The 57,173-nt window shown below is 64.9% G+C and carries 49 protein-coding genes and 1 pseudogene (2 of these 50 cut by a window edge); 23 read left to right on the forward strand and 27 right to left on the reverse strand.

Features of this window, described 5'->3' with window-relative positions:
• Both NYO99_RS11950 and NYO99_RS11955 read left to right on the forward strand, forming a co-directional pair.
• Positions 1-6, forward strand: partial view of a hypothetical protein gene (locus NYO99_RS11950; RefSeq protein ID WP_268167431.1) — the 3' end only. It extends 183 nt beyond the left edge of the window; only the last 6 of its 189 coding nucleotides appear in the window; its start codon lies off the left edge, out of view; the stop codon is at positions 4-6.
• 41 nt (positions 7-47) lie between these two features.
• Entirely contained in the window at positions 48-401 is a 354-nt protein-coding gene (locus tag NYO99_RS11955; protein ID WP_268167432.1) for a helix-turn-helix domain-containing protein, read from the forward strand.
• Between the two features lie 318 nt (positions 402-719).
• Here NYO99_RS11955 and NYO99_RS21385 read toward each other — a convergent pair whose 3' ends face one another.
• Positions 720-986 carry a helix-turn-helix domain-containing protein gene (locus NYO99_RS21385; RefSeq protein WP_422395497.1) on the reverse strand — a complete coding sequence of 89 codons (267 nt, stop codon included), beginning with the start codon at positions 984-986 and terminating at the stop codon, positions 720-722.
• An 84-nt stretch (positions 987-1,070) separates the two neighbouring features.
• Between NYO99_RS21385 and NYO99_RS21390 the strand changes: the two are divergent.
• A pseudogene (locus tag NYO99_RS21390) lies at positions 1,071-1,715 on the forward strand (MFS transporter); the annotation flags it as partial.
• A 42-nt stretch (positions 1,716-1,757) separates the two neighbouring features.
• Here the strand turns inward: NYO99_RS21390 and NYO99_RS11970 are convergent.
• The 7 genes from NYO99_RS11970 to NYO99_RS12000 all read right to left on the reverse strand — a co-directional run bounded on the left by NYO99_RS11970 (position 1,758) and on the right by NYO99_RS12000 (position 7,582).
• Positions 1,758-2,204: a GNAT family N-acetyltransferase gene (locus tag NYO99_RS11970; protein WP_268167435.1), complete on the reverse strand. Its 447-nt coding sequence runs from the start codon at positions 2,202-2,204 to the stop codon at positions 1,758-1,760.
• Between the two features lie 2 nt (positions 2,205-2,206).
• The gene (locus NYO99_RS11975; RefSeq protein ID WP_268167436.1) at positions 2,207-2,875 is read right to left on the reverse strand and encodes a hypothetical protein; all 669 of its coding nucleotides are present in this window, start codon (positions 2,873-2,875) and stop codon (positions 2,207-2,209) included.
• Complete coding sequence (locus tag NYO99_RS11980) at positions 2,872-3,255, reverse strand: hypothetical protein (protein ID WP_268167437.1); 384 nt, start codon at positions 3,253-3,255, stop codon at positions 2,872-2,874. The genes NYO99_RS11975 and NYO99_RS11980 overlap by 4 nt, the downstream gene beginning before the upstream one ends.
• Before the next feature lie 2 nt (positions 3,256-3,257).
• Positions 3,258-4,340 (reverse strand): hypothetical protein, encoded by a 1,083-nt coding sequence (locus tag NYO99_RS11985; RefSeq protein ID WP_268167438.1) that lies wholly within the window; start codon positions 4,338-4,340, stop codon positions 3,258-3,260.
• 381 nt (positions 4,341-4,721) lie between these two features.
• Positions 4,722-5,474, reverse strand: a complete 753-nt coding sequence (istB, locus tag NYO99_RS11990; RefSeq protein WP_268167439.1) for an IS21-like element helper ATPase IstB — start codon at positions 5,472-5,474, stop codon at positions 4,722-4,724.
• Between the two features lie 2 nt (positions 5,475-5,476).
• The gene (gene istA, locus NYO99_RS11995) at positions 5,477-7,000 is read right to left on the reverse strand and encodes an IS21 family transposase (protein WP_268167440.1); all 1,524 of its coding nucleotides are present in this window, start codon (positions 6,998-7,000) and stop codon (positions 5,477-5,479) included.
• A gap of 264 nt (positions 7,001-7,264) precedes the next feature.
• A complete protein-coding gene (locus tag NYO99_RS12000; protein WP_268167441.1) occupies positions 7,265-7,582 on the reverse strand; it encodes a helix-turn-helix domain-containing protein in 318 nt (105 codons plus the stop codon).
• Positions 7,583-7,651: 69 nt separating this feature from the next.
• Here NYO99_RS12000 and NYO99_RS12005 point away from each other — a divergent pair, with 69 nt between their 5' ends.
• Complete coding sequence (locus NYO99_RS12005; protein WP_268167442.1) at positions 7,652-8,599, forward strand: hypothetical protein; 948 nt, start codon at positions 7,652-7,654, stop codon at positions 8,597-8,599.
• A gap of 1,565 nt (positions 8,600-10,164) precedes the next feature.
• On the opposite strand, the gene NYO99_RS12010 is transcribed toward NYO99_RS12005, so the two are convergent.
• From NYO99_RS12010 to NYO99_RS12050, 10 genes are all read right to left on the reverse strand, one after another.
• Complete coding sequence (locus tag NYO99_RS12010) at positions 10,165-11,736, reverse strand: TniQ family protein (protein WP_268167443.1); 1,572 nt, start codon at positions 11,734-11,736, stop codon at positions 10,165-10,167.
• Complete coding sequence (locus tag NYO99_RS12015) at positions 11,733-12,716, reverse strand: TniB family NTP-binding protein (RefSeq protein ID WP_268167444.1); 984 nt, start codon at positions 12,714-12,716, stop codon at positions 11,733-11,735. Before NYO99_RS12015 ends, NYO99_RS12010 begins: the two co-directional genes overlap by 4 nt.
• Positions 12,713-14,680 (reverse strand): integrase, encoded by a 1,968-nt coding sequence (locus NYO99_RS12020; protein ID WP_268167445.1) that lies wholly within the window; start codon positions 14,678-14,680, stop codon positions 12,713-12,715. The genes NYO99_RS12015 and NYO99_RS12020 overlap by 4 nt, the downstream gene beginning before the upstream one ends.
• Positions 14,681-14,691: 11 nt before the next feature.
• Complete coding sequence (locus NYO99_RS12025; RefSeq protein ID WP_268167446.1) at positions 14,692-15,369, reverse strand: hypothetical protein; 678 nt, start codon at positions 15,367-15,369, stop codon at positions 14,692-14,694.
• A gap of 188 nt (positions 15,370-15,557) precedes the next feature.
• Complete coding sequence (locus NYO99_RS21395) at positions 15,558-16,001, reverse strand: helix-turn-helix transcriptional regulator (protein WP_422395498.1); 444 nt, start codon at positions 15,999-16,001, stop codon at positions 15,558-15,560.
• Positions 16,002-17,269: 1,268 nt separating this feature from the next.
• Positions 17,270-18,019, reverse strand: a complete 750-nt coding sequence (locus NYO99_RS12030; RefSeq protein WP_268167447.1) for a M48 family metallopeptidase — start codon at positions 18,017-18,019, stop codon at positions 17,270-17,272.
• A gap of 2 nt (positions 18,020-18,021) precedes the next feature.
• On the reverse strand, positions 18,022-21,336 hold the full coding sequence (locus NYO99_RS12035; RefSeq protein WP_268167448.1) for a type I restriction endonuclease subunit R: 3,315 nt from the start codon (positions 21,334-21,336) through the stop codon (positions 18,022-18,024).
• Complete coding sequence (locus NYO99_RS12040; protein WP_268167449.1) at positions 21,333-22,622, reverse strand: restriction endonuclease subunit S; 1,290 nt, start codon at positions 22,620-22,622, stop codon at positions 21,333-21,335. Before NYO99_RS12040 ends, NYO99_RS12035 begins: the two co-directional genes overlap by 4 nt.
• A gap of 53 nt (positions 22,623-22,675) precedes the next feature.
• On the reverse strand, positions 22,676-24,190 hold the full coding sequence (locus NYO99_RS12045; protein WP_268167450.1) for a type I restriction-modification system subunit M: 1,515 nt from the start codon (positions 24,188-24,190) through the stop codon (positions 22,676-22,678).
• A gap of 8 nt (positions 24,191-24,198) precedes the next feature.
• Positions 24,199-24,807, reverse strand: a complete 609-nt coding sequence (locus NYO99_RS12050; protein ID WP_268167451.1) for a restriction endonuclease subunit S — start codon at positions 24,805-24,807, stop codon at positions 24,199-24,201.
• Between the two features lie 211 nt (positions 24,808-25,018).
• Here NYO99_RS12050 and NYO99_RS12055 point away from each other — a divergent pair, with 211 nt between their 5' ends.
• The 5 genes from NYO99_RS12055 (at position 25,019) to NYO99_RS21430 (ending at position 29,585) form a co-directional block, all read left to right on the forward strand.
• Positions 25,019-25,285: a type II toxin-antitoxin system HigB family toxin gene (locus NYO99_RS12055; RefSeq protein WP_479685363.1), complete on the forward strand. Its 267-nt coding sequence runs from the start codon at positions 25,019-25,021 to the stop codon at positions 25,283-25,285.
• Positions 25,286-25,316: 31 nt separating this feature from the next.
• Positions 25,317-26,543, forward strand: coding sequence for a transcriptional regulator (locus NYO99_RS12060; RefSeq protein ID WP_268167453.1), 1,227 nt, complete (start codon positions 25,317-25,319; stop codon positions 26,541-26,543).
• A 218-nt stretch (positions 26,544-26,761) separates the two neighbouring features.
• Entirely contained in the window at positions 26,762-27,868 is a 1,107-nt protein-coding gene (locus NYO99_RS12065) for a multiubiquitin domain-containing protein (protein ID WP_268167454.1), read from the forward strand.
• Positions 27,865-29,256, forward strand: coding sequence for a ThiF family adenylyltransferase (locus NYO99_RS12070; RefSeq protein ID WP_268167455.1), 1,392 nt, complete (start codon positions 27,865-27,867; stop codon positions 29,254-29,256). Before NYO99_RS12065 ends, NYO99_RS12070 begins: the two co-directional genes overlap by 4 nt.
• On the forward strand, positions 29,253-29,585 hold the full coding sequence (locus NYO99_RS21430) for a ubiquitination-like system serine protease family protein (RefSeq protein ID WP_268167456.1): 333 nt from the start codon (positions 29,253-29,255) through the stop codon (positions 29,583-29,585). The genes NYO99_RS12070 and NYO99_RS21430 overlap by 4 nt, the downstream gene beginning before the upstream one ends.
• Before the next feature lie 351 nt (positions 29,586-29,936).
• Here the strand turns inward: NYO99_RS21430 and gyrB are convergent, their stop codons facing one another.
• The 3 genes from gyrB to dnaA all read right to left on the reverse strand — a co-directional run bounded on the left by gyrB (position 29,937) and on the right by dnaA (position 35,280).
• Positions 29,937-32,450 carry a DNA topoisomerase (ATP-hydrolyzing) subunit B gene (gene gyrB, locus NYO99_RS12080; RefSeq protein WP_268167457.1) on the reverse strand — a complete coding sequence of 838 codons (2,514 nt, stop codon included), beginning with the start codon at positions 32,448-32,450 and terminating at the stop codon, positions 29,937-29,939.
• Between the two features lie 115 nt (positions 32,451-32,565).
• Positions 32,566-33,678, reverse strand: coding sequence for a DNA polymerase III subunit beta (gene dnaN, locus NYO99_RS12085; protein ID WP_268167458.1), 1,113 nt, complete (start codon positions 33,676-33,678; stop codon positions 32,566-32,568).
• A 150-nt stretch (positions 33,679-33,828) separates the two neighbouring features.
• A complete protein-coding gene (gene dnaA / locus NYO99_RS12090; protein WP_268167459.1) occupies positions 33,829-35,280 on the reverse strand; it encodes a chromosomal replication initiator protein DnaA in 1,452 nt (483 codons plus the stop codon).
• 302 nt (positions 35,281-35,582) lie between these two features.
• Here dnaA and rpmH point away from each other — a divergent pair, with 302 nt between their 5' ends.
• The 5 genes from rpmH to mnmE all read left to right on the forward strand — a co-directional run bounded on the left by rpmH (position 35,583) and on the right by mnmE (position 39,832).
• A complete protein-coding gene (rpmH, locus tag NYO99_RS12095) occupies positions 35,583-35,717 on the forward strand; it encodes a 50S ribosomal protein L34 (RefSeq protein ID WP_054021782.1) in 135 nt (44 codons plus the stop codon).
• A gap of 51 nt (positions 35,718-35,768) precedes the next feature.
• Complete coding sequence (locus tag NYO99_RS12100) at positions 35,769-36,242, forward strand: ribonuclease P protein component (protein WP_268167460.1); 474 nt, start codon at positions 35,769-35,771, stop codon at positions 36,240-36,242.
• Positions 36,239-36,541 (forward strand): membrane protein insertion efficiency factor YidD, encoded by a 303-nt coding sequence (gene yidD / locus NYO99_RS12105; RefSeq protein ID WP_268167461.1) that lies wholly within the window; start codon positions 36,239-36,241, stop codon positions 36,539-36,541. Before NYO99_RS12100 ends, yidD begins: the two co-directional genes overlap by 4 nt.
• A complete protein-coding gene (gene yidC / locus NYO99_RS12110) occupies positions 36,534-38,246 on the forward strand; it encodes a membrane protein insertase YidC (RefSeq protein WP_268167462.1) in 1,713 nt (570 codons plus the stop codon). The genes yidD and yidC overlap by 8 nt, the downstream gene beginning before the upstream one ends.
• A gap of 221 nt (positions 38,247-38,467) precedes the next feature.
• The gene (gene mnmE / locus NYO99_RS12115; protein ID WP_268167463.1) at positions 38,468-39,832 is read left to right on the forward strand and encodes a tRNA uridine-5-carboxymethylaminomethyl(34) synthesis GTPase MnmE; all 1,365 of its coding nucleotides are present in this window, start codon (positions 38,468-38,470) and stop codon (positions 39,830-39,832) included.
• On the opposite strand, the gene pelA is transcribed toward mnmE, so the two are convergent.
• From pelA to NYO99_RS12145, 6 genes are read right to left on the reverse strand one after another with little or no spacing between them, the layout of a single operon-like run.
• Complete coding sequence (pelA, locus tag NYO99_RS12120; protein WP_268167464.1) at positions 39,833-41,092, reverse strand: pectate lyase; 1,260 nt, start codon at positions 41,090-41,092, stop codon at positions 39,833-39,835.
• On the reverse strand, positions 41,089-43,263 hold the full coding sequence (locus NYO99_RS12125; protein WP_268167465.1) for a glycoside hydrolase family 65 protein: 2,175 nt from the start codon (positions 43,261-43,263) through the stop codon (positions 41,089-41,091). Before NYO99_RS12125 ends, pelA begins: the two co-directional genes overlap by 4 nt.
• Before the next feature lie 58 nt (positions 43,264-43,321).
• The gene (locus NYO99_RS12130) at positions 43,322-44,242 is read right to left on the reverse strand and encodes an SMP-30/gluconolactonase/LRE family protein (protein WP_268167466.1); all 921 of its coding nucleotides are present in this window, start codon (positions 44,240-44,242) and stop codon (positions 43,322-43,324) included.
• The gene (locus NYO99_RS12135) at positions 44,239-44,715 is read right to left on the reverse strand and encodes an acyl-CoA thioesterase (RefSeq protein ID WP_268167467.1); all 477 of its coding nucleotides are present in this window, start codon (positions 44,713-44,715) and stop codon (positions 44,239-44,241) included. The genes NYO99_RS12130 and NYO99_RS12135 overlap by 4 nt, the downstream gene beginning before the upstream one ends.
• Before the next feature lie 16 nt (positions 44,716-44,731).
• Positions 44,732-45,802 (reverse strand): aldose epimerase family protein, encoded by a 1,071-nt coding sequence (locus NYO99_RS12140; RefSeq protein WP_268167468.1) that lies wholly within the window; start codon positions 45,800-45,802, stop codon positions 44,732-44,734.
• A gap of 2 nt (positions 45,803-45,804) precedes the next feature.
• Positions 45,805-46,569, reverse strand: coding sequence for an SDR family NAD(P)-dependent oxidoreductase (locus NYO99_RS12145; protein ID WP_422395499.1), 765 nt, complete (start codon positions 46,567-46,569; stop codon positions 45,805-45,807).
• Positions 46,570-46,790: 221 nt separating this feature from the next.
• Between NYO99_RS12145 and NYO99_RS12150 the strand changes: the two genes are divergently transcribed.
• The 9 genes from NYO99_RS12150 to NYO99_RS12190 all read left to right on the forward strand — a co-directional run.
• On the forward strand, positions 46,791-47,720 hold the full coding sequence (locus tag NYO99_RS12150; RefSeq protein WP_268167470.1) for a dihydrodipicolinate synthase family protein: 930 nt from the start codon (positions 46,791-46,793) through the stop codon (positions 47,718-47,720).
• The gene (locus tag NYO99_RS12155; protein WP_268167471.1) at positions 47,720-48,652 is read left to right on the forward strand and encodes an arabinan endo-1,5-alpha-L-arabinosidase; all 933 of its coding nucleotides are present in this window, start codon (positions 47,720-47,722) and stop codon (positions 48,650-48,652) included. Before NYO99_RS12150 ends, NYO99_RS12155 begins: the two co-directional genes overlap by 1 nt.
• A gap of 13 nt (positions 48,653-48,665) precedes the next feature.
• The gene (locus NYO99_RS12160) at positions 48,666-49,757 is read left to right on the forward strand and encodes an ABC transporter ATP-binding protein (protein ID WP_268167472.1); all 1,092 of its coding nucleotides are present in this window, start codon (positions 48,666-48,668) and stop codon (positions 49,755-49,757) included.
• A gap of 478 nt (positions 49,758-50,235) precedes the next feature.
• Positions 50,236-51,132 carry a carbohydrate ABC transporter permease gene (locus NYO99_RS12165; RefSeq protein WP_268167473.1) on the forward strand — a complete coding sequence of 299 codons (897 nt, stop codon included), beginning with the start codon at positions 50,236-50,238 and terminating at the stop codon, positions 51,130-51,132.
• On the forward strand, positions 51,129-51,965 hold the full coding sequence (locus NYO99_RS12170) for a carbohydrate ABC transporter permease (protein ID WP_268167474.1): 837 nt from the start codon (positions 51,129-51,131) through the stop codon (positions 51,963-51,965). The genes NYO99_RS12165 and NYO99_RS12170 overlap by 4 nt, the downstream gene beginning before the upstream one ends.
• Positions 51,962-53,290 carry an extracellular solute-binding protein gene (locus NYO99_RS12175; RefSeq protein WP_268167475.1) on the forward strand — a complete coding sequence of 443 codons (1,329 nt, stop codon included), beginning with the start codon at positions 51,962-51,964 and terminating at the stop codon, positions 53,288-53,290. The genes NYO99_RS12170 and NYO99_RS12175 overlap by 4 nt, the downstream gene beginning before the upstream one ends.
• Positions 53,287-54,825: an arabinosylfuranosidase ArfA gene (gene arfA, locus NYO99_RS12180; protein WP_268167476.1), complete on the forward strand. Its 1,539-nt coding sequence runs from the start codon at positions 53,287-53,289 to the stop codon at positions 54,823-54,825. Before NYO99_RS12175 ends, arfA begins: the two co-directional genes overlap by 4 nt.
• Positions 54,822-55,766 carry a glycoside hydrolase family 43 protein gene (locus NYO99_RS12185; protein WP_268167477.1) on the forward strand — a complete coding sequence of 315 codons (945 nt, stop codon included), beginning with the start codon at positions 54,822-54,824 and terminating at the stop codon, positions 55,764-55,766. The genes arfA and NYO99_RS12185 overlap by 4 nt, the downstream gene beginning before the upstream one ends.
• Before the next feature lie 19 nt (positions 55,767-55,785).
• Positions 55,786-57,173 carry the 5' portion of a glycoside hydrolase family 97 protein gene (locus NYO99_RS12190; protein WP_268167478.1) on the forward strand. Its footprint extends 511 nt past the window's final position, so the window shows 1,388 of its 1,899 coding nt (coding positions 1-1,388); it begins with the start codon at positions 55,786-55,788; the stop codon falls past the right edge of the window.

Below are 57,173 nucleotides of genomic sequence, written 5' to 3' on the forward strand. Positions count from 1 at the left end.
TTTTGATACGGGGCCGGCTCGGCTACGGTGGAGGCTGAGAGAAATCCATGGCCAAAACCCTTCACAGCCGGCACAACGAGATATTTCTGGACAAGCTCCGCAAGCTTCGGGAGTCCCGCGGCTTGCGCCAGGCCGATCTTGCCCACTTGCTGGGGCGCAGCCAGGGCGCAGTTAGCTACGTCGAGTGCGGCCAGACGCGCCTGGACATCATCGGTCTGCGAGACTGGCTGGAAGCGTTGGACTACGGCTTCCTGCGCTTCCTGAAGGAACTTGACGCCGAGTTGCGTCGGCTCGACGCCTTGCGACTGCGCCCGAAACCGGGCAAGGCGCCAAAACGGCCGGGGCGGGCCGCCAGGTCAAGCGTAAACCCGGTAATTCTGCTTGGCCTGAACGACAAGTAAGCACAACAGTGCATCGGCCAGAGCAAAGGAACCCATGAAACGAGTTCGAGTTGCCCCCGGAAAGCATGTCGTTGTCTCTGCCGAGCTTGCCGAAAACGCTGCACGAGTGGGCTCAGCCGGTTTGACCCTGGACCAGGTCCGCGATCTAGCGGCGGCCGAGCCAGCGCAAGCCACTGGCGTGATGTTGGGCGGCATCAAGCCTCTGCCGCTATCTAGGGCGAAAGCCAGAAGGGACGGCAACAGGCCTCGCAACGGTTCCCCGACTCGCGAGGACTTGACATAGGGCAGGCGCTACCGGATCAGAAGCCGAGCGCGCAGTCACAACAGGCTTGGCAGTTGGTGGCGCTGAATGCGCTCGTCGAGCTTCTTCACGAAGGCCTCGAGCGTGGTGCCGCAGGCGTGGGCCCATATCGCCAGCTCGAACACGTCGACGCGTCGGCGCCCGGCCTCGCAGCGGCTGACGACGTCTTGGCCGATCTGCATCCGCGCCGCCAGCTCCACCTGACTGAGCCCAGCATCCGCCCTGAGGGTGTTGAGCTCCTCAAGGAACAGCTGGTACTTGTCACTGTGAAGCGGGCTTCTCATCCTGCAGCGGGTGCTTACGCGGCCGCGCAGGATCAGAGGGAAGTCAAATTATGTGAAAGCGCCATAATTTGGGCGCCCGACACTGCCGACTTCGTCTCGCTCGTTCGGCTGTATGGCCGCGATACGCGCGGCGCCATCACCGGCATCACGCTGATCGCTGGCTTCGCGAGAACGGTCGGTTGGCCGTTTTCGGCGGCCCTGGACCATGTGTGGGGCTGGCGCGGCGCATGCTGGGTCTGGGCCGGACTGGACGTGCTCGTGGGCCTGACACTCAATGCATAGCTGCCGCAGGCCAAGCAGCTTGTGGAGCCAATAGAGGCCAGCCGGACGAGCACCGCAGCGCCGCAGTAGAGGGAACCGTCTGTGGCTACTGCCGTGCTGCTGGCCTGGGTGTTCGCCATGACCAGGTTCGTCAGCACCGCCATGACAGCCCACCTGCCCGGTCTGCTGGCAGCCGTCGGCGCGGCGCCGGGCATCGTTGTCGCTATCGATGCCTTGGTGAGACCAGCTCAGGTCGCCGAGCGCTTGCTGGAGTTGGGGTTCCTGCGCCGGCTGCCCCCGCTCTACTCAGCGCGTCTGGCCGCGTTGATGCACCCGCTAGGTGCGGTGCTGCTCGCGGTGCTGGGGGCGCCGGTCACCGCCGTGTTCGCCTTGCTGCACGGCGCGGGCGACGGCATCCTCATCATCGCCAAGGGCACGCTGCCGTTGTCGCTCTTTGGGCCCGCGGGCTAGGGGCACTGATGCGCCGACCACGCCCCTGTCCTTTCGGGGTTAGCTGGCTGAGCGGCGACGCATCTCAGCGGGGTAGTCTTCGAAGCCGAGTGAGCGGTACAGCGAGCGCCCCTCCCGCGTCGCGCCGAGGTTGAATTCGCGAACACCGAGAGCCTCGCACTGGCGCAGAACGGCAGCCACCAGTTCGCGTGCAACGCCCTGTCGACGCCATTCCTCCACCGTGAACACGTTGACGATGCGGGCCATCTGTCCTCTTGGATTGGCGCGCGTTGGCCCCCAGTCCAGCAGCACCGCACCGGCGCCGCCGACAACCACCTCGCCCTGCACAGCGAAGCACCCGATGTAATGGCCCGAAGCAATGCGCGGCGACACCCAGTCCGCATATGCAGGGCGTCGATCAGCATCGTCGACGCGGTAGCAACCGTGGGCCGCAACCTGCGCGGCATCGCCGACCAGGGCAGGCCTGATAGTCCAAGAGACCGCCATCACTAGCCGCCTGCGGCGGCCTTCTTGCCGGCCTTCTTGGCCGCCGAGATCCGCGCTGATTTGTCCTGCGGCTTGTGGTACAGGCTCACGCCCATGGTTCGGACTTTGAAATTCGTCCCCGAGCTCGCGTACTTGTGGTCCGAGTAGAACGCCAACCGATTGCGGGTGCAGTCCACGCAGGCGTGCCCTTGGGAAACCAGCTTGTCGCGCCATGTGTCGAGCTTGCCGCGCGCGTCAGGCGTCTCGATCAGGTAGAAGATCAAGCCTCCCTGGTTGTGCGAGAAGTTCCCCGACGCGGGGACGTATCGCGTGGTGAGCTGAAGGAAGCCCTCATGGAAGTTGCCATCCTTCTTGGCCTCGCCGACCCATGAGAACTGCCCCATCTTCACGGAGAGGTCGACGTGTCCACCCGTCTTGCCGTCCGCAACGGCGTCGTAGCCCATGATGCTGAGCCCACCAAGGACTTCAGAACTCAAGCGGTCCTCGCTGTCGCTTTGCCGGACCTCAGGGCCAGCCTGCATTCGGTAGATCAGCTGGTCGATGTCGTCGTATAGCTGTTCCACGAACTCTTCGTAGGAGCCTTCCTCGCTGATCTTGACGCGACGCAGCGTGGCTTGGATGGCTTTCCTCGACGAGTACCGCTCAAAATCCTTCAGAGAAATCTGGGTCATGAGGCGGCCTTCTGCTGAAGACCAGCACCTGGCGTGAAGCAGACCAGGATTTCGGATTCGTCGATGGGCTCGCCGTACTCAGGGTGGACCACTCCTTCGCCCTTTGAGTAGTGCTCGACCTCTTCTGCCGGCAGCTCAAAGTAGCCGCCGTTGAACTCGTACATCAGGCAGGTTCTGAGCACCCGGAGCTTCGGATTCGACAGGTACAGAAGCGCTTGGGCGACCACCGCGTGGTCTGCCACTTCAGCAAACTTCTGAAGATCGTCAAAGGTGTAGTGATCGAGGTGGGACTCCTTCTCCGACAAGGCTTGCCAGAGATGCAGGCACGCGTCCCTGACGCTGGGCTCGCAAGCCCAGTCGTCGTGGATGATGCCGGTCACGTTCACTTTTTCCTTCGCGGCAGCCGACGCAAGACTTGGTCGGCGATGAAGTCGTAGTCTGCGCCGTCAAGGCAGCCCAGGAATTCTGCAGTGGTGACAGCGCGTAGCTTGCCCGAATAGATCGCCCTCACGCTGCCTTTCAGCTCGAGGTACAGGTCACCCTTTGACGGCTTGGCCGGCCAGGTGATGCCGATGGTGTACGGGTCCACCTTGTCGACATGCTGCTTGCCGCCAACATGGAAGCTGTCTTTGCGGAAATCCTGCGTCTTGGTGCGGTGGATCTGGCCGTGATTGTTCGACGATGACGCTTTGCTAGTGGCCACAAAGCCCAGCGCCGTTACTCGGCCGCACGCGGCATCCTGGTACATCGGGTTGATCGCCGGATGAAGATTCATGAGGCCAACACCGACGGCGCCCTGACCGATGAACTTGGTGGTGGCGCGGTTGAACTCGTTCATCACCCGGACAAAAGCGGGCGAGTTCTTGTCTTCGGTCATGCCCGGCTGGAAATCGACACGCAGCTCGACGAGGTCGTTCGCCGTGTCGACGACCACCGTGTCGAAACACGGCACGAGGCGGGTCCGTACACCGATGACCTCTTCGTACTCTTCAAAGAGCCTGGCCTGCGCCGCACTCATGCGCGTGATATCGAGCGGCTCACGCATCGTGTAGGCCCGCGTACTGAAGAACTGAAGGTACAGCTTGCCGCCTTGAAATTCTGCGGCGAGCAGCTTGGGTTCGGCGTTCTTGTACGGCTCGAGGTCTGCCTTGCGCGTCGGCGCTTCCAGGATGTTGAACGGGCGCCGTCGCACGACGCCTTTCAAATCTTCGACCGCCCGATTGCGCGCCCAGTCCAACACCAAGGCCTTGGCATCCTCGTTTTGCTCGCGCAGATCGAAGAAGCTGACATGCTTATTGCCGACGTAGGTGTGCCACCTGGCGACAACGGAAAGGGACTTGTACGCGCTTGCCCAGATGGCGTCGCTGTAGGAGTCTCCACGGGCCTGCGCGATAGTCTCGCGCCACCCGCGGCTGGTGTGGATGCCCGTGGCCGAAATGATCGGCTTCGCGGTCGACCACAGCATCCGAGTCTCCAGCAACTCCAAGATGGCAACGACTTGTTCCCGGGTAGCGCCAGCTCCCGGGTTCGACGGCAATGCACTCATGTTCCTCCCTGAAGGTTTTTTATTGAGTGTTTGCGCGGATGGTAGCGGACATGCCGAAGTGCGTCATTCCACCGCCGGCTGGCGTGATGTCGCGGGCTCTCTGGCGCTGAAACGATGTTCTTGCAGGTGCTGCACGCCGCAGGAACTGACGAACAACGACAGGTTCGGCAACTTGATCGACCGAGCAACCACGCGCGCAAATCCGGTAGCCAGCCATGTTCAACGCCGGGCAATATGGGAGACGAACGGCGAGGCGCCAATGTCCGGGGCCCGCCCGGGCATTGGCCAACCGCATCAACGCTACGGTGTATCCGAATCCAGCTTCGCCCGCAGCTTGCGCATCGACTCGCCCTTCAAGTTCAGCCGATGAGACGTGTGCACGAACCGGTCCAGCGTGGCGTCGGCCACGGTCTGGTCCGGGAACAGCCCGTGCCATTTGTCAACCGGGTACTGGCTCGTGATCAACAGCGAACCGCGGTGCTGGCGGCTGTCGATGACGTCCAGCAGCAGCTGAGCAGCAGTGGTCGACATATCGCCGATGCCGAAATCGTCCAAGATCAGCAAGTTCGGCTTCGTGAGCGCCAGTTTCAGCCTGGGCAGCGTCCCGTCGTGTTGGGCATCGGCGATCTGGTCGTAGAGCTCGCTGAGCCTGTAGAACTGCACCGTCAGGCCTTGCCTGCAGGCCTGGTTGCCCATCGCGCATCCGATCCAGGTCTTGCCAACGCCGGTCGGGCCGACGATGAGTAGGCCCTGGTGCTTGGTGATCCAGGTGCAGGTGGCAAGCGATGCCACCTGCGACTTGTCCAGGCCGCGGCCAGCACGGTCGTCGAGGTCTTCCAGCGCCGCGCTTTCGCGAAGGTTGGCCTGTCGGATGAGCCTGCTGAGCTTGCGGTTGCGTCGGTCAGACTCCTCGGACTCCAGCAGCAGCGCCAGCCTGTCGTCGAAACCCAGCTCATGGAGCTTGGGCTGCTGGAGCTGCGTCTCGTAGGCCCTGGCCATTGAGGACAGCTTGAGCGCGCGCATCTGCGCGGTGTTTTGCGTCGTGACACCCATGCTTAGCCCCCGTAGTACTCAGCGCCGCGCAGGTTCTCGTGCGGCGGGCGGGATTTCGTGCCGTCCTGCGGGGCTTGGCCAGCGCGGCGGTCGGTGGAGTCACTGAAGATGGACTTCAGGGCACGCAGAGTGCGGATGTTCAGGCGCAACGCGTAGGCGCAGACCTCCTCGAAGCGCTGGTTCCCATAGGCGCGGGCCAGGTCGCGCAGCGCGCGTGCCGTCCGCAGGCCATTGAACTCGTCGGACCGCTGCTCCAGGTGGTATCGCATCATCTCGCGCGTTTGGGCCCCAACGGTTTCGGCCCAGGCCAGCAGCGCCTTGGGTTCGCCTTCCAGCACGCGGACATGCGAGATCGGCCGGTGCTCATCGGACGTGATGGTTTGCCCCGTGCTCGCCGCGAGCGCATGAACCGCGACGCGACGGCCGCGGGTGAACAGCTCGATCAGGCTTCGGGTGGCCCGCACGTCGACACGCTGGTGAGCCAGCTGAAAAGGCACCGAGTAGTAGGAGCCGAGATGCTCAACGTGGTAGTCGGCGCCGACCTTCACCTCGTAGCGCCATTCGCAGACCTCGTAGGGCGTGGCGGGCAGCGCCATCAGTGCGGCACGCTCACCATCCTCGAAGCGCTGGCGCCGGTTGCCGGCGCGGTTGCGAAAGGGACGGCCGTTCATCTCCTCGCACAGGCGACGGATCTCGGCATTGAGTTCGGCCAGGCTGAAGAAGACCCGGTCGCGCAGCCTGAACAGAATCCAGCGCTGGGCGATCTGGACCCCGACCTCCGCCTTGCCTTTGTCGCGCGGGCGGCGCGGCCGCGCCGGTGCCGCCGCGGTGCGGAAGTGCCGGAGCGCGTCGGCATAGGCCGGGTTGATCACGATCTTGTCGCGCTCCCGGCGCACCACACCTGCCTTGAGGTTGTCGCACACGACCCAGCGCGGCGCGCCACCGATCGCCTCGAAGCAATTGATGTGGCACTGGATCCAGTCGGGCGTGGTCTGGCTGGCGACGGCCTCAACGTAGGTCAGGTTCGAGTAGCCCAGGACGGCGACGAACACCTGGGCGAACAGTGATGGACCACCGTCCGGATCACGCACCTCCACGGTCTGGCCAGCGAAGTCCACGAACAGCTTGTCCGCCGGCGCGTGGGTCTGGCGCATTACGACGTTCAACGTCCTTTTCCACTCCCTGTACAGCGTACTGAACTGGGTGTAGCCGATGCCGTCGGGGCAGGTTTCTCGCCACTCACGCCACAGCGTTTCTAGTGTGGCGGAGGGACGCTTCATCTCCTCGTGGACCCACTGCCAATCCGGGGCCGGCTTGCGCACAGCGATGGAACGGTCGTGGGTGCCGAGCGCGGTCACCCATGCGTCGTCGTCGAGGTCCCGCAGATCGCTCTCGGTGTAGCCTGAGGCGGCCAGCCGCGCACGTAGGTCACCGACCGTGGTTCCGGTGGAGTTGACCGCCGCGGCGATGGAGCGGCTGGAACGGGAAGGGTCATGGAAGTGCAGGCGCACAATCTCGCGCTGCATGTGGATAGGGAGTCGCATAGATACTTTGAATGCGACCTGTGAGCGCAGGCCAGATGGGTGAACGTCCCCAGCACACCGCGTGGCTTGACGCCACTGATGTCGCGACCGATACTCATACCAACAGATCGCCATCTGGTTGGCTTCGGCCGACTGCTCAAGCCCGGGTTGCACCCCGGGCTTTTGCATTTCTGGGGCGAGAGTTATCGCTGGGTCTGGGATCTCCTGATCAAGGTTGAGGGCCGGGTCATACCCGGGACTGGGTGACTACGCTGCCGAAAGAAGGGGGACGGCGCCGTGTTCGGCGCCCTGAGCAGCACCATCGGCGGCGGTGGACGCGACAGGGCCGAGCTGAGGGGCTGCCGGGATGCCACTGGACGCTCCAGCGGCGCCGACACCAGCAAGTGCGCCTGGATGACCGATTCGCGCTGTGAGCCACTGCTCGACGTGTTCGCGCATGAACAACCGCCGCCGGCCAACCCTGAACGAAGGCGGCATCGCCTGCCCCGCGGAGATCCGGTTGCGTGCGCTTTCCTCTGTGATGTGAAGCAACTTGGCGACATCACTGATCGTCATCGTGTCCATGCATGTACCTGCCTGGCGCCATGCTATGGGGGCCATTCAGCGGAAACTACTGGCAAATTTGGACACTTGATGCCGCTGTACCTCGAAGACTTGCCGCCGGGCGTCTATTCCCGTCCGATGGTGGCGGTGCTCACGATGATCGCGCTTGACGTCGAAGACAAGCCGATCAACCCGGCGACTGCTGCAGAGCTGATTCGCCACTTCGTCGCGTTGATGCTTCCGCCCGAACATCACGGGCTGCTGACCCTGCAAGGGCAGCCAACCTGGGACAAGGTGGAGCTCATCCAGCACGAGCTAGCTATCGCGGCGCACAAGCATCGACTTGAAGAGCTTGTGCAGGCCTATGCGGTCGTGGACTTGCTGTATCACCACTCCACGCGGCCTCCCCGCGAGAAGCGGCCGGCTGAAACTGTGGAGGTGGCGTCATTCCTTCGGATGGTGGGCTACGCCAGGCTCAGGCCAGTGCCGCGAGGCGTGATCGTGAACGGTCGCGAGGTTGACCTGTTGAAATTCTGCAAGTACTGCTGGAGACCGGCGGCCAGCGCAGCTCTCGTCTGCAGGTTCCATTCAGTCCAGAAGCGTGGCGACGCAGTTGCAGCCGCTCAGTACAAACAGGCACAACGACTTCAAAGATCATTCGAAGCGCTGGTCAATCGGCTTGGGACCGATGCGGAACTGGCCTTCCATGACTCCGAGTTCACGTCGCCGGTGTTCTTCCCGGAATCAGGTGCGAACGAGTGGTTGACGTTGCATCGCCCGAAACTGCATCAGGAACTCGTGAAGGCAGGGCTGGCGCAGTGGACATTGGCTCAACTCTGCGGGTACCTCTACGACGACGACGCTGTTGCCCAGCAGTTGCTCGGCCGGACTCAGATACTCACTCCCGTGACGCTTCGGGCCGAAGCCTGGGTGTCCGCGATGCTTGCCAAGCCGAAGTGGGGCGGTGCGCGGACGCTGAGCGAATCGCTTCTGGCTGGCGGATCGGAGTCCGGTGGACCCGAAGATCCGACTGTCTAGGGGCCGCGCTGCGCGCGGCGATGAAGCCGAAACGACAACCACGCTGATCAAGTTGTCAGCGTTGCCGAACATCGACGACAGGCTCGCTGGACTTCCTGATGAAGAGGGCTGAAATACGCAACGAGAGAAGTTCTGCAGATCGACACGAGCCACCGCCATCTCGCGTCGAGCGGCACCTTGACGGACCGTCGAGGCAAGCAGGCCGCGACGAATGAGGTGATACGCCACTTCTTGCTTCACGCCTAAGGCATTGGCGGCTTGCGGAACGCTCAACTCATCTTGGCTGAGGGCACATGTCCAAGCCTTGACTTCGTCTCGACACACGTACCAAGAGGCGAGCGATATGACTTCACTAGCAGCTACAGGCACACGCCAACACCGCAACGTCCCAACAAGAAGTGACTGCATCAACGCGGCCGTCTGGTCCACCCGCACCAGCCTGCTGAGGGCTTGGGACAAGACAGCCGTATCTGGCGGGCGGTCAAACCGAGAATCAGGCATATCCGCAAGCAACCGCTGGCAGCTCGCCTCGGTCATCGGCGCAAGGAGTCCTTCGCGCTCGAGCACCGACACGCGCTTTGCGGATATGCCAAGGCGCCGACCAGCGGCTTTGCGACTCAAGACGCTTGCCAAAGCCTCCTTAATCTCCCTCGATTGGTCACCGACAACCACCCGGCGCACCCGTCCTCCTAACGTGACCCTGATCGCGACAGCACCCTCAACCATCTGGTCCAACGCCTTGGCAAGCCGACTTGGTGCCACGCCCACCGAGGTCGCAAGTTGTGCCACCGTGGCCATGGCACTATCGGTACGTGCAACGTTTCGACCGACGATTGGATTTGGCGTACTTGCGGATTGGTCGACGAACCGCGCCAGAGCTGACAGCAGTCGATGGCGCCAAACAAGGTCCGGCAGCGCCTCAATCCGTCGCTTCAAGGACGGGAATGCTTCATTCAGAAGCTGCACGGTTCCCAAGGATGAAGGGGCAACGCGTATGCGATCAAGGAGATCGGCCATGCCTGCTTCGGCGTTATTGAGCGTTTCAAGTCCGGCTACTGTGCGAGTTGCGATCGAAGCAACGTCAACTCGACTCGCCTTCTTGCCAGGCTTACCGTCCAGACCGTGCAGACTCAGTGAGCCCACGAAATCCAAGACCTCCTGAGGCAATGGATCTATGCCCGACGCAAGGCGCAATGGGAGCGGGGTCTGGGGCAAGAGCCGAAGGTCGCGACCACATCTGCAGTGCTCGTATCTCACGGACGACCAGCGCAGGTCCTGCAGGCACTTATCGCACCGGTCAGCGAGCCAAAGCTGATGCACTGCGCAGGAGAAGCAGTCCGGAGCGAGCCATTCGCTTTTCCAGATCCCGATCTCTCTCAAACAGGCCGCGCACAATCGGGCGCGGGAATGGAGGCCGCTTGCCGCCGCTTTGCGAGTCCACCTTGGGTTCAGCCCGTTCCAGGCGGCTTCCCGCAACCAAAAGCCTTGTGCACTCTCCCCTGGCGCCGGCGTCACGCGGACGAGCAGTCCCGGACGGGGGCTCGACCAGCAACTGGCGTCTTGGTTCAGAGCAGGCATGGGGCCTCCTCGAAAAGTGACGCCTGCTCGACAAGTGCAGGCTTGAACCGGCGTGTCCAGCTGGACCGCCTCGCATGCGCAAGCGCGGCAAGGGACTCCGTGGGCAGCAAGAACGACGACCACCCGGGTCGACTCAGGTCACGTGCTAACGCCACCCGCCCCCCAAGCACTGCCTTCAGCAGGTCGACAAACGCTCCCTGACCGCCCGCCGCCTTGACGCATTGCTCGCTGAACAGCGGCATCGCGCCTGCGTCGTGGCGCTCTGCAGGCTTCGCGGCATTTTCGAAGGCCAACTGTGTCGCGGTAACGTTGGGACGCATCAGATGGCGCACATCCCCCAGGATGATGGGATTCAGCAGTCCCCCACGACGCAAAGCGAAGTAGGCTGACCAGTCGATCGAGACTTCCGAAATGAACTGCTCAACGGGCACCAGACGGTTCAGTTCTCGGCTAAGGCGATCGACTTCCGTGCGGGACAGGAAAACAAACGGCTTGCGGCCGAGCTGACGTGTGATCACGTCTTTGATCACACCGCGCCTGACCCAGGCACTAAGCGCTGGCTCGGCGATCCCAAGCCGCTCCAAGGCTTCGTTACGGCTGTAGTACGACTGCTTCTCCTCGCGAAAAACGAGCGCACCGGGCTTGGTTGGAATCTCCAGAGCCGGGTCTGCTGCAACGGCGGCTTCATGCAGACTCCTCAATGGAAGCAATGACAGCAGCGATTTAGTCTTGGCCTCCTCCTCGATCGTGTGAGCGATGACACGCTCCGCAGCAAGCAGGTAGGTCTTGGATGTGATCTGTCGGAAGGTTCGGGCGATCCCATCCACTGAGGGATCGACACACAGGCCCAACGCCCTAACGACCTCCCCGACGTCTTCGATCAGGCACACCTTGCGGCGCTTTGCCACCTGCCTTCTGTGGACCGTCGCCATGCCGGTCAGCAGCCGCCACAGCAACATGGCGCAGGCAAGCTGCTGGGCGAGGGCCTGATTTCCACTCGGATCCGTCGACTCAGTGGCTTTGCGCTCAAAGCTGCCCCACGTCGCCCTGACGACTTCATGACCGGCCAACGGGCAGTGCGCTCCAGCAAGCAACTTTTCAGTCGTCGCCTCCGCCAGCCGCATCCGCCCAGGATCGCTATAGCTTCCGGTCACTGCCGGCTCGACCAAGTCATCCTTCAACCAACAGCCATGAAGCGTGCAAACGGACAGTGCCGTAATGCGCCATCTTGCACAAATGATGCGCTGCTCGCTGATGCACATCGGGCAGTAGCGGATGCGACCAGCTCGATCCGATACAGACCACGCCGGTGGCAGGTGACCGCCATAGCGGGGGATACCGTCGGCGCGCAAGACGCGCTCGTTGGGCTCTGTGGACGGCTCTTCGCGCCAATGCCCCGCGCTGGCCGTCGCAGGCAGTGCCCCACGGATCTGGTCAAGATGGTTTTTCCACGGCTGCCTTACCCCGTGCCGCCGAACCAGGTCAGCGAGGTAGGTCTCTGACCACTCATCAGGCCCCAGTTGCCTGCGCACGAGAGGCTGAACTTGAGCCACATTCATGAGGACCTCCCTCCACGCTTGCCGTAAGGTTCACCAAGCCCTGTTAGCGGCGCCTTGTTAAAGCGTCGGGAGAACGGATTTCGGTTCGGCTCAGCACCAGGAAAGACGACCTCGGCAAAGGCTTGCTCCAGAACGGCGTTGTTGATCTCCAGGCTGTCTTTACCTTCAGCGATTTCCACCGACCGAACTAGCAGTCGTCGGATGCCACGCAGGCGACCGCCGGACGCGTAAACCATCGACGTGGCGACCTTTTTTCCGGTCAGGTCAATGGCCTGCATGCCGTCGAGCAGCTTCATAAAGCCATTCATGACGGCAAGACAGTCCTTCTGCCGAGCAGGCTCCATGGAAAGAGGCTCCAAGGTGATCCGCTCGCCGAACCGGTCGGAGATCTGCTCGTTCAGCCAGACGAAATCCGCAAGAGACGGCGTGCCGGCCAGGACCATCGGGCAGCGCCCCCTACCCAGCAACTCCTTGAGACCGTCGGCCATCGAGTAGTGGGTCTTCTGCGCACCACGATCGGCCAAGTGGTTGCATTCGTCGAGCAGGATCAGTCGGACCTTGCAGGCCCGAAGAAGCGTCAGCAACTGCTCCAGCTTGTCCGCTTCGTTGCCTGCCTTTGCGTAGGGAGACCCCAGCGCCGTCAAGAGCCCAGCGTAGAGTGCGCTTTTGGTGCAGGAACTGGGCACGCGAAAGTAGAGTACCGGCACCTCCGTGAAGTCGTCATGATGAATCGGCGGATGCTTGTCCCGGAAGTATTCCAAAAGCGTGGTCTTGCCCGCACCGGTCTCGCCAAGCAAGACGAGGCACTCGGGCTCTTCGCCGTCGCACTCGTACTTCAGCAGGTCTCCAAGGCGCCTGAGCACCTTCTTGACCTGAGGGAAGTGACCGAAGCTGCGACGAATGCGGCGTCTGACTGTTGCGCAGAGTGCCTTCCTGTCAAGGACAGCAGCGACATCGGTTGGCTCGAGTTTGGCGCTCACGACACGACCTCCATCTCGACCTCGTCGAACTCGGTCCCATCGTCGGGTGCCGTCACGAGCTCGTTGTCTGCCTCTTCGGCCATCGGAGCGACAGGCACGGGCTCAGGCGCGATCCCTCGCGACTTGTCCGACGTGTGTTGCCCCAGTCGGCCGCTCTTGCGGCGGTTCTTGAGCTGGGTGGCTTCGGCAGCCTCCTTCTCCAACTTGCGAATGGTCTCGCTGCCACGACCCGCAACAACACCGAGGTCGCGCCGTGGCGCAGACTCAGCCTCCTTGACCGCCTGCGCCTGGTCCAAGGACAGGCCCTTCAGGTCCTCCCGGTTGTTCGGCACCGTGATGAACGCTTGGCTGATCGAATTCCAGACGAAGATGTGACCAACGTTCCAGCGCGGCCATTTCACGTGCACCTTGGCGCCCATCGGAAGCGCCTTCCGAAGGTCCTGCAGCGCCGCGCAGTTGTACTTGTAGGTGTTGATTTCGATGCCGTAGTGATGAATCGGCTTCTCCTCGACGTCGGCGAACTCGTAGTCGACCTCCTGCGGACTCATCTTCAGCTGCGGCGGATAAATCAACACATCGCTGTTCCAAACCTCCAACGGTGTCTTGCCAGCAAGACCACGGTGCGGACGCTGGTGGTAGACGTTGCAGATCCAGACATGAATGATCCGATCAAGCTCGTCCAACGTGAGCACGGCCTCATCCTCGCTCTTGAAGCCCACTCGGTGGTGCACTTTCGCTAGCGTCGTGCCCTTCAGCGTGTGAATGAGTCCGTAATTCAGTGTGCGCAAAAAGCGCTCGATATGAGGCTTGTCGTTCGGACTCTTCGAGGCCGCGAACTCTACGGCGATTCCCAGGCTCAGCAAAGCGTCAGCGATGGCATCGGCGTGGAACTCACGACCGTTGTCCATCACGATGCGCTCGAACCATCCGTGCATCGGCCAGGACAGATTGAGGTCGCCATAGCGCTCGGCGAGATAGTCTTTGGGCAGCAACGCATGACGCAGGGCGGCAAAAACCGTCGGAACACCATGGCCGGCCAGGCTCAAGCAGTAACCGAGGCAAGCGCGGCTCTTGCGGCAGAGAACCACCGTCAGCGTCGGCCGGCCGATCACCTGGCGGTCTTCACCGACCACCAACAGGTCGACGGGCGTATGGTCGATCTCGACCATCTCCAGGATGCGCCCGACACGGCGGGCTGCGCCACGGACAGAGAAGCGGCGCAACGCCTCTTCCATGCCAACGCGGGCCACCAGCAAGTCGTAGAGGCCTTCACTGGCAATGCGCCGCTGGATGGTGCGCAACGACGGTGCGGTCAGTTGCTCGGACTGGCTCCTCTCCTTGTTGAGAAGATCAATGCGCAGCTTTACGGCCTCCTGCACCTCTTGAGGCGAAAAGGCGTGGCGAGCGAGCACGAGTTCATCGATGACCTCGTCAACCTTCTGGTCGACTTCGGGACCCAGCCTCGAAACACCGCGCCCGCCGCGCTCGTCGGTGCAAGAGAACAGGGCACGCACATCGCGCTGTGCCTTCTCATACTTCCTCCGCCAACGATAGACGGTGGAGACATGTGGCGGAAAGGGATCTTTCCGGTCCCTGGCGATGTCCCGCAGCAGAACCTCAATGTCTTCTCGGGACATGCTGAAGCCGTTGGCGTTGTCAACGCGAATCAGGATATCCAGCCTGCGTCGAGTCTCCGCCTTTGCCCGCGCCGACATACCATCCATCCGGGCCGGTGGTCGCTTGCGCTTCAGATCAGGTGCTTGCTGGGCGCGCTGCTCCGAGGCCGTCGCGACACGCCCTTCCGTGTACATCTGGACTAGCTGATAGGCGGTGTAAATCTGCCGCAAGCCGCTGGCTGACGACTCCAGCATCGTCTCGCCTGCGTGGTCGGCTCGGACAACGGTGTATTCCGCAGCGTCGATGAAGATTCGCTGATCCTTCCGAAGATAGAAGCTTGAGCTCATGCCTCTCCTCCTTAGGCATTGGATCGCGCAAGGACTTCATCCGGGTCACGGCGCATAACCCGATCGAGCAGGGCGTCACACTCCTTCTGAGCGTCCCGCCAGCGCCGAAGCTGGTGTCCTGTCGGTTGGACTGTTCCCGAGGGGTCCCACTGGGTCGGGTCAAGACCACGACGACGGGGATTGCAAGCCGGGCGCTCGCGAAGCAGCAGCTTCAATTCGACTTGCAGCCCGGAAGGCCGAGCATCGCTTTCGAGCAAGAGCAGGAAGGGAATCCCAAGTGTCTTCAGCCGCCGCGCGTTTCTTGCCAGAGTCGTTCGTGCCGACTCAACGGTTAGCCAGTGGTCGCCCTTTGCTTCCATAAGCGCTACGGAACCCTGCAGGGTAACCTCAGCGTCAGGCGTGTAGTCATGTCGATAGCCGTTATCCGACAGATCGACAACGTACGGTTGGGTGACAAAACGACTTACTGAAGCCGCGACTTCCAGTACTCGTAACACATCATCCTCGACGAGAGATTCGAATCGCGGGAACGATGACTTGGAGAAGGCCTGCTTGTATGAAGGCTGAAAGCCGCGCGCCCGCCTCCCGCGTGGCGTGACGACCGGCCGCGGTTTTCGGGTCGAAATCAGTGAGCGGAGAAGAGCTTCGACCGCGCTTGCGGTCTGGTTTGGTTGCTGCGCAACAGTCATCATGGACTCCTGAGTGTTCATCGTTGAGCGCGGTTCGCGCTCAGTAGGGACGAGCAACTCCAACCGCATACATCGTGCGGTCTTGACGCCAGGTGTCCGGGCTCTAATACTTAGTGTTGAGACGTCTGGGGTTTGCCCTGGACTTACCCGGCGAGTTGCTCTTGAAGAGGACTCGCCGTTTTTCTTTGCTAGGTCATGTCGACCTCCTCCCCGTAAGCAGGCACGGGAGGCTCGCGCAACAGAGCGCTGTGCTCCTCCTGTGTACGGATGGCGCGTTGAACGCGCCGCAGCAGACCTTCTCGCTCTGCGTCTGTCATTTGGTTGGCAGCAAGCAAAACCGCAGAGACCAGCGGCTCTGCGCTTCTCAGAAGCCCTCGCCCCACCTCGGCCACGAGACGATCGTGTTCGACGGCTACCGCCATTGCCGTGAGGTCGACGTCTGTAAGTTCTAGGCCACGTTTGAGCGCATCTCGAAGAGCTGGCCCCGGATTTGACCGACGACCGCGCTCCAAAGCGCAGAGCGTCGTTTGAAGTACACCCGTCCTCTCAGACAGCGCCTGCTGGCTGAGACCGAGGCGGCCCCTCGCTTGAACTAAAAACAACGGCAGTTGCCGCAAATTCTGAGCACACATAGCGATCAAGACTAGCTACGTTCGGTGCGCAGACAAACAGACCTTCAAGTCGACTCGGCGAGAGTCCGCTTGATTGAAGGCTGGCAAGGTCGAAGAATTGCGTCAGTTTTTCGTTCGAAGCGCATTTCACATAGAGAGGCGGCGGGTTGCATTCCCTCGTAGAAGCTCCACCTTTTGTATAGCTTTACAAACCTGAAAGGAAAAAGCTGATCATGGCAAGTCGTCGCAGTCTCGCACCAGATTCGTGCTCGCTTGCGGCACTCGGCCCGCTTAAGTCGAGCGATCCCGTTGAGGCGTTTGGATCAGTCGAACTCGCGAGGCGCGGGGGCTGCGATCACCGACTGCTAAGAGAACTGATCGAGCTGGGTCTAGTAAACAAAGCCGCCGGCAAGGGATCAGCGGCGAGGTACTTTCCCAGCCACGCGAAGCAGCTCGACGCAGTACTGCGCGCAATGAGAGAGCAAGGTCTATCAAAGCCAGAGCTGCGTTCGATCGTGGACATCGACACCCCGCGCCGACTTAGACGTCAGGCTTATGCGGTTGAGCGGCTTGTTGGACCGAACAACAGCAGAGAGCGCGTTGAGGAGGTGGACTTGGACCTTGGCTTGCTCATTTTGAGACGAGGCTCGATGCCGAATCACATGAAGTCGAGCGCAATGAAGGTCGTGTCTTTTATTGCGCAGACTCTTCGAGCCGAGGCCGATCGCGTGGAGTTCCGTCGACAGACTCTGGTGCGAGCAATGAAGTCGCAGTAGCTGCAAGGATCCATGCTTCCAATAGCTCGTTGACGAGGTCTAGGAGCCGTTGGGGCGGATCCGCCTAGGGAAGGTACGTATTCCAACCAAGTTGTCACCGATTTTCGATTCATTGCAGCCGGCCGCGCGAACCTGTCGCGGTCGCAGTCGCGGTCGCCGATGCTCGTGTCCATCAACGACTGAACTGACCCCCTGAACTTCAGACGGCAATTGGACGGCTTGGCCTGACCTTGGAACTTGACGTCTTTGCCAGCTAAGTCTTGACGCGGCCGGGGGTCAACATGACTTTGCTGGGCGCTTACGTGCGTTCGTCGCAGGCGCCGCCCGCCCGCCGCCGTGGACAACTCTGCATCGGGGGCTACTCGATGAGCAAGTCCAGGCATCCTAGGCACGGCTCAGCGGATCAATATGACTTGCCAGGACGCTTACTGGCAATCGTCTACCGGCGCGCGTGTGACTGGCTGCCTTGCCTAGACGAGGGCCTCATCCTGAGCGCCGACCCCAGGCTGAAGCTCACCGACGCAGGAAAATCTCTGCCTGTTCATCAAGCCGGAGTTTGATCCGCTCCCAATCGGGAAGATGTCGCGCCAACGCTTGGTAGAAGGCACGGCTGTGGTTGTGATGTCTTAGATGGCAGAGCTCATGCAGCAACACGTAGTCGATCGCCTCGCGCGGTGCGGCCACCAGCCAAGGGTTGAGGGTCAGTCGACCTGATGGGGAGCAGCTACCCCATTGTCGGGTCATGAACTGCAAGCGAACTGATGGCAGCTGGCGAACCCACCGCAACGGCTCGGAGACGACCTTGAGGCGTGTCGCGAAGACCTCGCGAGCCCGTTCGCGATACCAAGCATCGATACTCGCGCGTATCTGATCGACGTCGTGGCGAGGCACATTCACCACCACAAACGCACCACGCAACTTTGCCTCGGCGGCGCTCGCTGGTTCAACCACGACCTTGAGTCGATAGCGCTTGCCTAGGTAGTGGATGGACTCTCCGCTCACGTACTCGCGCGGCAGCACATGCGCGATCCGCGCCCTGGCAGCGGCGACATGCTGACTGATCCAGCGCGAGCGCTTACGCACCGCGGCCAGCACATCGGCCAGCGGGGTTGACGGAGGCGCGTCGACCTGCACGCGGCCATCTGGCTCAACGTGGATCGCTACCCGCGGAACAACGCGTGTGGTTTGCCGCCGCAACGTGAAAGCAATCTGCTCATCACCGTACGCCACTCGGTGCTGACCATCGAAACCCAACGTCTCCATGGTCAAGCCTTGCTGAGGCCGATGCGGGTGATCTGGATGACCTGTTCCACCACCTGCTTGGCGTTGTCCAGCCCCAGGCTGCCAAAGAGCCGTGGCAGCAGCCCCTTGCGAATCGCTGCCTCGATGTTCTGGGGGTTGAGTGAGTTCTCAGCGACTGCATCCTTGACCACGGTGTCGATGGCCAGGGACTGCTGCACCAAGCGCTCAAGGGCCTGGGATTCCAGAGCGGCAAAGCTGTCTTCACCCAGCACCAAGCGAATGGCACCAAAGTAGGCCTTGGCATGTGAGTTGGCTGCCAGCTCATCCGGCGTACCGGGCGTCGCCCGTGATGCCACTTTTTCCTCGAACGACTTGAACAAGGCGTACTGTTTCAGCGGGTGGTCGAACATTGCCTCCGCCTCGGCAATCGCCTGGCGCAGCAACTCACCGAACACCTTCTGTGCGTACGGATCCTCAGCGAGTTCTTGCTCGATGGTCTTCCGCAGCCGCGTCCGGATCATGTCCGTCTCATTGCGGGTCTTCTCTTCCGACCAGTCTTCGGGCTTCTCGGCCTGGCCCAACTGGTGCACCAGGTAGACGCCCTCGGGGTCGCGCACCTCGGTACCGATGACCTGCTTGTCGACCAGCTTGCGGATCTGCTCTTCGTAGACGCTGTAGTCCACCGTCTCCATGGCATCTCGGCGAGCCGTTTGGCGCAGTTCGGTGAAGAAGCGCAGGTCGCTCTTGTAGCGAGTGATCAGTTCCTCTGAGAAGCTCTTGTCTTCGAAGAAGCTCCGCGAAGACAGGGCCGTCTGAAGGCACAGGCCAAAGGCGGTGAGCGCGTCATAGAAATCGTCGCGCAGCTTCTGCCGCTCGTCGTACTCGGTGCCGTCCGTGTCTTTAACAAAGCGAGGGGCGAGCACCTGTCGGTACTGCTCGCGGTCCAGCTTGTTGGTGACCGACTTGAAGAAGGACCACAGCTGCTCGTGAAGCGCCGGCAGGCGCTTGTACTCGGTGCTGAACTGGTGGTACAGCCCTTCGAGGTCCTGAACATCGAACCCACCTTGCGTCCGCGACTCCAAGTCTTGATAGGCACGAATGGCGGTGTCCAGCTCCTTCAGGATGCCGCGGTAGTCCACCAGCACGCCATAGCGCTTTGCGTCGTGCAGGCGGTTCACCCGCGCGACGGCCTGGATCAGGTTGTGGCCCTTCAGCGGCTTGTCGATGTACAGCACCGTGTTGCGGGGTTCATCAAAGCCCGTCAGCAGCTTGTCCACGACGATCAGCAGGTCTGGCGCTCCGTCAGTGCCAAAGTCACCGATCACCTGCTTCTCGTAGGCTTCAGGGTCGTTGCCGCAGGTGGCCATGGCCTGCTTCCACCACTTTTGGACTTCGGGCAGCGTGTCCTCGTCGACTTCCGAGTTGCCCTCGCGGGTGTCGGGGGCCGAGATCACGATCGCGCTTGTCACCAGTCCCGTCTCGTCCAACGCCTTCTTGTAGCGGATCGCATCCAGCTTGCTGTCGGTTGCGACCTGACCTTTCAGACCCAGGTCCAGCTTCTTGATGTTCTCGTTGAAGTGGGTCGCGATGTCCCAGGCGATCAGTTCGATGCGGTTGGCGGCGCCATAGATCGCGCCTTTCTTTGCGAACTTGCGCTTCAGATCGCTGCGCTGGGCGTCGCTGAGGTTGCTGGTGATCTTGTCGAACCAGCGGTTGACAGCCTCTTCGTTGATGTCCAGTTCCGGCACGCGCTCTTCATAGAGCAGCGGCGCAACGGTTTCGTCCTCCACCGCGCGTTGCATGGTGTACGCGTGCACGATGGGGCCGAACTTGTTGGAGGTCTTCTCGTCCTTGAGCAGCGGTGTTCCCGTGAAGGCGATGTAAGCCGCCTTCGGCAATGCCTTCTTCATCCGCTCATGGGTTTCGCCGCCATGGCTTCGGTGTCCTTCGTCGACCAGCACGATCATGTCCGCCGAGTCATTGCGGCACTCGGGCAACTTGGACGCCGTGTTGAACTTGTGGACGAGCGTGAAAGTGATCCGCTCGGTCCCCTTGCCGATGCGCTGGGCCAGGTCACGACCGGACAGGGTGCGGCTGCGCTCACCATCCTTTTGCGTGGCGATGCTCGACCCGAAGGCCCCGCCCGTCATGAAATTGCGCGAGAGCTGGGTTTCAAGATCCACGCGATCGGTGACCACCACGATGCGGCATTCCTTGAGGCTTTCGACCAGCAGCAGGGCCTTGGTCAAGAACACCATGGTGAAGCTCTTGCCAGAGCCCGTGGTGTGCCAGACAACGCCTCCCTCGCGGCCGCCACCCTGCGAATCAGGCTTCTTCTGGCTGATGCGCGACAGCAGTGCGCGGATACCGAAGAACTGCTGGTAGCGCGCGATGATCTTGCCGACCTTGCGGTCGAAGAGCACGTAGCCGCGCAGGAACTCCAACAGGCGGGACGGCGTCAGCAGACTCACCAGCAACCGATCCTGCTCAGTGGCCTGCATCGGCGCGCTCCAGAGCGTGTCGAAGTAGGTGGCAAGCGATGCGGGCTTGCCCTCGAACAACGCGGTGCCGACGTCCGGGCGCAATGGCGCGTTCTTGACGGCCTGCAGGTGAGCGTCGTCGAACTCCTCCTCACGCCACTTGGCCCAGAACTTGGCAGCGGTGTGGGTGGTGCCGTAGCGCCCCTCGGTCTGGCTGATGGACAGCAGCAGTTGGGCGTACGCGAAGAGGTTGGGGATCTCGTCTGGGCGTTGGTTGCGCAGTTGCTGGCTGATGCCCTCCTGCACCATCGCTTTGGAGGGGTGGCTGCCGCCGCCCGACTCCGGGCGCTTGGCCTCGATCACCACCAGCGGGATACCGTTCACGTAGGCCACCACGTCTGGCTTTCGGTGGTGCGTGCCCTGCGCAGACAACACCTCCAGCTCCTCGGTCACGTCCCAGCGGTTCGAAGAAGGATCGCCCCAGTCGATCACCGCAATGGTGGGCTGGTGCTTCTTGCCATCCGGCATGAACTCGGTGACGGTGATGCCCAGAGCCAGCTTGCCGTACAGGCGCTCGTTGGCCGGCATGAGCCCTTCGGCCAGGCTGAGCGCCGACAGCTCCCGCACGATCTGCTCGATGCCGCTGCTAGACAGCGGATACCACTGTCCCTTGTACTCGTAGCGCCGAGTCTGCAGCACCTCGACCAAGCGCGACCTCAGGATGACCTCGCGCGTGCTGCCGCGCAGCGCCAGCGCCTGGGCTGTGGTCAGAAAGTTCCAACTCAGGTTGCACAGCAGGTGCAAGGCCGGCAAGTGCGCGGCGTATTGCTCCTTCGAGTTGGGCGCGACGGCGGTCATGGCGTGGTCTCGGCGGCAGGCAGACGGACTCGGCGCTTGCCGGTAAGCAGGTCAGCCATCAGCGCAGCCTTCTCCTGCTTGAGCCGCTCGATCTGCGCCGCGATGAGTTCCACTTCACGCCTCGCGGTGTCCAGCACCTCGACGATGCGCAGTTGGACGGGCAGCGGCGGAATGTTGAACGGCCACTTCAGCCAGCGCTCGGTCTTGAAGATCATCTTCTCGACATGCACGCCGATGCTCGAGTGGAAGCAGGTCTGCTGGAAGTAGCGCGACTCTGACAGGTAGCGCAGGAAGCGCAGGTCGATCTGCCCGTCGCTGTTCAGCACCGCATATTCATTGGAGACGACTGCGCCGTCCAACTCGGCGGGCACGATGCCGCAAGCACCGTGCACGATCTGCCGCTTGGAAATCAGAAAGTCGCCGGCGCGGACGAAAAACTGCGTCGGCGTCTTGATCTCGCTGCCGCTCAGGATCTCGCGCAACTCGACGCCACCACGCGAACGCTTCACCGTCACGAGACGATAGGCTTCGTTCGGGCTCAGCGAGACAGGCCTACGTACTTCGACCAGATGACGGCTGAGCGAGATTCGCGTCCATCCCTCGGGCGCTGGCGGCAGCGTCGGAATGCCCGGCTGAACCGAAGCTGGGTAGCCGCCGTTGTCCGTGCCACCGTCCGCACTCGGGTTGGCAGGCGGCAAATGCAGCGTCATGGCAAGTAACGCTTGCCACTGCAGGGTACGGTTTGCAAGGAGATCCTTCATCCGCTTGATCGCGTCATCCCAAGTCGACAAAGCCTCCGCCAGTCGTCGCTGCTCAGGCAGCCGAGGAAGCATGATCGGAAAACTACAAACGTCATCTCGCGTGATGTTTGGGTCTTTTCGGCTGCTGGCCGCATAGCTCCGCCAGAGACCGACATGCCTATTGAGCCAATGCAAGACGTACATCGGGTCCGCTTGCTCACGATCCAACTCAATCGCAGAAATCGCCTGGTTGACAGCGCCCTCCACCGTCAGCACGCCAGTCCGGCCGATCTGCTTGAATCCGCCATACATTGCCACCAACACGGTTCCGGCGGGAAAGAGGCGGCACGGTGATTCGGCCAAGGCTGCGTCGGTGATCAATTCATCCGTGGTGACCACAACGTCATTGGTTAGGTCCATTGTCTTTACCCAGGGCCAACGCCCACCGACGAAGAACCGTTCATGCTGGGCTCGTTCGGGCGTACCGCCAGACTTGATCTTCCCGATCTGAGCCAACGTGGTCTCACGCCATCCATCAGGGAGCATCGGAGTTCCCCATCACAAAACGACGGCGAACGGCTTTCGCGAAAGGCAGGCCGTCACACATAGCCGAGCTCCTTCAAGTAGGCGTCCATCTGCAGCTCTAGCCGTACCAGCTCGGCTTTGAGCTGCTCGCGTTCGCGACGCACCTCCATAAGGTCGATCGTCGCCTCCTCCTCGAAGGTATCGACATAGCGCGGGATGTTGAGGTTGAAGTCGTTCTCGGCGATCTCGGCGGGCGTGGCTAGGTACGCATATCGCGCCACCGGCTGCCGTGCTGCGACAGCGTCCAGGATGCGCTGCAGATCGGCCTCTCGCAGCACGTTCTGGTTCTTCCCGGCTTCGAAGTCGCGGCTGGCATCGATGAACAGCACCTTCTCGTCGGCTTTGTTCTTGCGGAACACCAGCACGGCGGCGGGGATGCCCGTTCCGTAGAAGAGCTTCTCTGGCAGGCCGATCACCACATCCAGCAGGTTCTCTTCGATCAGCTTCTGGCGGATGCGCCCCTCGGCTGCGCCACGGAACAGCACGCCGTGCGGCACCACAACAGCCATGCGGCCGGTGCCGGGCTTCATGGTCTCGATCATGTGCAGGATGAAGGCGTAGTCGCCCTTCGTGCGTGGTGGCACGCCGCGGCGGAAACGGCTGAACTTGTCGGCGTCGGCGCCTTCGAAGCCCCACTTCTCCAGGCTGAAGGGCGGGTTGGCAACGACGATGTCGAAGTGCTTCAGGCTCGCCGCGCCATCCAACAGCTTCGGGTTGCGGATGGTGTCGCCCCACTCGATGCGGTGGTTGTCCTCGCCATGCAGGAACATGTTCATCTTGGCAAGGGCCCAGGTACTCCCGATTGCTTCCTGGCCATAGAGCGCGTACTTACGCGAGCCCGTGCTTTCGCGGACCAAGCGGCCGCACTTCATCAGCAGTGAGCCGGAGCCGCAGGTCGGATCGCAGATCTCGTCGCCCTCTTTCGGCGCCATCAATCGGGCCATCAGCGTCGAGACCTCGGGCGGGGTATAGAACTCACCGGCCTTCTTGCCGCTGGTGGAGGCGAAGTTCTTGATCAGGAACTCGTAGGCATTGCCGATCACGTCGAGCTGACCGACGCGGCTAGGGCGCAGATCCAGTTCGGGCTTGGCAAAGTCCTCCAGCAGGTGGCGGAGGATGTCGTTCTTCTGCTGCTCGTCACCCAGCTTGTTGGAGTTGAAGCTGATGTCCTGGAACACATCGCGCAGCTTGGTGATGTTGGCCTCTTCGATCGCGTGCAGGGCCTTGTCGATGCGCTCACCATTGCCAGGGCTGTGCCGCTGGTTGTGCAGGGCGTAGAAGCTCGCGTCCGAAGGCAGCACAAATCGTTCGCTCTTGAGCATCTCCGCGATCAGTTCTGGGTGATCACCGTATTGCTGCTTGTAGCCGTCATAGTGGTCTTGCCAGACGTCCGAGACGTACTTCAAGAACAGCATCGTCAACACGAAGTCTTTGTAGATGCTGGGGTCGACGGTGCCGCGGAAGGTGTCGCAGGCGTTCCAGACAGCGGCGTTGATGTCGTCTTGGCTGACGTTCGTGATTTCAGTCATCTGTGCTCTCAGGTGAGATTCGTGGGTTGCCCGCTCGCCAGGGCCGAGGCGAGCGCTTCGAGCTGAAGCTCGCGGTTTTGGATCAGGGCCGTCAGAACGGCGCGCTCACGCGCAACTGCGGCAGCCAAATCTGTGACGACCCGTTGCGTCGCAAGCGATGGCAGCGGGATCTCGAGGGCCTCGAGCGCTTGCCGGGTCACGCTGAGTTGCAGCGATCCAGAGGCCGCCTGCAGGAGCTGACGTTGCACCGGGCCCTGCCCAACGACCCAGGCAAGGAACTCCGGCATCAGCAGCTCGCGAGCCTTGACCGTCAGGTGGAACAGGTGAGGCCCGCAGACTGCAGGCGCCGGGGGCGGATCAACGCACACAGCGAAGTACCGACTGCCCCTCGACACGAAAAGTAGGTCGCCATCGCTCAGCCAGTCCGGCTCCTTGCGCCCCACCAGTTCCGTACGGACCGCCGACGACCAGTCGACACCCCCGCCAGGCAGGATGTCCTTCATCTGGACAACGGCGACCGCGCCCTCAGGAACCGCCTCAACCGCGCCTCGAAAGGGGTGTCCGGCACGGATGTGCGCCAGATCGCCCAGCCTTGTTTTTAGTGCGGCATCGTTCATGTTGCAGATCTTAGCGTGATAGTGCTAGGATGCCAACATCGATTTCGTGCGCAGCATTCGTGATGACGCACCAAAAGCGATTCCTAGAGCAACACAAGGAGGCAATCAACGTGGGAAAGGGAACTATTGACACTTCCCCAATTGGGAAGTCACAATTCAACCATGCCGGGGGGCCAAAGCGAGGCCTATGCAACTAGTCAACATACCCATCTTGGAGCAGCTGAAGGCGGCCCATGCAGACGCTCGGGGAGCGCTGGATGCCTGGCGCAAGGAAGTGGAGGGCGCGACTTGGACTTCCCCGCAGGACATCAAGGACCGCTACGCCTCAGCAAGTTTTTTGGGTGGCAACCGAGTCATCTTCAACATCAAGGGCAACAGCTACCGGCTGGTTGTCAAAGTCCGTTTTCAGAACGGCATCGTCATGATCGAGTGGGGCGGCACACACGCCGAGTACGACAAGAAGAACTTCGGCCAGTGAGCCCCAAGACCCTCGACACCAGGAGAAGAACATGAGCACGCAGATTCGAGTACTGAAGACGGACGGCGATCACGCCGTTGCCGTTGCTCGGCTGTCTGAGCTGATGGACATGGACCCCGCAGCGGGGACCACCGAAGAGGCTGAGCTGGAGTTGCTGGCTCTGCTCATCCAGTCGTACGAACAGACCAAGTTCCCCCCTACGCCGCCGGACCCGATCGACGCCATCCTGTTCCGCATGGATCAGCAGCGGCTGGCACACAAGGACCTCGTGCCCTACATCGGCTCAATGTCCAAGGTCTCCGAGGTACTGAGCCGCAAGCGCCCGCTGAGCTTGGCGATGATCCGCCGTCTGCACGCAGGCCTGGGCATCCCGGCTGACGTGCTGATCGGCGAAGGGCAAGAGCTGTCGGTTGATTCGACGGTGGACTACACGAAGTTCCCGTTGGCCGAGATGCAGGAACGTGGCCTGTTCGGGCCGAACAAGCGGCCGCTGCAGTCCCTGAAGGAATACGCAGAAGAACTGGTGACGGGCTTCTTTCGATGCGCGTCAGGCCTGGGCGGACAGCCGGTCATGATGCGTGCGACGCTCCATCAAACGGGAGCCCGCACCATGGACGAGTACGCGTTCAAGGTTTGGCAAGCCTGCGTGCTGCGAAAGGCACGCGCCATGGCTCTCAAAGGCACGTATCAGCACGGCGTCATCACGTCAGAGTGGATCCGCAACCTGACTCGGCTGTCGACCTTCGAGTCTGGCCCGCTGCTGGCTCAGGAGTACCTCTCCAACCACGGCATCGCGTTGGTCTTTGAGCGGCACTTCGACAAGACCTACCTCGACGGGGCAGCGATGCTGGACGGCGAAGCACCGATTGTTGCGCTGACGCTTCGGCACGACCGTATCGACAACTTCTGGTTCGCCCTGCTGCACGAACTCATCCACGTCCAGCGGCATTTGACTGCGTCGGATCCGTGCTTTGCGGACAACCTGGACGACAAGACCCGAACCAGCGATCAAGAGCTGGAGGCCGATCGGGAGGCCGGAGAAGCCTTGATTCCCGAGGCCGCTTGGGTCAACGCCCCAGTCAGGATCAGCCACTCGACCGAGGACGCGGTCGACCTGGCGCGGCAACTGCAGATTCACCCGGCCATCATCGCCGGGAGAGTTCGCAAGGAGACGGAGAACTGGCGCCTGCTGTCAAACCTGATCAGCTCTGCTGGCAAGGTCTCCGACTTGTTAAACAACCAACTGGCCTGCCAGTGAGAAAGGAGGCGCAACAAATGCTGCCGTACAAATAGGAAAGGGCAAGCTTGAGAGCTTGCCCTTAGGGGTGAATCTGACGCGAACGCCCGACTCGGTTTGGCGATTGAGAGTGTGTTTGCGTCGAAGCCCCTAGTCAAGGCTCCCAAGCGATGTCTGTGGTCTTTCGTGGCTGACCAGTCACGGAACAACGTTCATTTCGCTTTACGAAAGGGGCAGCCATGCCCAACGCAAACACCTTCCTTCCTGCCCAAGATGGGCACTTCATCGAGGTCGCTGGCCTCGACCTCGTGTTCAAGCCTGTTCCTCTGGCTGACCACACCCCCACCGGGGCGCAAATTGCCAGCGCAGCTGGATACAGCGATACCCAGGTGGTCACCGTTCTCCACCTGCTGGCCAACGGCGAACTGGAAGACATTCGCCCAACCGAAGTTGTGAGCGTTCCGCAGCCCGGCGGCCGGTTCGTTGTGGTCGTCACCGACCGCTCGTATCGGCTGACGATCGATGGCAAGCGCATCGATTGGCCCGCGCAGCGGATCTCCGGGAGCATCCTGCGCCACCTCGGCGGCGTTCAGGCGGACAAACTCCTGTACTTGGAGCGTCAGGACAAGGCTGACGTTGTCGTCGGAGACCACGACCTGGTCGATCTCGGCCATGCAGGGGTCGAAGCCTTCTACAGCCGAGCCCCCGTCTGGATCCTCAACATCCAGGGCGTCCGCCTCGAGGTGCCAACGCCAACGATCGTTGTCAGTGAGGCGATGCGCCAAGCCGGCTTTGACACCAATCAAGGCTGGCACATCTTCCTCAAGGTGGCGGGGCAACCGAAGCAGGAGCTCGAACTCACCTCGGTCGTTGACCTTCGGACGCCCGGCATCGAGAAGATCCGGTTGACCCCGAAAGACGTGAGCAACGGTGAAGCTGCGCAAGCGCTTCGCCGTGACTTCCCGTTGCTGGACGTCGACGAACACTACCTCGACGAGCACTTTGCCCGGTGGGAGACGGTGCTCGACAACCAGCGGCGCTGGCTGCTGATCTTTGGGTATTCGGTTCCCGCGGGCTACAACCAACAGCAGATCACCTTGGCCCTCGAAGTGCCGCCGACCTACCCCGGGGCGCAAATCGACATGTTCTATGTCTTCCCGAGTCTCGCGCTCAACAGTGGTCAAACGATTGAGTGCACGCAGGTACAGGAGGCCATATGTGGCCAGTCCTACCAGCGGTGGTCACGCCATCGGTCCGATGCCTGTCAGTGGCGACCGGACTCCGACAACGTCGTGACGCACCTTGCCCTGGTCGAGTCAGCGCTGGCCAAAGAGGTGCAGCAGTGAACCCGTCCACCAACCTGACGATCACCTATGCAGACCACCGGAAGCTGCGAGATCACCTCTTTCCAGGCGATGGTCTTGAGGCAGCCGCCATCTTGCTCTGCGCTCGGACTCCTGGTCCACGAGTGCGCCTGCTCGTGAAGCAGGTGTTGTTGGTGCCGCATTCCGCTTGTAAGGAGCGGCGCTCGGACTACCTGGTTTGGCCGGGTTCGGCGATCGAAGAGGCCTTTGACTTGGCGGAAGCTGATGGCCTCTCTTTGGTGCTGACCCACTCGCATCCAGGTGGTCTGTTCGGCTTCTCTCGGCACGACGACCGAAGCGATCTGTTGACGGTGCCCAGCCTCTTTCAAGCGCTTGGCGGCCTGCACGGCACAGCGATCATGACCCCTGATGGCGCCATGTTGGCGCGTCTGTACCGGCAGGACATGTCACCGATCCCGATCGAGTCCGTGATGGTTGCAGGTGATGACCTCACCTGGCACTGGGCCGACAGGAAGTTCAGCCCTCGACCAACAGCATTCACCAGCGAAGCGACCCAAGAGCTCGGTCGCCTCAGCGCCTGCGTCATCGGTGTGTCTGGGACGGGCTCGCTCGTCGCGGAGCAGCTCGCACGGCTTGGATTCGGCCAGGTGATCCTCATCGACTTCGACAAGATCGAACCGCGCAATCTGAATCGAATCGTCAACTCGACGCTTGCGGACGCCAAGGCTCAGAGATCGAAGGTCGTCGCGTTTGCTGAAGCTGTGACCAGCTACAGGGGCGAGGGGGTCGCCGTACCAGTGAACGCCTCCATCTCGACACGCGAAGCAGTGCTGTGCGCCAGCCAAACCGACGTGATGTTCTCGTGCGTCGACACCCTTGACGCTCGACAGATCGCAGATCTGTTGGCCGCCAGCTTCTTGATCCCGCTGTTCGACGTCGGCGTCTCGATTCCAACCAGAAAAGCGCAGCGGGGGGCGGCCATCGCGGACGTCTGCGGGCGAATCGACTACGTCCACCCGGGTGGCCCGACGCTTCAAGATCGTGGGGTCTACGACCCCGCCTCGCTGCGCGCGGAGTACCTGCGGCGCACGGCACCGGATGCACACAGGGAAGAGATGCAGGCCGGCTATCTGCGCGGCGTCACCGAAGAAGCGCCAGCAGTCATTGCGTTGAACATGAGGGCGGCATCCGCATGCGTGATGGAGTTCATCGCGCGGGCCCACCCGTTTCGCCATGAGTCCAACGCTGCGTACGCCAGAACGCAGTTCAGTCTCGCTGCGAACGAAGAGGATTTCTTCCCGGTTGAGTCGTTCCCAACGACGACCATCCCCCAGTTCGCACGCGGCGACCTGGAGCCGCTCCTGGGGCTCCCCGCCCTTCGCGCGCCGAGGTCGGAGGCAATCGCATGAAGGCCAAGAGGCTGTTGCTGAGGCTGTTCGACTTCGTGGCCCCGGCTCGCCGCCTCCAGGTGGTCAGTGGAGACAGCCTGCCTCCTAGGCTGCCGTTGAGGGCCCTCGTGCTGGCGCGGGACGGCGATGAAGATTGGTGTGTAGGGATGCGGTGCCCTTGCGGTTGTGGCAGGAAGATCGAGCTGCTACTGATCAAAGAGGCAGCACCGCGCTGGGATCTGCTCCTGGACGAGGAGGGCCGCCCATCCCTGACCCCTTCAGTGTGGCTACGTGACGGCTGTCAGTCGCACTTCTGGGTTCGCCATGGTCGAGTGCACTGGTGCCCTTAGTGGTCGCCAAGCAGCAGAGTGACCGAGCGGCAATTGAGCCGCAGTGCTCCCCGCGCTGACGGCTGCGCCAAAGCATGAGGGCCCCATATGGGGCCCTCGGCGTCATCGCTGAACTTGTAACAGCGGTCATTTCATCGGATTTGTCCGACAGACCTTATTACGAGTCCGACAGACTTTATTCCCATGGATCAGCAGTTACGGCTTGGTCAATCAAGTCTGCGCCGCCACGGACTTTGCCAGGTTACACGCCTTGTCGACTTCGAAAGAGGCCAGTCGCAACAACTAACGACCGCTAGTCGCAGAACTATGGCGCGCGTCGCAGTTACTCTGGCGCCCTACGTCAGCACCGTCTCAAACGTCGATATTGCCCGCGCGCAGCGCGTTGGTCTCAATGAAGTCCCGACGCGGTTCCACTTCGTCGCCCATCAGCATCGTGAAGACCTTGTCCGCCTCGATGGCGTCTTCGATCTGCACGCGCAGCAGGCGGCGGACGGTGGGGTCCATCGTCGTTTCCCACAGCTGCTCGGGGTTCATCTCGCCCAGGCCCTTGTAGCGCTGGCGGCCGACGCTGCCTTCGGCTTGCGTCATCAGCCAGGCCATGGCGGCGCGGAAGTCGTCGACCTTGGCTTCCTTGGCCTTCTCGCCTTCGCCCTTGCGCACGAGGGCGCCCGGCTTGATGAGGCCCTGGAAGCTCAGGCCGGCGTCGGCCAGCACTTCGTAGTCGGCGCCGTGTACGAAGTCGGCGGTGATGACGCTGGCGCGCACGTTGCCGTGGTGCATGCGGGCAATCTTCAGGAACAGCTTGTCGGTGCGCGGGTCGGTCTCGACAGTGACCTCGGCGTTGTGCAGCCGGCTCTTCAGCGCCGCAGCGCTGGCCTCGGCTTCGTCGCGCGCATCGAGCTTCAGCGCCAGGCCGTTGGCCAGCACGTGCAGGGCTTCGATGTCCATCCAGTTGGACAGGCGCTCGATGACGCTCTGCGCGGTGACGTACTTGCGGGCCAGCGCGTCCAGCGCGTCGCCCTTGAGCGTGTTGCCGTCGCCGGTGTCCAGGCTCGCGTCCTGCAGCGCGACCTTGAGCAGGAAGCCGTCGAACTCGTGGCCGTCCTTGAGGTACTGCTCGTGCTTGCCGACCTTGACCTTGTACAGCGGCGGCTGGGCGATGTAGATGTGGCCGCGCTCCACGAGCTCGGGCATCTGGCGGTAGAAGAAGGTCAGCAGCAGCGTGCGGATGTGGGCGCCGTCCACGTCCGCGTCGGTCATGATGATGATGCGGTGGTAGCGGAGCTTGTCGGGGTTGAAGTCGTCGGTGCCGGCGCCGCGGCCGATGCCGGTGCCCAGGGCCGTGATCAGCGTGATGATTTCGTTGCTGGTCAGCAGCTTTTCGTAGCGCGCCTTCTCGACGTTCAGGATCTTGCCGCGCAGCGGCAGGATGGCCTGGAACTTGCGGTCGCGGCCCTGCTTGGCGGAGCCGCCGGCGGAGTCACCCTCCACGATGTAGATCTCGCACTGGGCGGGGTCTTTCTCCTGGCAGTCGGCCAGCTTGCCGGGCAGGCCCAGGCCGTCGAGCACGCCCTTGCGGCGCGTCATCTCGCGGGCCTTGCGGGCGGCTTCGCGGGCGCGGGCGGCGTCGAGGATCTTGCCGCAGATGGTCTTGGCGTCCAGCGGGTTCTCGAGCAGGTAGTCGGTCAGCAGGCGGCTGACGATGTCTTCCACCGGCGCGCGCACTTCCGAGCTGACGAGCTTGTCCTTGGTCTGCGAGCTGAACTTGGGCTCGGGCACCTTGACGCTGACCACGCAGGCCAGGCCTTCGCGCATGTCGTCACCGGCGACTTCGACCTTGGCCTTCTTGGCCAGTTCGTTGTCTTCGATGTACTTGTTGATGACGCGGGTCATGGCCGCGCGCAGGCCGGTCAGGTGGGTGCCGCCGTCGCGCTGCGGGATGTTGTTGGTGAAGCAGAGGACGTTCTCGTTGAAGCCGTCGTTCCACTGCATGGCCACTTCGACGCCGACCGTCGTGCCCTGCTCGGACACCTTCTCGCCCACGGCGTGGAAGATGTTCGGGTGCAGCGTCGTCTTGCCCTTGTTGATGAACTCGACGAAGCCCTTCACGCCGCCCGCATAGGCGAAGTTGTCTTCCTTGTTGGTGCGCTCGTCGACGAGGCGGATCTTGACGCCGTTGTTCAGGAACGAGAGCTCGCGCAGGCGCTTGGCGAGGATGTCGTAGTGGTAGTCGTTGTTCTCTTTGAAGATCTCGGTGTCGGGCAGGAAGTGGACTTCCGTGCCGCGCTTGTCGGTCTCGCCGATGACCTTCATGGGGCGCGTCTCCACGCCGTCCACCATGACGCTCTCGCCGTTCTGCGGGATGCCCTTGGCGAACTCCAGGAAGTGGACCTTGCCGCCCTGGCGCACCGTCAGGCGCAGGAACTTGGACAGGCCGTTCACGCAGGACACGCCCACGCCGTGCAGGCCGCCGGACACCTTGTAGCTGTTCTGGTTGAACTTGCCACCGGCGTGCAGCTCGGTCAGCGCGATCTCGGCGGCCGAGCGCTTGGGTTCGTGCTTGTCGTCCATCTTGACGCCGGTGGGGATGCCGCGGCCGTTGTCGATGACGGAGATGGAGTTGTCGGTGTGGATGGTGACGACGATGTCGTCGCAGTGGCCGGCCAGGGCCTCGTCGATGGAGTTGTCGACCACTTCGAACACGAGGTGGTGCAGGCCGGTGCCGTCGGACGTGTCGCCGATGTACATGCCCGGGCGCTTGCGCACCGCCTCCAGGCCTTCCAGGATCTGGATGGAGCTGGCGTCGTAGGCGGCAGGTTGCGGAGCCGGTGCGGGAGTGTTCTCGGGGGTGACGCTATCGCTCATCGGGGACTTTCAAGGCCGCAGCGCGGCCGGTACAACTCTCAAACTAGAACCCCCCGCTCGGCGGGGGGCAGGGGGGTGCGACACATGCACCGCGCAGCGGATTTGAGCCGCAGGCTCAAATCCGCATCGGCATGACGACGTACTTGAAGCCCGTGGTGTCCGGAATGGTGAGCAGCGCACTCGACGCGCTGTCGTTGAGGTCAATGCAGACCATGTCCTGGCTCATGTTGGACAGCGCGTCCATCAGGTAGGTCACGTTGAAGCCGGTCTCGATCTTGTCGCCGCCGTAGTCGATCTCGATCTCTTCCTTGGCCTCTTCCTGCTCGGCATTGCTGGACGCGATACTCAGCAGGCCCGGCTCGAAGGTCAGGCGCACGGCCTTGAACTTCTCGCTGGTCAGGATGGCGGCGCGCTGCAGGCTGGACAGCAGCGGGGCGCGGCCCAGCGTCAGGCGGAACTTGTGGTTCTTGGGGATGACGCGGTTGTAGTCGGGGAACTTGCCCTCGACCAGCTTGGTCACGAACTCCATGCCGCTGAAGCTGAACTTGGCCTGGTTGCCGGCGAAGCGCATCTCGATGGCGTCGTCGTCCTTGCCGTCCTTCAGCAGGCGCTGCAGTTCCAGCACGGTCTTGCGCGGCAGGATGACTTCCTGCTTGGGGATGTCCACCTCCAGCTCGGCCTGGGCCAGCGCCAGGCGGTGGCCGTCGGTGGCCACCAGCGTCAGGTTCTTGCCTTCGGCGACGAACAGGATGCCGTTCAGGTAGTAGCGGATGTCGTGCACCGCCATCGCGAAGTGCACCTGGTTGATCAGGCCCTTGAGCGCCTTCTGCGGCACGCTAAACGCGGGGCCGAAGTCGGCGGCTTCCTGCACGAGGGGGAAGTCGTCAGCCGGCAGCGTCTGCAGCGTGAAGCGGCTCTTGCCGCCCTGCAGCGTCATCTTGTTCTGATTGCTCGTCAGGCTGACGGTCTGGTCGCTGGGCAGCGCACGCAGGATGTCGATGAGCTTGCGCGCGCCGACGGTGGTGCTCAGATCGCCGGCATCGCCGTCGAACTGCACGGTCGTGCGCACTTGAATCTCGAGGTCGCTCGTCGTCAGCTCCACCTGATTGCCGGTCTTGCGGATCAGCACGTTGGCCAGGATGGGCAGCGTGTGCCGCCGCTCAACGATGCCGGACACCGCCTGCAGCGCGCCGAGCACCTGGTCCTGGGGAGCTTTCAAAACGATCATGAGGGCCTCTTGGGGAGAGAGATTTCAGCTGGGGCAAGCCCCAAAACCGCGCGCGCGCGTGAAGCCGCGATTGTCGCCCGGAAAGGGTGCGCCCCCGGCCAAGGGGGCAACGCCGGCAGCTACGGGACAACCCGTAGCCCAGCCCCGAACTCAGCCTTTCAGCGTCTGCTCCAGCACGTGCAGCTGCTGGTTGAGCTCGGTGTTCTTCTGGCGCTCGCCACCGATCTTGCGCACGGCATGCAGCACGGTCGTGTGGTCACGGCCACCGAACAACTCGCCGATCTCGGGCAGGCTCTTCTGCGTGAGCTCCTTGGCCAGGTACATCGCAATCTGGCGCGGCCGCGCGATGCTGGCCGGGCGCTTCTTGGAGTACATGTCGGCGACCTTGATCTTGTAGAAGTCGGCCACCGTCTTCTGGATGTTCTCCACCCCGATCTGGCGGTTCTGGATGGACAGCAGGTCCTTCAGCGCCTCGCGCGCCAGGTTGATGCTGATCTCCTTGTGCGAGAACTTGGCATAGGCCAGCACCTTGCGCAGCGCGCCTTCGAGTTCGCGCACGTTGGCGCGCACGTTCTTGGCGACGAAGAAGGCCACGTCCTCGGGCATGGGCGTACCCTCGGCCTCGGCCTTCTTGATCAGGATGGCAACGCGCATCTCCAGCTCGGGCGGCTCGATGGCGACCGTCAGGCCGGCATCAAAGCGGGAGGTCAACCGCTCGTCGATGTCCACCAGACCCTTCGGATACGTGTCCGAGGTCATGATGATGTGCGCCTTCTTGGCCAGCAGCGCCTCGAAGGCGTTGAAGAACTCTTCCTGCGTGCGGTCCTTGCCGGCGAAGAACTGCACATCGTCGATGAGCAGCAGGTCCAGCGAGTGGTACTTGGCCTTGAGCTCGTCGAAGGTCTTGCGCTGGTAGTTCTTGACGACGTCGGAGATGAACTGCTCGGCGTGCAGGTACAGCACGCGGGCGTCCGGGCGATCCTTCAGCAGCGCGTTGCCCACGGCATGAATCAAGTGAGTCTTGCCCAGGCCCACACCGCCGTAGATGAACAGCGGGTTGTAGGTCACGCCTGGTGCGCCGGCCACGTGCAGCGCCGCGGTGCGGGCCATCTGGTTGGCACGGCCCGGCACCAGGGTGTCGAAGGTGAGCGACGGGTTGATGCGGTGCTTGGCCGAAGCCGGCGCTTGCGAAGGCAGCACGATCGACGACGGCGCCGGCACCACGGGCTTGAGCGCCGCGCTGGGCTCGGCCGGCAGCACGGACAACTGCTGCGGCGCCGCCGCACCTGGCGTCGCCACGGCGATCGGGGCCGCCGCGTCACGCGCAGCCAGCGCCAGCTCCAGCCGCGTCGGGCGGCCGGCGAGTTCGGTCAGGATGGCTTCAATGCGCGCCGCGTACTGACGGCGAATCCAGTCACGCTTGAAGTGGTTGGGCACCTTCAGCGTGGCCACCAGCGCGCTGGCGGCATCGGCGCCTTCGCCAGCCACGGTGGCGGGCGGCAGGGGGCGGATCCAGGTGTTGAATTGCTGCTCGGGCAGTTCGGTGGCCAGGCGTTCGCAACCGCGCCGCCAGAGGTCCGAAGCCCATTCCGCCGTGTTCATGCTCGCTGACACCTGCATCCCATCCGCCCTGTTGTGTTCTTCTAGGCTCATTGTGGAAAACTTGTTTTCGAGCGCTCGGATTGTACGTCCCGAGCGCTCGCGAAAGCAGGGTTATCCACAGAATTTCCGACAGGGTCAATCCCCGGCAAACCCGCCTGGCAGCGGGCTACTTGTTGACCGGCGAGGCGGCATCTGCTGTAATCGCGGGTTTTCGCGCACTGCGACTGCTTTGCCGTGCGCTCCTTTTGCCGGGGACCAACCGCTGTGCCCGGAGCGAACAAACCCCTCCAAAGAGGTTCCCCATGAAGCGTACTTACCAAGCCTCCAAGACCCGCCGCGCCCGCACCCACGGCTTCCTCGTGCGCATGAAGACGCGTGGCGGCCGTGCCGTCATCGCCGCTCGCCGCGCCAAGGGCCGCAAGCGTCTGGCCGTCTAAGGCCTTGCCGCACATGGCGGCGCGCCCGCGCCGTCAACTGCCGGGCAGCTGATGATCGGTCGCATCCAACGCCCGGTGGACTTCGAACGCGTGCTCGCGCGTCCGAGCCGCTCGCGCAGCGCGCATTTCGCGCTGCACCACCTGCCCGCCAACCCGGCGCCCAGCGCCTGGGCGGCTGCTCGCCTGCGCTCTGCCCAGGCTGAGTTATCAACAGGCAGCACACCCGTTATCCACACCCCTGTGGAGCCCGTCCCGCCTGCGGCACCTGAAAGCTGCTGGGTGGGCATGGTCGTTCCCAAACGGCACGCGAAGCGATCGGTCACGCGCCAGCTCTTGAAGCGCCAGATTCGCGCCGCATTTGCCGAGCGCCCCGGCATGCCGCCGGGCTTGTGGGTGGTGCGTTTGCGTTCTCCGTTTGATCGCCAGCAGTTTCCCAGCGCCGCCTCCGATGCGCTGCGCGCCGCTGCGCGCGCCGAGCTGGCCCAGTTGCTGGACCGCGTGCTGAAGGCGGAGCGCGCGCCATGACCCCCAGCTGGCCCGCGCGCGCTCTGATGGCCGTGGTGCGCGGCTATCGCCTCATGCTCAGCCCCTGGCTGGGCAACAGCTGCCGGTTCGAGCCGACCTGCTCGCGGTACTCCCTGGCAGCGCTTGAGAAGCATGGCGCCCTGGCCGGCAGCTACCTGACAGTGCACCGCATCCTGCGCTGCCAGCCCTGGTGCGACGGCGGCCACGACCCCGTGCCGGACAATGCGCCGCGCCTGTTTTCCCGATTGATCTCCCCGGTGCCTTGCGCACCGTCTTCCTCCGAGCCCCCTCATGACTGATATTCGCCGCACCGTGCTCTGGATGGTGTTCGTCATGTCCCTCGTCCTCCTGTGGGACGGCTGGCAGAAGCACAACGGACAGCCCTCGATGTTCAGCCCCGCGCCGCGCGCTGCCGCGCCGGCACCGCAGGGCGCCGCGTCGGGTGGCGTGCCGACGCCCACGGTTGCGGGCGCAGCCCAGGCCCCGGCATCCGCAGCACCCGTGGCAGCGCCGTCCGAGAAGATCACCATCCGCACCGATGTGCTGACGGTCACCGTCGACACGCTGGGCGGCGACATCGTGCGCGCCGAGCTGCCCAAGTACCTGACGTCGCCCGACCCCACGGTCACCGACCAGCTGCTGCAGATGGTGCGCCTGAAGGATCCCGCGCCCTTCACGCCTGAGCCCGTCGTGCTGTTCAACGCGGCCCAGCAGTACCGCGCCCAGACCGGCCTGGTGGGCGGTTCCGGCCCGCTGCCGACGCACAACACGCCCATGACAGCCGTGGCGGGCGAGCGCGAGCTCAAGACCGGCCAGGATGAAGTCCAGCTGCGCCTGGAGTCCGCCGAGGTCGGCGGCGTCAAGCTGGTCAAGACCTACACGTTCAAGCGCGGTGCGTACACGGTGGGCGTCACGCATGAAGTCGTCAACGCCGGCACCGCGCCGGTAACGCCGCAGGTCTACCTGCAGCTGGTGCGTGACGGCTCCACCGTCACCGGCGGCGCGGCGTTCACGCCCAGCTTCACGGGCCCGGCCGTCTACAACGACAAGACCAAGTTCAAGACCGTCACCTTCGAAGACATCGACAAGAACAAGGTCGACATCGAGAAGCAGGCCGCCGATGGCTGGGTCTCGATGATCCAGCACTACTTCGCCAGCGCCTGGCTGGTCAACGAGCCGGGCAACCGCGAGTTCTTCATCCGCAAGCTGCCCGGCCAGGCCGGTGTGCGCGGCGACACCTACGCCACCGGCCTGGTGTTCACGCTGCCCACGCTGGCGCCCGGCGCGAGCACGACGCAGAAGGCCACGCTGTTCGCCGGCCCGCAGGAAGAGAACAAGCTGGCCGAACTGGCGCCCGGCCTGGAGCGCGTCAAGGACTACGGCATGCTGACCATCCTGGCCGAGCCGCTGTTCTGGCTGCTGGACAAGCTGCACGGCATCATCGGCAACTGGGGCTGGACCATCGTCGCCCTCGTGCTGCTGCTGAAGATCGCGCTGTACGGCCTGAACGCCAGCGCCTACAAGTCCATGGCCCGCATGAAGGCCGTCGCGCCGCGCATCAACGAGATGAAGGAGCGCCTCAAGGACAACCCGCAGCAGATGCAGCAGGAGATGATGAAGATCTACCGCGAGGAGAAGATCAACCCCATCGGCGGCTGCCTGCCCATCTTCCTGCAGATGCCCATCTTCATGGCGCTGTATTGGGTGCTGCTGTCCACCGTCGAGATGCGCCAGGCGCCGTGGATCTTCTGGATCACCGACCTGTCGGTGCGCGACCCCTACTTCATCCTGCCGCTGCTGATGATGCTGTCCAGCCTGTTCCAGGTCTGGCTGAACCCGCCGGCCGCCGACCCCATGCAGCAGAAGATGATGTGGATCATGCCCATCGCCTTCGGCATCATGTTCTTCGTGTTCCCGGCCGGCCTGGTGCTGTACTGGCTCACCAACAACATCCTGTCGATCGCCCAGCAGTGGATGATCAACAAGCAGATGGGCGTGAACTGACGCTGCGCCACGTGACTTGAGTCACGTGAATCTGCACAGCCCCCGTGCTCGGGGGCTTTTTTGTGCCCGGCGATGGGCGTTCAATCGCGTTGCGGGGCAGAGAACACCGGCCCGGACGAGGCTCACGAGAGTCCTTGAACCCGGCCTCCCCCGCGCCAACACCTGCAACAGCCGCTCCGACGAGCGGCTGTTTGCTTTTGGGCGCCACGACAATTGCGCCCATGCTCGCCCGACACGCCGACCCCATCGCTGCCATTGCCACCGCTCCGGGCCGGGGTGCCGTGGGCATCGTGCGGGTGTCATCGCCGCACGATCTGTCGGCGCTCATCCAGGCCGTCTGCGGCCGCCCGCTGAAAGCGCGCGAGGCGACCTACCTGCCGTTCCGCGACGCCACCGGCGCGGCCATCGACCAGGGCCTGGCGCTGCACTTTCCGGCGCCGCATTCCTACACCGGCGAGCATGTGCTGGAGCTCCAGGCCCACGGCGGCGCCGTCGTCATGCAGCTGCTGCTGGCGCGCGTCATCGAGGCGGGGATGAACGTGCGCCTGGCGGAGCCGGGTGAGTTCACGCAGCGCGCCTTCCTGAACGGCAAGCTGGACCTGGCCCAGGCCGAGGCGGTGGCCGACCTCATCGACGCCAGCACCGAGGCCGCCGCGCGCAGCGCCAGCCGCGCGCTGGGCGGCGCGCTGTCGCATGAAGTGGGCGTGCTGCGCGACCAGCTCATCCAGCTGCGCATGCTGGTGGAAGCCACGCTGGACTTCCCCGAGGAAGAGATCGACTTCCTGGAGAAGGCCGACGCCTTCGGGCGGCTGGACCGCCTGACGGCCCAACTGAGCGCCGTCCAGGCCCGCACGCGCCAGGGCGCGCTGCTGCGCGATGGGCTCAAGGTCGTGCTCGCCGGCCAGCCCAACGTGGGCAAGAGCTCGCTGCTGAACGCGCTGGCGGGCGCCGAGCTGGCCATCGTCACGCCCATCCCGGGCACCACTCGCGACAAGGTCAGCCAGACCATCCAGATCGAGGGCGTGCCGCTACACATCACCGACACGGCCGGCTTGCGCGACGACACGGCCGACGAGGTGGAGCGCATCGGCGTGTCGCGCAGCTGGGACGCGATTGCCGATGCCGACGTGGTGCTGTTCCTGCACGACCTGGGCCGCGTGGGCCAGCCCGACTACGAAGCCGAGGACGAGCGCATCCGCGCGCGGCTGGCGGCGGTCGATGCCAGCCGCATCGTGCAGGTCTTCAACAAGACCGATCTCGGCACGGCGCCGGCCGGTGAGATCGCCCTGAGCCTGAAGACCGGCAAGGGGCTGGAAGCACTGCGCCAGCGGCTGCTGAAGACCGCCGGCTGGCAGGCCGTGCCGGAAGGGCTGTTCATCGCCCGCGAGCGCCATGTGCAGGCGCTGGCCCGCACAGCCGAACACCTCGAACTCGCCCGCGCCATCGCCGCGCAGCGCGACGCCGCGCTGGACCTGCTGGCGGAGGAGCTGCGCCTGGCGCATGACGCACTGGGCGAGATCACCGGCGCGTTCTCGGCGGATGAGCTGCTGGGGGTCATCTTCAGCAGCTTCTGCATCGGCAAGTAGTCAGGGATTGGCCGCCTTCCAGCGCGGGTAGGCGTCCAGCGCCTTCTGCGGCCAGGTACCCCACCAGGTGTAGCCGTTGCGGCGGCCCTTGGAGATCTCATTGACGTCGTCGTGGATGGTCTTGCCCCAGTCGCCGAAGACGGGGCGGCCGGTGGCGACGTCGTAGACCCGCGCCCACAGCGGGCCGGCGCCGGGCTGCGAGATGAGCTGGCGGCCGTCGGGCGTCATTGTGAAGGCATGGTCGCGCAGCGCCTGGGCCTGCAGCCAGGCGATGCCGGCCTCGACGGCAGCCTTCATCGCGGGCGTGGGGCGCCGCTGCTGCATCAGGAACAGCAGCACGCCGGCGCTCTCCGCGCTGGCCAGGCCGGGTGGCTCGTAGTTGCGGGCGGAGATGGGCGCAAGGGTCAGCGCGTCGGCCTGCTGCGGCCAGATCGTCAGGCGGCCGCCGACCTTCACCTGCGCGGCAAGCAGCAGCTCGACCGCCCGCTGCGCCGCCGCGCGCGCCTGGCGGCGCAGCGGCTCGGGCACGAAGGCGAAACCGGGCGCGCCGTCGGCCACGTCCTGCAGCAGCCGCGCGGCCTCGGCCACGGCGTCATCGTTGAAGGTGATGCCGTCGTGGAAGCCGCCTTCCAGCGGGTAGTTCTGCGGCCAGCCGCCGTTGGGGGTCTGGGCCATCAGCAGATAGCCGATGCCGCGCAGGATGGCCGCCCGGCAGGCGTCGTCGGCGCGCTGCTCGTTCACGCGCGCCAGGAAGCGGATCTCGCTGTGCGTGGCGTCGTTGTCCAGCGTGCCGACAAAGGTCCAGAAGCGGTCTCGCGGCTCGTCGAAGCTACCGGTGCCGACGGTCATCGTCTCGGCGTTGTTCGCGTAGCGCTGGCCGGGCAGGCGAGGCGGGCCGCGGCGATCCTGGTTCTTGCTCCAGCCGCCGCTGGGGGTCTGGAAGCTCAGGATGGTGGCGGCAATGCGGGCCGCCTCGGCCGACGCATACCAGCCGGGCTCGCGGTCCAGCGGCGCGTTCATCTTGCCGGCAATGGGCGGCGGCGGCACGGCATCGCCGGCCTTCAGCTCACGGGCCAGCGTGGCGCGGTCCAGCGCCATCTGGCGCTCGGAGCGGTCGAGGTAAGCCTGCCAGGCCAGGCGCTGCGCGGCAGGCAGCTCGGCAATGCGGGCCGCGCTCAGCGCGGGCGCGGGCGTGTTGTGGCCGATGACGGCGGCCAGCGCCGCTCCCGGCAGCAGGGCCAGCAGCAACAGGCGCGTCATGGCAGGGGCAGCAGGCCTTCGGCGCGCACATGCCATGCGCCGTCCTTGGGGAATCCGGGGGCGGGTCCGGCCGGGGCACCGTCCCAGCCGCCAGCCATCAGGCCCAGCGCCATCAGGTAGGCGGCATTGGTGGGCAGGTAGGCCACGGCGCCCTCGGGGTCGCGCGGGCGGCGGCTGTAACCGCTGGGCATGAAATGGGCCGCCGCACGGGTGTTGCCGAGGATGGCCACGGCGCGCTCCGGCTCGCCCAGCCGCGCGGCCGTCAGTGCGCCCTGGCCCATCTGCCAGCTGACCCAGCCGCCATCCACGCCGCGCTGCTCGTGCACGGCATGGAAGGTGCGGCGGGCGGTCTCGATGTCGATCTTGTCCGTGGCCGGCAGATAGCCCAGCGCCAGCAGCATGGACGACGGCGCGCCGCGCTTGCCCGGGCCGAACAGGTTGCGGATGCCCTCGATCTCCAGGTACTTGCCGTCCTGCTGCGGCAACGGGGCGAGGTGCTTGATGACGTCGGCCCACTTCGGTTCGGGCGGCAGGCCTTGGCGCTGGCGCCACTGCTGCGCGACCTGCAGGCCGTAGTACCAGAAGGCCACCTCGAAGGTCGGGTTGCGCACCAGCTCGACGGACGTGCTTTCGCTGACGTTCTTCAGCGGCGGCCCGAGGTGGTAGATGCCGGTGGCCGGGTCGCGGTGCGCGAACGAGGCCAGGAACTTGGCCGACTCGGCCACCAACGCGCCGTAGCGCGCCAGCGTCTCTTTCGTGGGCTTGGCGCGGTAGACCAGCTCGGCCAGGTAGATGGGGTTGGGCTGGTTCCAGATGATGTAGGGGTTGATGGCGCCGGGCGTGGGGCGGCCGTCCAGGCCCGACATCTTGGGCCAGCGCACGCCGTCGAAGCCCTCCTTCCTGGCCTGCGCGATGCCCTGGGGCAGCTGCCCCAGGTACCAGGCCAGGCCCTTCTCCAGCAGGTCCACATGACCCCATTGGTAGAACTGCGCGGCGTGGAAGACATAGACCTCGGAGTTGTGCTTGCCGAACCAGCTCAGATGCTGCAGCCCGGTCTCGGCGGGCGGGAAGCTGCCGGCGTAGTTCACGCGCATCAGGTACAGCGACTGGATGGTGCGGCGCTCGATCTCCTGGGCGCGCGGGTCGGTGGCGGCGCTCAGATCCACCATGCCGCCCTTGGTCCAGTAGTCGCGCCAGGCCTGCTTGGACGATGCCAGCGTGCTGTCAACCGTCTCGTTGGGCGCCGGGTGCTCGGCGTCGGCAAACGCGGCCGTGAAAGCGATCGTGTCGCCCGTCGTCGCACGCAGCCGGTAGTCGTGCGGCGCGGCGAGCTGCGGCGTGGCGGCGCTGACCAGCTCGGCCGGCGTGCTCCAGCGCAGCTCGGTGTCGTAGCGCGTGCCGTCAGCCTCGCGGGCGATGCGGGCGTGGCCCGGGGCCACCTGGGTCAGCGTGCTGCGGTGCTTCTCCGGCTGCTCCCAGATGAAGGGCGGCTTGTGCGCGATTGACGTGCGGTAGGCATACGGCAAGCGCACGCGCACCTGCAGGTCGCCGCTGGCAATCAAGGGTGAGCGCGCCTGCACGGCCAGCACGGCGGCGCTGCCGTGGGCGGCGGTCGTCACCTCCAGCGGCTGGCCGCGCACCAGCAGGCGGCTGGTGACGATGCCGGTCCACAGGTCCAGCGTCTGGTGGATGCCGGCGATGTCTTCGCTGCGCAGCACCTCACCGTACAGCGTGAACTGGAACTGGCCCAGCGGCATGGGCTGGGGGTTCTCGCGGTAGTAGCGACCGGCAGGGGTGTTCTGGTGGATGGGGTAGAGGATCTGGCGGCCGTGGAAGGGCACGGGCGCCAGCGTGTCCTCGAAGCGCAGGCCCTCGGGGTTGGGGAAGCTGTGCCAGCTCCAGGTGTTGCGCGTCTCCAGCGGCAGGCCGTTGTCGTAGTAGAGGCGCTCCAGGCTCTGCAGGCCGGTCACGTCTACGGTGACGGCGAAGTCGCCGTTGCCAACGGTCAGCGCGGACTCGGGGTTGAGGCCGGTGTTGCGCACCGCATGGCGGGCGACGACGGCGGCGCGGTCGATGCGGTCTGTGCGGTCGACAGGCTCGGCGGCCCGCAGCGGCGGCGCCGCCAGCGTCAGCAGGATCGACAGGGACAGCAGAGGCGGGGCGAGGCGCATGGCGCACTCTCGCCGAAAACCCCGCGGCCAGGCGCGCAAGCGCGTGAGCGGATCGCGCTCAGTCGTCGTTGAACAGCGTCTCGGCCAGGTACAGCCCCGCCGCCACCGTCATGCCGAACAGGCTGCCCGACTGCGGCATGGCCATCAGCTCGGCGCTGCTCAGGCCCACGCGGGCGGTGGTGACGGCAATCTGGTCGCCGCCGGGGCCGCCCAGGGCAGGGCAGGTCACGTCGCGCACCGGCACGCTGTAGCGGGCCAGCAGGCGGCCGTCGGTGGCGTAGCGGGCCACGGCGCCGTTGCCCCATTCAGCGTTCCACAGGCAGCCCTGGGCGTCGATGGTGGAGCCGTCCGGGATGGCGGCCTCGCCGTCCTTCCTGACGAACACGCGCGGCTCGCTGACACGGGCGCTGGCCGAGTCGTAGTCGCACACCATGAGGCGGCGCGTCGGCGAATCGCAGTAGTACAGGCGCCGGCCGTCGGGGCTGAAGCAGATGCTGTTGGCGATGGCCACGCCGTCCAGCGGCAGGCGGCGCAGGCCGCGGGCGCGGCTGTACTGGTAGAAGCCGCCGATGGTGCGGCGCGGTTCGGCCTCGTCCAGCGTGCCGAAGACGAAGGCGCCACTGCGGTCGCAGCGGCCGTCGTTGGCGCGGGTGCTGGGCAGCTGGGCCTCCAGCGGCGCGAGTTCCTCGGGCTGGGCGTCGATGACGCCGGTGGCCTGCAGGTCGGGCAGCGTGAGGCGCGCCACACGCTTGGCCATGGCCAGGATGAGCGCGCCGGAGCGGGCGTGCACGAAGCAGCCCACGCGCTCGGGCAGGCACACCTGCAACGTGGTGGCGGCGCCGGGCGTCCACGCGTGGATGCACGAGCCCTGGATGTCGGTCCACCACCAGCGGCCGCTGGGGGCGTGCCATTGCAGGCCTTCGCCGAGGCTGTTGGCTTGGGCCAGGGCGAGCGTGAAGGGGTGTGCTTGCGAGCTCATGCGGACGGGGTGTCGGTGCGGGATTCGAGGGCGGCGCGGGCCTGCTTGCGCGCGATGGCCGAGGCGTGGCGCTGGCGCTCCTCGGGGGTGAAGGGGCGCAGCGGCGGCACGGGCACGGGCTTGTTGTCGTCGCCCACGGCCACCATCGTGAAGTAGCAGCTGTTCACATGCCGCGATTCCTGCGTACGGATGTTCTCGGCGACGACCTTGATGCCCACTTCCATCGACGAGGTGCCGGTGTGGTTGACGCTGGCCAGGAAGGTCACCAGCTCGCCCACGTGGATGGGCTGGCGGAAGATGACGCGGTCCACCGACAGCGTGACGACGTAGCGGCCGGCATAGCGGCTGGCGCAGGCGTAGGCCACCTGGTCCAGCAGTTTGAGGATGTTGCCGCCGTGCACGTTGCCGGAGAAGTTGGCGGTGTCCGGCGTCATCAGCACGGTCATCGTCAGTTGGTGGGCGGGCAGGTCCATGCGCGGTCTCAGCGGTTCACGAGAAGCGGTGGATTGTGGTGCTGCGGAACACCTCGCCGGGGCGCAGCACGGTGCTGGGCCAGTCGGCGCCGGCTTCGTGGTGCGGCGAGTCGGGGTTGTGCTGGGTCTCCAGGCACAGGCCGTCGCCCTGGCGGTAGATGTGGCCACCCGGGCCGGCCAGCGTGCCGTCCAGGAAGTTGCCGGAGTAGAACTGCAGCGCGGGCTCGCTGGTCAGCACGTCCATGCGGCGGCCGCTGGTGGGGTCTTCCAGCGTGGCGGCGCGGCGCAGGCCGTCGGCGTCGGGCACGCCGTCCAGCAGCCAGTTGTGGTCATAGCCCTTGGCGCGCAGCAGCTGCGGGTGGGCCTGGCGGATGCGGGCCTCGATGACGGTCGCCGTGCGGAAGTCGAACGGCGTGCCGTCCACGGCGGCGTGCTGCAGCGGGATCAGGTGCGCATCCACCTCGCTGTAGCGCGACGCGGGAATCGTCAGGCGGTGGCCCAGCACGCTGCCGCGACCGGCGAGGTTGAAGTAGTCGTGGTGCGTCAGGTTGACGACGGTGGCGCGGTCGGTCGTGGCCTCGTAGTCGACGCGCCAGCTGTTGTCCGTCGCGCTCAGCGCATAGCGCACGCGGACCTGCAGCTCGCCGGGGAAGCCCTGGTCGCCATGCGGGCTGGTGAGGCGCAAGCGCAGCGCTGCGGCTTCGCCCGCGAGCAGATCAGCAGGCGCGACGGGCTCGGCCTGCCAGAGCCGGTGGCCAAAGCCCTCGGTGCCACCGTGCAGGCAGTTGGGGCCGTCGTTGCGGGCCAGCGTGTGGGTCTCGCCGTCGAGCTCGAAGCTCGCCCCGGCGATGCGGTTGCCGTAGCGGCCAACGATGATGCCGAAGGACGGGTTGCGGTGGACGTAGTCGTCCAGGTTGTCAAAGCCCAGCACGACATTGCCTGCTGCGCCCTGCGCGTCGGGCACCCACAGGCCGGTGACGATGCCGCCCAGCGTGATGGCGGTGAGCTTCAGGCCCAGGCCGTTTTCCAACGTGTATTCGTGGACGACGCGGCCGTCGGGCAGGCGTCCGTATTCGCGGCATTCCATGATCAAACCCACCCGCCGTCGACGATGAAATCCTGTGCGGTGCACATGGCGCTGTCGTCAGCAGCAAGGAACAAGGCCATGCTCGCAATGTGCTGCGGCATCAAGGGTCGGTTGATGCACTGACCCTTGGCGATCTCCTGCTTGGTCTCTTCGGTAACCCAGAGCTTCAATTGCTTCTCCGTCATCACCCAGCCTGGCACCAGCGTGTTGACGCGGATCCCGTGGACGCCGAAGTCGCGCGCCAGGCAGCGCGTCAGGCCCTGCGCCGCAGCCTTGCTGGCCGTGTACGCGGGCATGCCGCCCTGCTTGAGCATCCAGCTGATGCTGCCGAAGTTGATGATGCTGCCGCCGCCCAGCGCCTTCATGTCGGGCAGCACGGCCTGCGCGGTGAAGAACTGGTGCTTGAGGTTGACGGCAGTGCTCGCATCCCAGAACTCCGGCGTGGTGTCTTCGACCGCATGGCGCTTGTCATTGGCAGCGTTGTTCAGCAACACGCTGAACGGGCCGGTGCGTTCCCGCAATGCGGCGATCGCGGCGCGCAGCGAGTCGACGTTGGACAGGTCGGCGGCCGCGAACTGAGGCGCGTGGCGCGAGCCGGACAGGCGTGCGGCAAGAGCTTCCCCTTCGGCCGCGGCCAGGTCGATGAAAGCCACTTTGGCCCCCTGCGCGGCAAAGGCTTCCACCAGCGTTTCGCCGATGCCGGTGGCCCCGCCGGTGATCAGGACGCCCCGGTCCTGCAGGCTGGGGTACTGGGCGTAGGAACTCATCGACATGTCTCCGGTCGGAAGCTGCCCGGCTTCTTTGGCCAGGCGATGCCAAGATTATTAGTCATACTTTTTTGTTTGCAAAGCCGGCGATTTTCGGGTTAACCCCAATGATCTTGCTTAAATAGTCATACTTTAATGGAGGCATGCCGACGACGACAGCCGGCCGTGCGCCGCGTCACGCCGGTGCTTGATCCAACTTCCCCAGAGACAAGGGACCGCACATGAGCGCCTCCACCTCCCGCCCGTACCGCGGCGTCTTCCCGGTCGTGCCGACCATCTTCAACGCCGACGGCACGCTGGACCTGCCCGGCCAGTTGCGCTGCGTGGACTTCATGATCGACGCCGGCTCCACGGGCCTGTGCATCCTGGCCAACTTCTCCGAGCAGTTCGTGCTGTCGGACGCCGAGCGCGAGACGCTGACCCGCGCCATCCTGGGCCACGTCGCCGGCCGCGTGCCCGTCATCGTCACGACGACGCACTATTCGACGCAGATCTGCATCGAGCGCAGCCAACTCGCGCAACAGCTCGGCGCAGCGATGGTCATGGTCATGCCGCCGTACCACGGCGCCACCTTCCGCGTGTCGGAAGGCCAGATCGAGAGCTTCTACCAGCGCCTGTCCGACGCGATCTCGATCCCGATCATGATCCAGGACGCGCCGGTGGCCGGCACGCCGCTGTCGGTGCCGCTGCTGGCGCGCATGGCGCAGAACATCACCAACGTGAAGTACTTCAAGCTGGAGATGCCGCAGGCCGCCGCCAAGATGCGCGAGCTGATCCGCGTGGGCGGCGCGGCGATTGAAGGCCCGTGGGACGGCGAGGAAGCCATCACGCTGCTGGCCGACCTGGACGCCGGTGCCACCGGCGCGATGACCGGCGGCGGCTTCCCCGACGGCATCCGCAAGATCTTCGACGCCTTCCACGCCGGCGACCGCGAGACCGCCGTCGTCGAGTACGGCCGCTGGCTGCCGCTGATCAACTACGAGAACCGCCAGGGCGGCATCCTGACCGCCAAGGCGCTGATGAAGGAAGGCGGCGTCATCAAGAGCGATGCGCCGCGCCACCCCTTCCCCGAGATGAGCCCCGAGACGCGTGCCGGCCTGCTGGATGCGGCCAAGCGCCTCGACCCCCTCGTGCTTCGCTGGGGCAAGTAATGCGCGCGCTGTGGGCGCTGGTGGCGACACTGGCGCTGTGCCTGGCCGCACGCGTCGACGCCGTCGAGCCGCCGCAGGCCGAGCCCGGCGCGCACGACCCGACGCTGCTGATCCAGGCCGACCGCTGGTTCGTCTTCACGACCGGCAAGGGCCTGCAGCGCCTGGCGTCCGGCGACCGGGGCAAGACCTGGCAGCGCCTGGCGCCGGTGTTCGAGCAGGCGCCCGCCTGGTGGGCGCAGGCCGTGCCCGAGCACAAGGGGCTGGACGTCTGGGCGCCCAAGGTGTTCCAGCACCAGGGCCGCACCTGGCTGCTGTACTCCATCTCCACCTTCGGCAAGAACCGCTCGGCCATCGGCCTGGCCAGCAGTGACCGGCCGGACGGCAGCGAGTGGCGCGATGACGGTCTCGTCGTGCAGAGCGTGGCGACGGACAACTTCAACGCGATCGACCCCGACCTCTTCGTCGACACCGACGGCAAGCTCTGGCTGAGCTACGGCTCCTTCTGGGGCGGGTTGCGGCTGACGCAGCTGGACGCCGCGACGCTCAAGCCCATCGGCAGCACGCGCTTCATCGCGCGCAGCCCGGCCATCGAAGCGCCGACGATCGTGCGGCGCGGCGACTGGGTCTACCTGTTCGCGTCCTACGACCTGTGCTGCAAGGGCGCCGACAGCACCTACAACGTCCGCGTGGGCCGTGCGCGCGCCGTGACCGGGCCTTACCTGGACCGCGACGGCCGCGACCTGATGGACGGCGGCGGCACCCAGCTGCTGGCCGCCACCGGCACGCGCTGGAAGGGGCCGGGGCACCAGGACGTCGTCGGCGACGTGATGGTGCACCACGCCTACGACACCGAACGCGGCGGCAAGCCGCATCTGCGCATCGCGCGACTGAGCTGGTCCGCCGACGGCTGGCCCGTGATCCAAGAAGAATGAACCGGAGACTGCCGTGGCAGGCCTGAAGCTGGAGAACATCTGCAAGCGCTATGGCGCGGTGCAGGTCATCGAGAACCTGTCGCTGGACGTGGCGCCCGGCGAATTCGTCGTCTTCCTCGGGCCCTCGGGCTGCGGCAAGACCAGCCTGCTGCGCATGATCGCGGGCCTGGAAGAAGTGACGGGCGGCCGCATCCTCATCGGCGACCGCGACGTCACCGTGGCGCCGCCGGGGCAGCGCAACCTGGCCATGGTGTTCCAGCACTACGCGCTGTACCCGCACATGACGGTGCGCGACAACCTTGCCTTCGGCCTGAAGAACCTCGGCGTGCCGGCGGGCGAGATCGACAAGCGCATCCAGGAATCGGCCCGCATGCTGGAGCTCAGCGCGCTGCTGGACCGCAAGCCGGGCCAGCTGTCGGGCGGCCAGCGCCAGCGCGTGGCCATCGGCCGTGCAGTGGTGAAGGAGCCGGGCATCTTCCTGTTCGACGAGCCGCTGTCCAACCTCGACGCCGCGCTGCGCGGCCGCACGCGGCTGGAGCTGGCTCAGCTGCACCAGCGCCTGGGCGCGACCATGGTGTTCGTCACGCACGACCAGATCGAGGCGATGACGCTGGCCACACGCATCGTCGTCATGAAGGGCGGCGCCATCGAGCAGGTGGCCACGCCGGCCGAGCTCTACCGCCGGCCGGCGACCCAGTTCGTGGCGAGCTTCATCGGCACGCCGGGCATGGGCTTTGTGCCGGTGGAGCGCGGGGCGGATGTCGATGGGTGTGCGGTCGTGACGGTGCCGGGTGGCTTGAGCATCACCACCCGCGTGCCGGTGGCGGGGCTGCCCGCACAGGGCCTGGTGCTGGGCGTGCGGCCCGAGAACCTGAAGGTGGCGGAAGCCGGCCCGCTGCGCGGCCGCGTGGAACTGGTGGAGTTCCTCGGCGAGCGCACGCTGGCGCACCTGAAGCTGGAGGGCGATACGCCGTTGATCGTCACGGTGCCGGCAGGGGTGTCGCCTCGGCTTGGCTCACATGTTGCGGTGAGCGTGGATGTGGCTGAGGCACATCTGTTCGATGCGGAAGGGCGTGCGCATCATGCGCAGGAGGCTTTGTCGTGAGGATGGCTTGGTGGCAAGGCCCATGCCGGGAATTCGCCCCGGCGGGCGACCTACTTTCTGGGCGACCAGAAAGTAGGCAAAGAGTCGCCCCTGCAAAACCGCCCCTGCGGGGTTCCCTGCGATGCTCGGAACCCGGGGCCGCGCCCAACTCACTTCGCTACGCTCCGTTCAAACAAAGGGGCGCGAAGTCAGCTGTCGAGGCTCGCTGCGCTCGCGCCCCGGGCTCCTGCGCTTCTCGGCGGTTTAGAAGGGGAGTGAAGGAACAGCCGAACAGCCCCATCGCCAAGCCCGTAAGCCCTTCGCTGCGAGGTATTTCTCTTCCCCCCTCTGAGCAGCGCAGGGAACCCCGAGCAACGCGAGGGGCGGGCGGATCGGGGGTCGTTTCTTTGCCTACTTTCTTGTCGACACAAGAAAGTAGGTCGCCCGCCCGGGCGAACTCCGGGCACCACACGTGGCAACAGCCCAAAGAGGCCACACCATGAGCACGACGCCAGCAGTCGGCCTCCGCGCCTCCCGCCCCGCCTACGCCCTGTTCGTACTGCCCTTCGTGGCGATGTACGCACTGATGCTCCTCTGGCCCCTCGCCAAAGGAATATGGATCAGCTTCCACGACCACGACCTGCTGTCCGACGACAGCTTCTGGGTCGGCTTGGCGAATTACAAAGAGCTTTGGCAAGACGAAGTCTTCCGCCAAGTCGTCTGGAACACGCTGCGCTTCGTCGCCATCAGCACGCCCATCTTCGTCATCCTGTCGCTGATGCTGGCGCTGGCACTCAACCGCCCCGGCAAGCTCGCCACCTTCCTGCGCGCCACCTTCTTCTGCGCGTCGGTCTTTTCAGTCACGCTGATCACGCTGGTGTGGAAGCTGGCGCTGATGCCCGAGCGCGGCCTCATCGCTCAAGCCTTCACGGCCATGGGCATCCCCGAGCTGCCACTGCTGACCAGCGACCACCTGGCGCTGCTGACCATCGCCCTCGTCACCGTCTGGTGGATCATCGGCCTGCCGATGATCATGTTCCTGTCGGCGCTGCAGCAGATCCCCGGCGACATCTACGAGGCCGCCGCGCTGGACAACACGCCGCGCTGGCGCGTGCTGACGCACATCACGCTGCCCAGCCTCAAGCGCGCCATCGTGCTGGTGACGCTGATCGAGGTGATCCGCCAGTTCCAGGTCTTCCCGCAGATCATGCTGATGACCAACGGCGGGCCCAACAACACCACGCGGTCCATCGTGCAGTTCACCTACGAGCAGGCCTTCATGCAGCTCTCGCTGGGCTACGCGACGGCCGCCTCGCAGATCCTGCTGGCCATCATGCTGGTCGGGGTGTCGGCCCAGCTATGGCTCGAACGTGACCGCAAGGGAGCCCCACGATGAACCCCTTGCTCCGCCGCGGTTGGTTCGACCGCATCGTCATGGCCGCGCTGACGCTGCTCGCGCTGGTCTGGATGGCCCCGCTGCTGTGGGTGCTGGCGCTGTCCTTCAAGCCCAATGAATTCCTGCTGCGCCACACCGACGTGTTCCTGGCGCCACCCTACACGCTGGCCAACTACCTGGACATCCTGCAGACCTCGCAGGTGTTCCGCTGGCTAGGCAACAGCGCGCTGGTGGCGCTGCTGCAGACGGTGGGTGTGCTGGTGCTGTCATCGCTGGCCGGCTACGGCTTCGCGCGCTGCGAGTTCCCCGGCCGCAAGCTCCTGTTCGCCCTCGTCATGTTCGGCCTGGCCGTGCCGGCGCAGTCGGTCTTCATCCCGCTGCACCGGCTGTTCTCGGACTGGAACCTGCAGAACACCATCGCCGGCCTGGCACTGCCGGGTCTGGCCGCGCCCTTCGGCGTGTACCTGATGACGCAGTACTTCAAGGCCATCCCCGCCGAGCTGGAAGAGGCCGCGATGCTGGATAACGCGTCGCGCTTCAAGACCTTCCTCACCATCATCCTGCCGCTGACGCTGCCCGCCCAAGCCACGCTCGGCATCTTCACCTTCCTGGCCTGCTGGAACGACTACCTGTGGCCGCTCGTCATCGCGACGCAGCCCGACATGTACACGCTGACCCGCGGCCTGGCGTCCACGCAGACGAACTTCGCACAGTCGGAAGGGCTGGGCTTTTTGATGGCGCAAGCCGTGTTCGCAGGTGTGCCCGCGCTGATGCTGTACCTCTTCTTCCAACGCCACCTCGTCACCGCGGTGGCAGGGACGGGCAAGTCATGAAGCGCTTGTTGATGTCACTGTCCGTCGTGCTGCTGGCCGCCTGTGGTCAAAGTGCGAAAGACCCAGCCAAGACCGAAATCACGCTGATGCGCTTCTTCGGCAGCTGCGAGTCGCAGTTCGGCCAGGTGGTGAAAGCGTCGGAAGGCGTGGGCGAGTGCGGCATCGTCACCGCGCTGGTCAACGAGTTCAACGCCACGCACCCCGACATCGTCGTGAAGACGCAGATCGGCGAATGGGGCCCGTACTACGACCAGCTCACCGCGCGCCTGGTGTCCAAGGACATCCCGACGGTCGCCGTCATGCACGAATCCGCGTTGGGCGACTACGTGCGCCGCAAGCTGGTGCTGCCGCTGGATGCCGACCTCGCCCGCGTGGGCGTGCCGGTGGACGACTTCACCGAACATGCCCGCAAGGGCACCACGTTCAACGGCCAGACCTATGCGCTGCCCTTCGACACCTGGGCCTGGCTGTGGCACATCAACACCACGCTGATGAAGCAGGCTGGCCTGCTGGGCGCCGACGGCCAGCCGGTGCTGCCGCGTTCGCCAGAAGAGCTGCTCGCGCAGGCGCGCCAGTTCAAGCAGAAGACGGGCAAGCCCTACTTCGCCTGGGCCGTGGCCAACGAGACCGCCGCCAACAACCGCACCTTCCAGACGCTGATCGCGCAGCAAGGCGCGCCGCTGTTCTCGGCTGATGGCAAGCGCATCACCATGCAGCAGCCCGCCGTGACGAACGCGCTGACGCTGATGCAGACGCTCTACCAGGAAGGCCACGTGCGGCCCAACCTCGACTACGCGGCCGCCAACCAGGCCTTCCTGAACGGCCAGGCCGGCGTCGTCGTCGTGGGCACCTGGACCATCGACCAGTTCCTGCGCGAATCGCAGAAGCCGGACTCGCCGCTGAAGGGCGGCTATGCGGTGCGGCCATTCGCGCAGTTGTACGAGCGCCCGGCGGTGTTTGCCGACGGCCACTCGTGGGCGCTGTTCAAGGGCGGCACGAAAGACGCCAAGGGCCATGAGGCCGCGCTGACCTTCCTGAAGTTCGTCTGGGACCGCAGCGCCGAGTGGTCGCGCACCGGCCACCTGCCGGTCAGCCAGACCGTGGCGCAGAGCGAGGCCTTCCGCGCGCTGCCGCAGCGAGCGGCGCTGGCCGAGATCACCACCACCGGCGCGTCCATGCCGGGCAACGTGCCCACGCAACGCAACATCGAACTGCTGATCGGCGAGGACGTGGCCAACCTGCTGCTGTCGGGCAAGCCCGTGGCCGAGGTGCAGGCCAGCGTCGAAAAGCGAGTGAACAAGGCTCTCTCCAAGGCGCGCCGATGACCTTCCAAGCCTCCCTCACCGTCGACCGTGATTTCGACCTCGCGCCGCTGGACCGCCGCCTGTTCGGCGTGTTCGTCGAGCACCTGGGCCGCTGTGTCTACAACGGCATCCATGAGCCGACGCATCCCACGGCGGACGAGCACGGCTTTCGCAACGACGTGGCCGCGCTGACGAAGGAGCTGGGCGCGACGATCGTTCGCTACCCCGGCGGCAACTTCATGTCGGGCTACAACTGGGAAGACGGCGTCGGCCCGAAGGACCAGCGCCCGCGGCGGCTGGACCTCGCCTGGTTCTCCACCGAGACCAACCAGGTCGGCACGCATGAGTTCATGGCCTGGTGCCGCAAGGTCGGCATAGCGCCCATGTTCGGCGTCAACCTCGGCACGCGCGGGCCGGACGAGGCGCGCCACTACCTCGAGTACTGCAACCACCCGGGCGGCACGGCGCTGTCGGACCTGCGCCGCAGCCACGGCGTGGAAGAGCCGCTGGGTGTGAAGTTCTGGTGCCTGGGCAACGAGATGGACGGCCCTTGGCAGATCTGCCAGAAGACGCCGGACGAGTACGGCCGCATCGCCAAGGAAACCGCCAAGCTGATGCGCTGGGTGGACCCGACGATTGAGCTCGCCGCCTGCGGCTCGTCGGCGTACGACATGCCGAGCTACGGCGTCTGGGAAGACCGCGTGCTGGAGCACTGCTTCGAGTTCGTTGACTACCTGTCGCTGCACAGCTACTTCGTGAAGCCGCCGCCGGCCCAGCCGGGCGACACCAGCAGCGAAGCCTTCTTCGCGCAGATCGAGACCAACGCGCGCTACATCGAAGACACCGTCGCCATCGCCGACGCCGTGGCCACGCGCAAGCGCTCGTCCAAGCGGCTGATGCTGAGCTTCGACGAGTGGAACGTCTGGTACCGCGCGCGGCACGGCGAGCACCTGAAGCAGGCCGGCTGGCCCGAGGCGCCGCGGCTGCTGGAGGAGATCTACACCGCCGAGGACGCGCTGCTCATCGGCGGCATGCTGACGATGTTCATGAACCACGCAGACCGGCTCAAGGTGGCCTGCATGGCGCAGCTGTGCAACGTCATCGCGCCCATCATGACCGAGCCTGGCGGCCCGGCATGGCGGCAGACCATCTTCCACCCGTTCGCGCAGGCTGCGCGCTGGGCGCGGGGCGATGTGCTGCGGCCGGTCATCCGCTCGCCCGGCTATGCGAATTCGAAGCACGGCGAGCTGCCCTACCTGTGCGCCAGCGTCGTGGACGACGCCGCCACGGGCCAGACGGCCATCTTCCTGCTAAACCGCCACCTGACCGACGCGATGGACCTGTCCATCACGCTGCGCGGCCTGGGGCGAGAGCGCCAACTCGTCAGCGCTGAGCAGCTGCACAGCGCCGACCTGAACGCCACCAACACCGCCGACGCGCCCGACCGCGTCGCGCCCCAAGCCCTGAACGGCGTGGCCATCGACGGCGAGCAGCTGCGCGTGACGCTCAAGCCCGCCTCATGGAACGTCATCGTCACCCAAGCCCCACGCGCATGAGCACGACCTGGAACAACCCCCTCATCGAACAGCGCGCCGACCCGCAGATCACGCTCGTCGACGGCCGCTACTGGTTCACCGCGTCGGTGCCCAGCTTTGATGCCATCGAGATCCGCGCGGCCGACAGCATCGCCAGCCTGGCCACCGCCACGCCCAAGACCATCTGGACCAAGCACGACAGCGGCCCCATGAGCTTCCACGTCTGGGCGCCGGAGCTGCACCGCATTGACGGCCGCTGGTTCGTCTATTTCGCGGCCAGCGAGCGTGGCGACATCTGGAAGCTGCGCATGTACGTGCTGGAGTGCCTGGGCGACAACCCGCTGACCGGCGAGTGGATCGAGCGCGGCCAGATCGCCACGCCCGAGGAAGGCTTCTCGCTGGACGCGACGCCCTTCGAGCACGGCGGCCGCCGCTTCCTGTGCTGGGCGCAGAAGAGCCCGCCCACGGAGAGCAACCTCTACATCGCCGAAATGGCCAACCCGTGGACGCTCAAGACCGAGCCCGTCGTCATCACGCGGCCCGAGCTGGCCTGGGAGCGCATCGGCTTCTGCGTCAACGAAGGCCCGGCTGTGCTGAAGCGCAACGGCCGCGTCTTCATCGCCTACTCGGCCGCCGCCACCGACGCCAACTACTGCATGGGCCTGCTGTGGGCCGATGAGCACGCCGACCTGCTGGACGCGACGAGCTGGCACAAGTCGCCCACACCGGTGTTCACGACGGACGAGTCCGTCAGCCAGTTCGGCCCCGGCCACAACAGCTTCACGACGACGCCGGACGGCCAAACCGACCTGCTGGTCTATCACGCCCGCAACTACCGCGACATCGTCGGCGACCCGCTGAACGACCCCAACCGCCACACGCGCGTGCAGGCCTTTGGCTGGCGCGCCGACGGCTTCCCCGACTTCGGCACGCCCGTGGCCGACGGCCCCTGTTCACTCTGATTTCACGGAGATCGCGACCATGCGCCTCACACTCGCTTCGCTGTTGTTCGCTGTTCCCGCGCTCGCCCAGGCCCTGAGCAGCCCCGACGGCCAGCTGCAGGTCGACGTGTCGGTCAACGACCAGCAGCAGCTGGTTTACACGGTACAGCGCGCCGGCCAGCCGGTGCTGCTGGCCTCGCGGCTGGGCCTGGTGCTGGCGCAGGGCGACTTCGCGAACGGCCTGAAGCTCGTCGCCACCTCGCCGGTGAAGGCCCACCGCGAGCAGTACACGCTGGCCGCCGGCAAGAAGCGCCAGGTCAGCGTGCACGCCAACGAGCAGCGCTTCACCGTCGCCAACGCGGCCGGCCAGCGCATGACCGTCACGCTGCGTGCCGCCAACGACGGCCTGGCGTTGCGCTACACGGTGGACGGCGCCGGTCGCAAGACCTTCAAGGACGAGCTGACCAGCTTCGCCTTCCCCGCCGACGCCCGCGCCTGGCTCCAGCCCATGTCCGTCGCCAAGACCGGCTGGAAGCGCACCAACCCGTCCTACGAGGAGCACTACCTGACCGACATCCCCGTCGGCACGGCCGCGCCGTCGCACGCGGGCTGGGTATTCCCGGCGCTGTTCCGCGCGGGCGCCAACTGGGTGGCGCTGACCGAGGCCGGCATGGACGGGCGCTTTCACGCCTCGCGCCTGGCGAGTGATTCGACCGGCGGCACCTACCGCATCGGCTTGCCCGAGGCCAGCGAGGTCAACACGGGCGGCCACCTGCTGGCCGACGTGAACGGGCCGCTCACGACGCCGTGGCGCGTGCTCGCCATCGGCCCGCTGAAGACGGTCATGGAGTCCACGCTGGGCACCGACCTCGCCGCGCCCGCCATCGCGTTCGACCACCGCAAGCTGCAGCCCGGCCACGCCTCGTGGAGCTGGGCGATCCTGAAGGACGACGCCACCGTCTTCGACGTGCAGAAGCGCTTCATCGACTACGCCGCCGACATGGGCTGGAACTACACGCTGGTGGACGCGGACTGGGACCGCAAGATCGGCGACGCCAAGATGAAGGAGCTGGCCGATTACGCCAAGACGAAGGGCGTGGGGCTGCTGGCTTGGTACAACTCTTCCGGCGCCTGGAACGACACCGAGTACAGCCCCAAGAACGCGCTGTTGACCAAGGCCGCGCGTGCCAGGGAATTCGCCCGCGTGAAGGCCATCGGCATCCAGGGTCTGAAGGTGGACTTCTTCGGCGGCGACGGCGCCTCGTCCATCGCCTACTACGTGGACATCCTGAAGGAAACGGCCGCCGCCGGCTTGCTGCTGAACTTCCACGGCGCCACGCTGCCGCGCGGCTGGAGCCGCACCTACCCGCAGCTGATGACGGTGGAGGCGGTCAAGGGCTTCGAGTTCGCCACCTTCGAGCAGAAGGA

The organism is Roseateles hydrophilus (assembly GCF_026712245.1).
Lineage (GTDB): Bacteria > Pseudomonadota > Gammaproteobacteria > Burkholderiales > Burkholderiaceae_C > Pelomonas > Pelomonas hydrophilus.

Excerpts from the sequence above, each read along its gene's own strand:
- NYO99_RS11955 (WP_268167432.1), top strand. The coding sequence starts at position 48 with ATGGCCAAAACCCTTCACAGCCGGCACAACGAGATATTTCTGGACAAG.
- NYO99_RS21385 (WP_422395497.1), bottom strand. The coding sequence starts at position 986 with ATGAGAAGCCCGCTTCACAGTGACAAGTACCAGCTGTTCCTTGAGGAG.
- NYO99_RS11970 (WP_268167435.1), bottom strand. The coding sequence starts at position 2,204 with ATGGCGGTCTCTTGGACTATCAGGCCTGCCCTGGTCGGCGATGCCGCG.
- NYO99_RS11975 (WP_268167436.1), bottom strand. The coding sequence starts at position 2,875 with ATGACCCAGATTTCTCTGAAGGATTTTGAGCGGTACTCGTCGAGGAAA.
- NYO99_RS11985 (WP_268167438.1), bottom strand. The coding sequence starts at position 4,340 with ATGCTGTGGTCGACCGCGAAGCCGATCATTTCGGCCACGGGCATCCAC.
- istB (WP_268167439.1), bottom strand. The coding sequence starts at position 5,474 with ATGGGTGTCACGACGCAAAACACCGCGCAGATGCGCGCGCTCAAGCTG.
- istA (WP_268167440.1), bottom strand. The coding sequence starts at position 7,000 with ATGCAGCGCGAGATTGTGCGCCTGCACTTCCATGACCCTTCCCGTTCC.
- NYO99_RS12000 (WP_268167441.1), bottom strand. The coding sequence starts at position 7,582 with ATGGACACGATGACGATCAGTGATGTCGCCAAGTTGCTTCACATCACA.
- NYO99_RS12005 (WP_268167442.1), top strand. The coding sequence starts at position 7,652 with ATGCCGCTGTACCTCGAAGACTTGCCGCCGGGCGTCTATTCCCGTCCG.
- NYO99_RS12010 (WP_268167443.1), bottom strand. The coding sequence starts at position 11,736 with ATGAATGTGGCTCAAGTTCAGCCTCTCGTGCGCAGGCAACTGGGGCCT.
- NYO99_RS12020 (WP_268167445.1), bottom strand. The coding sequence starts at position 14,680 with ATGAGCTCAAGCTTCTATCTTCGGAAGGATCAGCGAATCTTCATCGAC.
- NYO99_RS12025 (WP_268167446.1), bottom strand. The coding sequence starts at position 15,369 with ATGACTGTTGCGCAGCAACCAAACCAGACCGCAAGCGCGGTCGAAGCT.
- NYO99_RS21395 (WP_422395498.1), bottom strand. The coding sequence starts at position 16,001 with ATGTGTGCTCAGAATTTGCGGCAACTGCCGTTGTTTTTAGTTCAAGCG.
- NYO99_RS12030 (WP_268167447.1), bottom strand. The coding sequence starts at position 18,019 with ATGGAGACGTTGGGTTTCGATGGTCAGCACCGAGTGGCGTACGGTGAT.
- NYO99_RS12035 (WP_268167448.1), bottom strand. The coding sequence starts at position 21,336 with ATGACCGCCGTCGCGCCCAACTCGAAGGAGCAATACGCCGCGCACTTG.
- NYO99_RS12040 (WP_268167449.1), bottom strand. The coding sequence starts at position 22,622 with ATGCTCCCTGATGGATGGCGTGAGACCACGTTGGCTCAGATCGGGAAG.
- NYO99_RS12045 (WP_268167450.1), bottom strand. The coding sequence starts at position 24,190 with ATGACTGAAATCACGAACGTCAGCCAAGACGACATCAACGCCGCTGTC.
- NYO99_RS12050 (WP_268167451.1), bottom strand. The coding sequence starts at position 24,807 with ATGAACGATGCCGCACTAAAAACAAGGCTGGGCGATCTGGCGCACATC.
- NYO99_RS12060 (WP_268167453.1), top strand. The coding sequence starts at position 25,317 with ATGAGCACGCAGATTCGAGTACTGAAGACGGACGGCGATCACGCCGTT.
- NYO99_RS12065 (WP_268167454.1), top strand. The coding sequence starts at position 26,762 with ATGCCCAACGCAAACACCTTCCTTCCTGCCCAAGATGGGCACTTCATC.
- NYO99_RS21430 (WP_268167456.1), top strand. The coding sequence starts at position 29,253 with ATGAAGGCCAAGAGGCTGTTGCTGAGGCTGTTCGACTTCGTGGCCCCG.
- gyrB (WP_268167457.1), bottom strand. The coding sequence starts at position 32,450 with ATGAGCGATAGCGTCACCCCCGAGAACACTCCCGCACCGGCTCCGCAA.
- dnaN (WP_268167458.1), bottom strand. The coding sequence starts at position 33,678 with ATGATCGTTTTGAAAGCTCCCCAGGACCAGGTGCTCGGCGCGCTGCAG.
- dnaA (WP_268167459.1), bottom strand. The coding sequence starts at position 35,280 with ATGAACACGGCGGAATGGGCTTCGGACCTCTGGCGGCGCGGTTGCGAA.
- rpmH (WP_054021782.1), top strand. The coding sequence starts at position 35,583 with ATGAAGCGTACTTACCAAGCCTCCAAGACCCGCCGCGCCCGCACCCAC.
- NYO99_RS12100 (WP_268167460.1), top strand. The coding sequence starts at position 35,769 with ATGATCGGTCGCATCCAACGCCCGGTGGACTTCGAACGCGTGCTCGCG.
- yidD (WP_268167461.1), top strand. The coding sequence starts at position 36,239 with ATGACCCCCAGCTGGCCCGCGCGCGCTCTGATGGCCGTGGTGCGCGGC.
- yidC (WP_268167462.1), top strand. The coding sequence starts at position 36,534 with ATGACTGATATTCGCCGCACCGTGCTCTGGATGGTGTTCGTCATGTCC.
- mnmE (WP_268167463.1), top strand. The coding sequence starts at position 38,468 with ATGCTCGCCCGACACGCCGACCCCATCGCTGCCATTGCCACCGCTCCG.
- pelA (WP_268167464.1), bottom strand. The coding sequence starts at position 41,092 with ATGACGCGCCTGTTGCTGCTGGCCCTGCTGCCGGGAGCGGCGCTGGCC.
- NYO99_RS12125 (WP_268167465.1), bottom strand. The coding sequence starts at position 43,263 with ATGCGCCTCGCCCCGCCTCTGCTGTCCCTGTCGATCCTGCTGACGCTG.
- NYO99_RS12130 (WP_268167466.1), bottom strand. The coding sequence starts at position 44,242 with ATGAGCTCGCAAGCACACCCCTTCACGCTCGCCCTGGCCCAAGCCAAC.
- NYO99_RS12135 (WP_268167467.1), bottom strand. The coding sequence starts at position 44,715 with ATGGACCTGCCCGCCCACCAACTGACGATGACCGTGCTGATGACGCCG.
- NYO99_RS12140 (WP_268167468.1), bottom strand. The coding sequence starts at position 45,802 with ATGGAATGCCGCGAATACGGACGCCTGCCCGACGGCCGCGTCGTCCAC.
- NYO99_RS12145 (WP_422395499.1), bottom strand. The coding sequence starts at position 46,569 with ATGAGTTCCTACGCCCAGTACCCCAGCCTGCAGGACCGGGGCGTCCTG.
- NYO99_RS12150 (WP_268167470.1), top strand. The coding sequence starts at position 46,791 with ATGAGCGCCTCCACCTCCCGCCCGTACCGCGGCGTCTTCCCGGTCGTG.
- NYO99_RS12155 (WP_268167471.1), top strand. The coding sequence starts at position 47,720 with ATGCGCGCGCTGTGGGCGCTGGTGGCGACACTGGCGCTGTGCCTGGCC.
- NYO99_RS12165 (WP_268167473.1), top strand. The coding sequence starts at position 50,236 with ATGAGCACGACGCCAGCAGTCGGCCTCCGCGCCTCCCGCCCCGCCTAC.
- NYO99_RS12170 (WP_268167474.1), top strand. The coding sequence starts at position 51,129 with ATGAACCCCTTGCTCCGCCGCGGTTGGTTCGACCGCATCGTCATGGCC.
- NYO99_RS12175 (WP_268167475.1), top strand. The coding sequence starts at position 51,962 with ATGAAGCGCTTGTTGATGTCACTGTCCGTCGTGCTGCTGGCCGCCTGT.
- arfA (WP_268167476.1), top strand. The coding sequence starts at position 53,287 with ATGACCTTCCAAGCCTCCCTCACCGTCGACCGTGATTTCGACCTCGCG.
- NYO99_RS12185 (WP_268167477.1), top strand. The coding sequence starts at position 54,822 with ATGAGCACGACCTGGAACAACCCCCTCATCGAACAGCGCGCCGACCCG.